At 69.6% G+C, this 46,774-nt stretch carries 46 protein-coding genes and 2 tRNA genes (1 of these 48 cut by a window edge); 11 read left to right on the top strand and 37 right to left on the bottom strand.

From position 1 onward, the window contains the following. Nucleotides 1-687, bottom strand: the 5' portion of a protein-coding gene (locus CBF90_RS03005; RefSeq protein WP_088379907.1) for a thiamine-monophosphate kinase. 411 nt of this gene lie to the left of the window's left edge; only the first 687 of its 1,098 coding nucleotides appear in the window; it begins with the start codon at nucleotides 685-687; its stop codon lies beyond the left edge, outside the window. Nucleotides 688-740: 53 nt separating this feature from the next. On the opposite strand from CBF90_RS03005, the gene CBF90_RS03000 reads away from it, so the two are divergent. Then, nucleotides 741-1,253 (top strand): DUF3515 family protein, encoded by a 513-nt coding sequence (locus CBF90_RS03000; RefSeq protein ID WP_023951010.1) that lies wholly within the window; start codon nucleotides 741-743, stop codon nucleotides 1,251-1,253. Between the two features lie 31 nt (nucleotides 1,254-1,284). On the opposite strand, the gene CBF90_RS02995 is transcribed toward CBF90_RS03000, so the two are convergent. The 7 genes from CBF90_RS02995 to CBF90_RS02965 all read right to left on the bottom strand — a co-directional run bounded on the left by CBF90_RS02995 (nucleotide 1,285) and on the right by CBF90_RS02965 (nucleotide 8,892). Continuing rightward, nucleotides 1,285-2,385 carry a D-alanine--D-alanine ligase family protein gene (locus CBF90_RS02995; protein ID WP_088379906.1) on the bottom strand — a complete coding sequence of 367 codons (1,101 nt, stop codon included), beginning with the start codon at nucleotides 2,383-2,385 and terminating at the stop codon, nucleotides 1,285-1,287. Beyond that, nucleotides 2,285-3,421, bottom strand: a complete 1,137-nt coding sequence (locus tag CBF90_RS02990) for an NAD(P)H-dependent glycerol-3-phosphate dehydrogenase (RefSeq protein WP_023951014.1) — start codon at nucleotides 3,419-3,421, stop codon at nucleotides 2,285-2,287. Before CBF90_RS02990 ends, CBF90_RS02995 begins: the two co-directional genes overlap by 101 nt. Further along, nucleotides 3,411-4,175: a 1-acyl-sn-glycerol-3-phosphate acyltransferase gene (locus tag CBF90_RS02985; RefSeq protein WP_023951016.1), complete on the bottom strand. Its 765-nt coding sequence runs from the start codon at nucleotides 4,173-4,175 to the stop codon at nucleotides 3,411-3,413. Before CBF90_RS02985 ends, CBF90_RS02990 begins: the two co-directional genes overlap by 11 nt. A 3-nt stretch (nucleotides 4,176-4,178) precedes the next feature. Then, nucleotides 4,179-5,546: a UDP-N-acetylglucosamine 1-carboxyvinyltransferase gene (gene murA / locus CBF90_RS02980; protein WP_023951018.1), complete on the bottom strand. Its 1,368-nt coding sequence runs from the start codon at nucleotides 5,544-5,546 to the stop codon at nucleotides 4,179-4,181. A 72-nt stretch (nucleotides 5,547-5,618) separates the two neighbouring features. Beyond that, on the bottom strand, nucleotides 5,619-6,215 hold the full coding sequence (gene leuD / locus CBF90_RS02975) for a 3-isopropylmalate dehydratase small subunit (protein ID WP_023951020.1): 597 nt from the start codon (nucleotides 6,213-6,215) through the stop codon (nucleotides 5,619-5,621). Between the two features lie 2 nt (nucleotides 6,216-6,217). Beyond that, nucleotides 6,218-7,666, bottom strand: a complete 1,449-nt coding sequence (leuC, locus tag CBF90_RS02970; protein ID WP_023951022.1) for a 3-isopropylmalate dehydratase large subunit — start codon at nucleotides 7,664-7,666, stop codon at nucleotides 6,218-6,220. A 152-nt stretch (nucleotides 7,667-7,818) separates the two neighbouring features. After that, nucleotides 7,819-8,892, bottom strand: a complete 1,074-nt coding sequence (locus CBF90_RS02965) for a TerC family protein (protein ID WP_023951024.1) — start codon at nucleotides 8,890-8,892, stop codon at nucleotides 7,819-7,821. 116 nt (nucleotides 8,893-9,008) lie between these two features. On the opposite strand from CBF90_RS02965, the gene CBF90_RS02960 reads away from it, so the two are divergent. Beyond that, nucleotides 9,009-9,569 (top strand): RNA polymerase sigma factor, encoded by a 561-nt coding sequence (locus tag CBF90_RS02960; RefSeq protein ID WP_023951025.1) that lies wholly within the window; start codon nucleotides 9,009-9,011, stop codon nucleotides 9,567-9,569. After that, the gene (locus CBF90_RS02955) at nucleotides 9,566-10,678 is read left to right on the top strand and encodes a DUF4349 domain-containing protein (RefSeq protein WP_023951026.1); all 1,113 of its coding nucleotides are present in this window, start codon (nucleotides 9,566-9,568) and stop codon (nucleotides 10,676-10,678) included. Before CBF90_RS02960 ends, CBF90_RS02955 begins: the two co-directional genes overlap by 4 nt. Nucleotides 10,679-10,744: 66 nt before the next feature. Here the strand turns inward: CBF90_RS02955 and CBF90_RS02950 are convergent. Continuing rightward, nucleotides 10,745-10,820: transfer RNA gene (locus CBF90_RS02950), tRNA-Glu, on the bottom strand. Nucleotides 10,821-10,941: 121 nt separating this feature from the next. On the opposite strand from CBF90_RS02950, the gene CBF90_RS02945 reads away from it, so the two are divergent. Then, the gene (locus tag CBF90_RS02945) at nucleotides 10,942-11,580 is read left to right on the top strand and encodes an MBL fold metallo-hydrolase (RefSeq protein WP_064956650.1); all 639 of its coding nucleotides are present in this window, start codon (nucleotides 10,942-10,944) and stop codon (nucleotides 11,578-11,580) included. A 62-nt stretch (nucleotides 11,581-11,642) separates the two neighbouring features. Here CBF90_RS02945 and CBF90_RS02940 read toward each other — a convergent pair whose 3' ends face one another. The 5 genes from CBF90_RS02940 to CBF90_RS02920 form a co-directional block, all read right to left on the bottom strand. Beyond that, the gene (locus CBF90_RS02940; RefSeq protein WP_023951028.1) at nucleotides 11,643-11,912 is read right to left on the bottom strand and encodes an HPr family phosphocarrier protein; all 270 of its coding nucleotides are present in this window, start codon (nucleotides 11,910-11,912) and stop codon (nucleotides 11,643-11,645) included. A gap of 12 nt (nucleotides 11,913-11,924) precedes the next feature. Beyond that, entirely contained in the window at nucleotides 11,925-13,997 is a 2,073-nt protein-coding gene (locus CBF90_RS02935; RefSeq protein WP_088379905.1) for a fructose-specific PTS transporter subunit EIIC, read from the bottom strand. Nucleotides 13,998-14,034: 37 nt separating this feature from the next. Then, nucleotides 14,035-14,985, bottom strand: coding sequence for a 1-phosphofructokinase family hexose kinase (locus tag CBF90_RS02930; RefSeq protein ID WP_023951031.1), 951 nt, complete (start codon nucleotides 14,983-14,985; stop codon nucleotides 14,035-14,037). Then, complete coding sequence (locus CBF90_RS02925) at nucleotides 14,982-15,758, bottom strand: DeoR/GlpR family DNA-binding transcription regulator (RefSeq protein WP_023951033.1); 777 nt, start codon at nucleotides 15,756-15,758, stop codon at nucleotides 14,982-14,984. Before CBF90_RS02925 ends, CBF90_RS02930 begins: the two co-directional genes overlap by 4 nt. Nucleotides 15,759-15,902: 144 nt before the next feature. Beyond that, nucleotides 15,903-16,676: a hypothetical protein gene (locus CBF90_RS02920; RefSeq protein WP_023951035.1), complete on the bottom strand. Its 774-nt coding sequence runs from the start codon at nucleotides 16,674-16,676 to the stop codon at nucleotides 15,903-15,905. 126 nt (nucleotides 16,677-16,802) lie between these two features. On the opposite strand from CBF90_RS02920, the gene CBF90_RS02915 reads away from it, so the two are divergent. From CBF90_RS02915 to CBF90_RS02905, 3 genes are all read left to right on the top strand, one after another. Then, complete coding sequence (locus tag CBF90_RS02915) at nucleotides 16,803-18,815, top strand: DUF262 domain-containing protein (protein ID WP_088379904.1); 2,013 nt, start codon at nucleotides 16,803-16,805, stop codon at nucleotides 18,813-18,815. A 211-nt stretch (nucleotides 18,816-19,026) separates the two neighbouring features. After that, entirely contained in the window at nucleotides 19,027-20,508 is a 1,482-nt protein-coding gene (locus CBF90_RS02910; RefSeq protein ID WP_023951039.1) for an SDR family NAD(P)-dependent oxidoreductase, read from the top strand. Next, a complete protein-coding gene (locus CBF90_RS02905) occupies nucleotides 20,502-20,714 on the top strand; it encodes a hypothetical protein (RefSeq protein ID WP_023951041.1) in 213 nt (70 codons plus the stop codon). The genes CBF90_RS02910 and CBF90_RS02905 overlap by 7 nt, the downstream gene beginning before the upstream one ends. An 86-nt stretch (nucleotides 20,715-20,800) precedes the next feature. On the opposite strand, the gene CBF90_RS02900 is transcribed toward CBF90_RS02905, so the two are convergent. From CBF90_RS02900 to CBF90_RS02875, 6 genes are all read right to left on the bottom strand, one after another. Continuing rightward, nucleotides 20,801-21,853 (bottom strand): 2,3-butanediol dehydrogenase, encoded by a 1,053-nt coding sequence (locus CBF90_RS02900; protein ID WP_088379903.1) that lies wholly within the window; start codon nucleotides 21,851-21,853, stop codon nucleotides 20,801-20,803. Nucleotides 21,854-21,878: 25 nt separating this feature from the next. Then, on the bottom strand, nucleotides 21,879-22,427 hold the full coding sequence (locus tag CBF90_RS02895) for a TetR/AcrR family transcriptional regulator (RefSeq protein WP_071918193.1): 549 nt from the start codon (nucleotides 22,425-22,427) through the stop codon (nucleotides 21,879-21,881). A 23-nt stretch (nucleotides 22,428-22,450) separates the two neighbouring features. After that, nucleotides 22,451-22,708, bottom strand: a complete 258-nt coding sequence (locus CBF90_RS02890) for a hypothetical protein (RefSeq protein WP_064956657.1) — start codon at nucleotides 22,706-22,708, stop codon at nucleotides 22,451-22,453. Between the two features lie 95 nt (nucleotides 22,709-22,803). After that, nucleotides 22,804-22,875: transfer RNA gene (locus CBF90_RS02885), tRNA-Gln, on the bottom strand. Between the two features lie 83 nt (nucleotides 22,876-22,958). Further along, nucleotides 22,959-24,473 carry a glutamate--tRNA ligase gene (gene gltX, locus CBF90_RS02880; protein ID WP_023951049.1) on the bottom strand — a complete coding sequence of 505 codons (1,515 nt, stop codon included), beginning with the start codon at nucleotides 24,471-24,473 and terminating at the stop codon, nucleotides 22,959-22,961. Nucleotides 24,474-24,483: 10 nt separating this feature from the next. Further along, entirely contained in the window at nucleotides 24,484-25,440 is a 957-nt protein-coding gene (locus CBF90_RS02875; protein WP_023951051.1) for a LysR family transcriptional regulator, read from the bottom strand. Nucleotides 25,441-25,520: 80 nt separating this feature from the next. Here CBF90_RS02875 and CBF90_RS02870 point away from each other — a divergent pair, with 80 nt between their 5' ends. Further along, nucleotides 25,521-26,570 carry an aminotransferase class V-fold PLP-dependent enzyme gene (locus CBF90_RS02870; RefSeq protein ID WP_306460394.1) on the top strand — a complete coding sequence of 350 codons (1,050 nt, stop codon included), beginning with the start codon at nucleotides 25,521-25,523 and terminating at the stop codon, nucleotides 26,568-26,570. Between the two features lie 29 nt (nucleotides 26,571-26,599). Here the strand turns inward: CBF90_RS02870 and CBF90_RS18380 are convergent, their stop codons facing one another. The 6 genes from CBF90_RS18380 to CBF90_RS02845 form a co-directional block, all read right to left on the bottom strand. Then, nucleotides 26,600-26,776 (bottom strand): hypothetical protein, encoded by a 177-nt coding sequence (locus tag CBF90_RS18380; RefSeq protein WP_172407780.1) that lies wholly within the window; start codon nucleotides 26,774-26,776, stop codon nucleotides 26,600-26,602. Between the two features lie 61 nt (nucleotides 26,777-26,837). Then, the gene (locus CBF90_RS02865) at nucleotides 26,838-28,127 is read right to left on the bottom strand and encodes an MFS transporter (protein WP_088379902.1); all 1,290 of its coding nucleotides are present in this window, start codon (nucleotides 28,125-28,127) and stop codon (nucleotides 26,838-26,840) included. Further along, nucleotides 28,120-28,884, bottom strand: coding sequence for a fumarylacetoacetate hydrolase family protein (locus tag CBF90_RS02860; protein WP_023951055.1), 765 nt, complete (start codon nucleotides 28,882-28,884; stop codon nucleotides 28,120-28,122). The genes CBF90_RS02865 and CBF90_RS02860 overlap by 8 nt, the downstream gene beginning before the upstream one ends. A 1-nt stretch (nucleotide 28,885) precedes the next feature. Then, nucleotides 28,886-29,992 (bottom strand): branched-chain amino acid aminotransferase, encoded by a 1,107-nt coding sequence (locus tag CBF90_RS02855; protein WP_023951057.1) that lies wholly within the window; start codon nucleotides 29,990-29,992, stop codon nucleotides 28,886-28,888. Nucleotides 29,993-30,033: 41 nt separating this feature from the next. Further along, nucleotides 30,034-31,086, bottom strand: a complete 1,053-nt coding sequence (locus CBF90_RS02850) for a 3-isopropylmalate dehydrogenase (protein ID WP_088379901.1) — start codon at nucleotides 31,084-31,086, stop codon at nucleotides 30,034-30,036. 38 nt (nucleotides 31,087-31,124) lie between these two features. Then, nucleotides 31,125-32,672: an MFS transporter gene (locus CBF90_RS02845; protein ID WP_088379900.1), complete on the bottom strand. Its 1,548-nt coding sequence runs from the start codon at nucleotides 32,670-32,672 to the stop codon at nucleotides 31,125-31,127. 63 nt (nucleotides 32,673-32,735) lie between these two features. Here CBF90_RS02845 and CBF90_RS02840 point away from each other — a divergent pair, with 63 nt between their 5' ends. Further along, the gene (locus CBF90_RS02840) at nucleotides 32,736-33,281 is read left to right on the top strand and encodes a TetR/AcrR family transcriptional regulator (RefSeq protein ID WP_064956663.1); all 546 of its coding nucleotides are present in this window, start codon (nucleotides 32,736-32,738) and stop codon (nucleotides 33,279-33,281) included. Between the two features lie 42 nt (nucleotides 33,282-33,323). Here the strand turns inward: CBF90_RS02840 and serA are convergent, their stop codons facing one another. From serA to CBF90_RS02790, 10 genes are all read right to left on the bottom strand, one after another. After that, nucleotides 33,324-34,928, bottom strand: a complete 1,605-nt coding sequence (serA, locus tag CBF90_RS02835; RefSeq protein ID WP_023951064.1) for a phosphoglycerate dehydrogenase — start codon at nucleotides 34,926-34,928, stop codon at nucleotides 33,324-33,326. 130 nt (nucleotides 34,929-35,058) lie between these two features. Beyond that, nucleotides 35,059-35,382 (bottom strand): hypothetical protein, encoded by a 324-nt coding sequence (locus CBF90_RS02830; RefSeq protein WP_064956665.1) that lies wholly within the window; start codon nucleotides 35,380-35,382, stop codon nucleotides 35,059-35,061. Nucleotides 35,383-35,387: 5 nt separating this feature from the next. After that, the gene (locus CBF90_RS02825) at nucleotides 35,388-35,861 is read right to left on the bottom strand and encodes a hypothetical protein (RefSeq protein WP_023951068.1); all 474 of its coding nucleotides are present in this window, start codon (nucleotides 35,859-35,861) and stop codon (nucleotides 35,388-35,390) included. 58 nt (nucleotides 35,862-35,919) lie between these two features. Further along, complete coding sequence (locus CBF90_RS02820) at nucleotides 35,920-36,642, bottom strand: hypothetical protein (RefSeq protein WP_088379899.1); 723 nt, start codon at nucleotides 36,640-36,642, stop codon at nucleotides 35,920-35,922. A 140-nt stretch (nucleotides 36,643-36,782) separates the two neighbouring features. Next, nucleotides 36,783-37,808, bottom strand: coding sequence for a ketol-acid reductoisomerase (gene ilvC, locus CBF90_RS02815; RefSeq protein ID WP_023951072.1), 1,026 nt, complete (start codon nucleotides 37,806-37,808; stop codon nucleotides 36,783-36,785). A gap of 36 nt (nucleotides 37,809-37,844) precedes the next feature. Then, nucleotides 37,845-38,354 (bottom strand): acetolactate synthase small subunit, encoded by a 510-nt coding sequence (gene ilvN / locus CBF90_RS02810; protein ID WP_023951074.1) that lies wholly within the window; start codon nucleotides 38,352-38,354, stop codon nucleotides 37,845-37,847. Nucleotide 38,355: 1 nt separating this feature from the next. Then, the gene (locus CBF90_RS02805) at nucleotides 38,356-40,158 is read right to left on the bottom strand and encodes an acetolactate synthase large subunit (protein WP_064956667.1); all 1,803 of its coding nucleotides are present in this window, start codon (nucleotides 40,156-40,158) and stop codon (nucleotides 38,356-38,358) included. A 46-nt stretch (nucleotides 40,159-40,204) separates the two neighbouring features. After that, the gene (gene ilvD / locus CBF90_RS02800; protein WP_088379898.1) at nucleotides 40,205-41,911 is read right to left on the bottom strand and encodes a dihydroxy-acid dehydratase; all 1,707 of its coding nucleotides are present in this window, start codon (nucleotides 41,909-41,911) and stop codon (nucleotides 40,205-40,207) included. A gap of 29 nt (nucleotides 41,912-41,940) precedes the next feature. Further along, nucleotides 41,941-42,732: a trehalose-phosphatase gene (otsB, locus tag CBF90_RS02795; RefSeq protein WP_023951080.1), complete on the bottom strand. Its 792-nt coding sequence runs from the start codon at nucleotides 42,730-42,732 to the stop codon at nucleotides 41,941-41,943. After that, nucleotides 42,729-44,210, bottom strand: coding sequence for a trehalose-6-phosphate synthase (locus CBF90_RS02790; protein WP_023951082.1), 1,482 nt, complete (start codon nucleotides 44,208-44,210; stop codon nucleotides 42,729-42,731). The genes otsB and CBF90_RS02790 overlap by 4 nt, the downstream gene beginning before the upstream one ends. An 81-nt stretch (nucleotides 44,211-44,291) precedes the next feature. Here CBF90_RS02790 and CBF90_RS02785 point away from each other — a divergent pair, with 81 nt between their 5' ends. Continuing rightward, nucleotides 44,292-44,549 carry a hypothetical protein gene (locus CBF90_RS02785; protein ID WP_023951084.1) on the top strand — a complete coding sequence of 86 codons (258 nt, stop codon included), beginning with the start codon at nucleotides 44,292-44,294 and terminating at the stop codon, nucleotides 44,547-44,549. Nucleotides 44,550-44,572: 23 nt separating this feature from the next. On the opposite strand, the gene CBF90_RS02780 is transcribed toward CBF90_RS02785, so the two are convergent. Then, nucleotides 44,573-45,757, bottom strand: a complete 1,185-nt coding sequence (locus CBF90_RS02780; RefSeq protein WP_071918203.1) for an acetyl-CoA C-acyltransferase — start codon at nucleotides 45,755-45,757, stop codon at nucleotides 44,573-44,575. A 125-nt stretch (nucleotides 45,758-45,882) separates the two neighbouring features. Between CBF90_RS02780 and CBF90_RS02775 the strand changes: the two genes are divergently transcribed. Continuing rightward, the coding region (locus CBF90_RS02775) for a DUF222 domain-containing protein (protein WP_242435572.1) at nucleotides 45,883-46,774 on the top strand (892 nt) is incomplete at its 3' end.

Genomic DNA, 46,774 nt, shown 5'->3' with positions numbered 1-46,774 from the left:
CCCGGCCGCCGCCGCGCCGGAGCCGATCGGCGGGCGGGGACGCAGCTGCCCCGCCACAGCAGTGCGCTCGGGCGCGGTGAGGATTCCGGCGTCCACCGCGACCGCCTGACCGTCCTCGTCGCGGAACCGCTCGAACAGGATGTCGAGCCCGGCCGCCGCAAGCCCGACCTCGCCGCAGATCGCCAGGATGTCGCCGGGCCGGGCGCCTGAGCGGAGCACCGGAGAGTGCCCCGGCTCCATCTCGCCGATCGCGGTCACCGCGATCGTCAGAGTGTCCGAGCTCGTGAGGTCGCCGCCCGCGACACGGCAGCCCGGTGCGAGCTCGTCGCAGGCCTCGCGCAGACCGGTCGCGAGCTCCCGGACGAACCCGATGGTCGTCTCGGGAGGCATCGCGAGAGCGACGAACAGGGCCACGGGCCGGGCGCCCATCGCGGCGACGTCCGCCAGGTTGACCGCCGCGGCCTTCGCGCCGAGGTCCCTGCCGGACGACCATGCGAGACGGAAGTCGGGCCCGTGGATGAGGGTGTCGGTCGTCACGACGACGCGCGCATCGGCGAGCTGGAGCACCGCCGCGTCATCACCGGGTCCGACGAGCGAATCGGAAGGACCGAGGCGCTCGAGGATCGCGGCGAGCACCGCCTCCTCCGAGAGCGAGCCGACGGGGGTGGCGGGGGCGGCGTCGGGCATGGCTCCACGCTACCGCCGCGGTCGACCGGCTCGCGGCGCAGTACCCTGGAGAGGTGCTCCGCCGCCGATCCATCCCCGCTCTCGTCCTGGCCTCGGCGACCCTCGTTCTCGCCGGCTGCGCGGGAACCGTGAACGTTCCGGCGGCGCCGCAGGCGAACGCTCCCGAGTGCGCGGACGTGATGGTCCGCCTCCCGCAGACGGTCGCCGGAGCGGAGCGTCGCTGGACCGACAGTCAGGCCACCGCTGCCTGGGGCGACCCCGCCACCATCATCTTCTCGTGCGGCGTAGCCTCGCCCGGCCCGACGACGCTGCGCTGCGAGTCCGTCGCGGGAGTCGACTGGGTGATCGACGAATCCGAGGCTCCCCGGTTCCGCGTCGTCACCTTCGGGCGCACTCCCGCCGTCGAGCTCTTCTTCGACACCGAGAGCTCCGAGGACGTCCAGGGCGTGTCGAGCCGAGAGGTTCTCGACGAGCTCTCGCGAGTCGTCTCTCGGCTTCCCCGCGACGGCGGCGAATGCGTCGAACGCTCGGAGGCTACCCCGGTCCCGTCGCCCGTCGAACCCTGAGCGCGGGTCGCATCTCCGCCGTCGGAACCCGTCAGACGCGGTCGGCGACGCGGGAGAGCGCGATCTCGATCAGCTCGGAGATGAGATCGCCGTAGCTGAGGCCGGAGGCGATCCAGCACTTGGGGAACATCGAGATGGGCGTGAACCCCGGCATGGTGTTCAGCTCGTTGACGTACAGCCCGTCGGGCGTCCGGAAGAAGTCGACGCGCGCGAGACCGCGGCCGTCGACAGCGGCGAAGGCCGCCACCGCCATCCGCTTGAGCGCGTCGATCTCATCCTGGGTGACGTCGGCGGGGCAGACGACCTCCGCGCCGTCACCGCCGAGGTACTTCCCCTCGAAGTCGTAGAACTCACGCGTCGTCAGCACGATCTCCCCCGGCAGCGACGCACGGGCGGGCCCGCCGCCGCGTCCCTCCAGGACCGCGACTTCGACCTCACGGCCGACGATCGCGGGCTCGATCAGCACCTTGCCGTCTTCCGCGAAAGCGAGTTCGAGGGCGGCGTCGAGCTCACCGGGTTCGTGGACCTTCGACACGCCGACGCTCGAGCCGGCGCGCGCCGGCTTGACGAAGCTCGGGATGCCGAGAGCCGCGGCATCGGAGCGGACGCCTTCGGGATCCCGACGCCACCGGGCCTCGTCGACGGTGACCCAGGGCGCGACGGGGATACCGGCCGCCTGCAGCACGATCTTCATGAAGTGCTTGTCCATGCACAGCGCCGAGTCGAGGACGCCACCACCGGCGTAGGGCAGCTGCAGGGTGTCGAAGAAGCCCTGTATCGTGCCGTCCTCACCGTGCGGGCCGTGCAGGATCGGCAGCACGACGTCGACCTCGCCGAGGACATCGATGTCGCCGTCGACGCGGCGGACACGCAGCTCGCGCGGTCCGCCCGGCTCCGGCCACAGCACGCGAGTGCCGTTGTCGACGACCTCCGGCATCCGCTCCGGGTTCAGCGCGAACTTATCGGCGTCGTCGTCCTCGAGGACGAAGGCCCCCTCGCGCGTGATCCCGACGGGGATCACGCGGTAACGCTCACGATCGATCGCGCGCAGGACCCCGGCCGCCGTTGCGGAACTGATCGAATGCTCGCTGGAACGCCCGCCGAAGAGCACCGCTACTGTTGTCGTCGCCATGGGGGGTCCTCTCGCCGGTCGGCTTATCGTCGTCGGTGGTCAGGTGGGGCGCGATGTCGCGCGGGTTCATGGTGCCGTCCAGGACCATCTTGACCTGTTCGACGATGGGCATCTGCACTCCCGCGGCGCGCGCCAGCGTCAGGACGGGCGCCACGGACGCCAGGCCTTCGGCGGTCTGGTCCATCTGCTTCACGACGTCCTGGAACGAGAAGCCCTGTCCGAGCAGGCGCCCGGCCGTGTTGTTCCGGCTCAGGGGCGACTGGCAGGTCGCGATGAGGTCGCCGAGGCCCGCAAGGCCCTGGAGCGTCTCGGGGTGAGCTCCCTGTGCCACGGCGAAGTCCGTCATCTCGACCAGACCGCGCGTGATGATCGAGGCCTTCGTGTTCTCGCCGTACCCGACACCGTCCACGATGCCGATCGCGACGGCGATCAGGTTCTTCAGCACACCGCCGAACTCGGTCCCGATGACGTCGGTGTTGACGAACGAGCGGAAGTACCCGTTGCGGGCGCGCAGAGCGACCGCCTCGGCGGTGTCCTGACTCGCCGAGGCGATGACGGCGGCGGTCGGCTGCTCTCGCGCGATCTCGAGCGCGAGGTTGGGGCCCGATGCCACCGCGATGCGGTTGGGGTCGCAGTCCAGTCCCTGCTCGATCACCTGGCTCATCCGCAGGCCGGTGCGCTTCTCGACGCCTTTCATGAGCGACACCACCGGCATGGTTCCGCCGGCGATGAGCGGGCGGATGGCGGTGAGGTTCTCGCGCAGCGCCTGGCTCGAGACCGCGAGGTACACCTGCTCAGCACCGTCGAGCGCCTCGGAGAGATGATGGGTGGCCGTCATCGAGCGCGGGAGGTTGATGCCCGGCAGATAGCGGCTGTTGCGCTTGCCTTCGCGGATCTCGTGCGCAAGCTCGGTGCGGCGCGCCCACATCGTGACCTGGGCCCCGCCGTCGGCGAGAACCTTTCCGAACGTCGTTCCCCAGCTGCCCGAACCGATGACGGTGACGCGGGGTCCGGTGGTCTCGGTCCTACGGCTCAAGGCGACCCGTCTCCTTCTGGCCGTGCTGTCCCGGATTCCAGCGCTCGGCGGGCGGCTCCTCGCCGCGGAGCTGCCCCAGCAGGCCCGCGATACGCGCCATGACGGTATCCGTGGCCGCCACCAGCTGGGCCGGCGACGGCGTGACGCCCGGCTCCAGCGCGAGATCCACCCGCGGCCCGAACCGCACGCGGATGCGCTTGCGGAGCGGCCAGGCGCTGAACTTGCCGTAGCGGGGCAGGATCGACTGCACGCCCCACGTCGCGACCGGGATGATCGGGATGTCGCCGGCGGTTGCGACGCGCACCGCGCCCGACTTGCCGCGCATCGGCCACAGCTCGGGCTCGCGGGTCAGCGATCCCTCGGGATACACGATGACGCCGCGGCCGTCGGCCACGAGCTCGGCGGCCTGGGCGATCGCCTGACCGGCGGCGGAGGCCGACGTCGTCCGGGAGACCGGGATCATGCCGAGGCCCTTCAGGACCGCGCCCACGACCGGTACCCGGAAGAGGCTCTCCTTCGCCATGAAGCGCGGTGCCCGCCCGAGCCGCCAGGTCGCGACCGCGATCACGATCGGATCGAACTCGCTGTAGTGGTTCGGGGCGAGGACGTACGGTCCCTCCTCGGGGAGATGCTCACCGCCCTCGATCTCGATCCGGGCGAGCAGTCCGACGGCGGGCACGACCACGGCTGCCGCCAGCCAGAACGGTGTCGGCTTGGTCTTCTCCGCTGACGCGCGACGGCGGTTCTCGGACATCGGTCAGCCGATGACGTCGAAGTCGGCGCCGAGCGCCTCGAGCTTGTCGAAGAACTTCTCGTAACCGCGACGGATGATCCCGACGTTGCGAACGACCGAGACGCCCTCGGCCGCCAGCGCCGCGATGACGTAGCTGTAGCCCCCGCGGAGGTCGGGCACGACGACATCCGCCCCGTGCAACGGGGTCGGACCGGTGATGACCGCGGCCTGCTCGAGCGCACGACGGGGAACGCGGCGATCCGGGCTCGCGATGCCCTCGGGGTGCACCACGATCTGAGCACCCATCTTGTTGAGGGCCTGCGTGAAGCCCAGACGGTTCTCGTACACCGTCTCGTGCACCGTCGAGACGCCTTCAGCCTGAGTGAGCGCGACGATGAGCGGCTGCTGCCAGTCGGTCATGAACCCCGGGTGGACGTCGGTCTCGACCGAGACGGGACGCAGTGCGCCGTCGCGACGGAACCGGATGCCGTCCTCCTGGATGTCGAAGTCGCCGCCGGCCTTGCGGAAGACGTTGAGGAACGTCAGCATCTCCTGCTGCTTGGCGCCGCCGACGAAGATGTCGCCGTCGGTCGCCAGCGCAGCGCATGCCCACGACGCGGCCTCGTTGCGGTCGAAGATCGACCGGTGGTCGTAGCCCCGGAGCCGGTCGACGCCCTCGATGAAGATGACGCGGTTCGGCTCGTAGGAGATGATCGCGCCCATCTTCTGCAGGACCGCGATCAGATCCATGATCTCGGGCTCGATGGCGGCGTTGCGCAGCTCCGTCGTGCCCTTGGCCCGTACCGCGGTCAGCAGGACCTGCTCGGTGGCCCCGACACTCGGGTAGGGCAGTTCGATGTCGGCCCCGTGAAGGCCCTCGGGCGCCGAGAGACGGATGCCGCTGGGCTGCTTGTCCACGATCGCGCCGAACTTGCGCAGCGCGTCGAGGTGGAAGTCGATCGGGCGGTCGCCGATACGGCAGCCGCCGAGGTCGGGGATGAACGCCTGGCCGAGCAGGTGCAGCAGCGGTCCGCAGAAGAGGATCGGGATTCGCGAAGCACCGGCGTGCGCGTCGATCTCCTCGAACCCGGCCGACTCGGCGCCGCTCGGGTCGAGCCGGTACGTGCCCTCGCCGTCGTCGGCGACCGTCACCCCGTGCACCTCGAGAAGCGAGCGCACCACGGCGACGTCGCTGATGTCGGGGACGTCGCGCAAGACGCTCTCGCTCTCACCGAGCAGCGAGGCGACCATGGCCTTGGTCGCGAAGTTCTTCGCTCCCTTGACGTCGACACGTCCGACGAGGGGCCGTCCGCCCCGGATCTCGAGGATCTCGCCGTCTTCGCGACGGCTGCCGTTCTCCGATGCGATCGGCTCACTCGGCGGAGTGCTCATGCAGGACTTCCTCACTTGGTGATCGAGGGCGGGGCGGATCTTCGCCCCACGGGTCAGGGGCGTGATCCGGGGCTACGCGACGGGGAGTGTCCGAGGTCGCCACGCCTCACGGCGCGCCTCGAACTGCGCGATCGCCTCTTCATTGCGCAGCGTGAGCCCGATGTCGTCGAGTCCCTCGAGGAGCCTCCAACGAGTGTAATCGTCGATCTCGAAGGGGACTCGGAGGTCGCCCAGAGCGGCGACGCGCGCCTCGAGGTCGACCGTCATCCGCACTCCGGGCTGCGCATCCACGGCAGCCCAGATCGCCTCACGGTCCGACTCGGAGATGACGCCGGCGAGGAGTCCCTGCTTACCGGCGTTGCCGCGGAAGATGTCGGCGAACTTGGGGGCCAGCACCACGCGGAATCCGAAGTCGCGCAACGCCCAGACGGCATGCTCACGGCTCGAGCCGGTACCGAAATCCGGACCCGCGACGAGGATCGACGCCCCCGCGAAGGCCGGCTGGTTGAGGACGAACTCGGGATCCTGACGCCAGTTGGCGAAGAGGGCGTCTTCGAAGCCGGTCTTGGTGACGCGCTTGAGGTAGACGGCGGGGATGATCTGGTCGGTGTCGACGGCGGAGCGCTTGAGCGGGGCGACGACACCGGTGTGGGTCTCGAACTTCTCCATGGTCAGGCCTCGACCTTCTCGCGTGCGGGCAGATCGCTCGGTGACGCGAGGCGCCCGAGCACGGCGGTGGCGGCGGCGACGAGCGGCGAGACCAGGTGCGTACGGCCGCCCTTGCCCTGGCGTCCCTCGAAGTTGCGGTTGCTGGTCGACGCGCATCGCTCACCGGGAGCGAGCTGATCGGGGTTCATCCCCAGGCACATCGAGCAGCCGGCGAAGCGCCACTCGGCGCCGAACTCGGTGAAGACGCGGTCCAGGCCCTCGGCCTCCGCCTCGAGCCGCACGCGGGCCGAGCCCGGAACGACCATGACGCGGACGCCGTCCGCCTTCGTGCGTCCCTCGATGATCGACGCGAACGCGCGGAGGTCCTCGATGCGGCTGTTCGTGCACGAGCCCATGAACACGGCGTCGACCGGGATCTCCTTGAGCGGCGTGCCCGGCTGCAGGTCCATGTACTCGAGCGCACGCTCGGCCGCGGCCTTCTCGTTCGGATCGCTGAAGTCGTCGGGCGAGGGAACCGTCGCACTGAGCGACACACCCTGGCCGGGGTTGGTGCCCCATGTGACGAACGGCTCGAGCTCGCCCGCGTCGATGAAGATCTCGGCGTCGTAGACGGCGCCCTCGTCGCTGGGGAGCGTGCGCCAGTAGGCGACGGCGTCTTCCCAGTCCTGCCCGGTCGGCGCGTGCGGACGGCCCTTGACGTACTCGAAGGTGATCTCGTCGGGGGCCACCATGCCGGCGCGGGCGCCGGCCTCGATCGACATGTTGCACATGGTCATGCGCCCCTCCATCGAGAGGGAGCGGATGGCGCTGCCGCGGTACTCGAGCACGTAGCCCTGACCGCCGTTGGTGCCGATCTTGGCGATCACGGCGAGGATGATGTCCTTCGCCGTCACACCTTCCTTCAGCTCGCCCTCGACGGTGATCGCCATCGTCTTGAAGGGCTTCAGCGGCAGCGTCTGGGTCGCCATGACGTGCTCGACCTCGCTCGTGCCGATCCCGAACGCCATCGCGCCGAACGCGCCGTGCGTCGAGGTGTGGCTGTCACCGCACACGACCGTGATGCCGGGCATCGTGAGGCCCAGCTGGGGCCCGACGACGTGGACGATCCCCTGCTCAGCGTCGCCGAGGGAGTGGAGGCGGACGCCGAACTCCTCGGCGTTGCGCCGCAGCGTCTCGATCTGCGTCCGGCTCGTCAGGTCTGCGATCGGCTTGTCGATGTCGAGCGTCGGGGTGTTGTGGTCCTCGGTCGCGATCGTGAGGTCGAGGCGCCGCAGCGGGCGGCCTTCGGCGCGCAGACCGTCGAAGGCCTGCGGACTGGTGACCTCGTGGACGAGGTGCAGGTCGATGTAGATGAGGTCGGGCTGCCCGTCTTCACCCTTGACGACGAGGTGGTCGTCCCAGACCTTCTCGGCCAGGGTGCGCGGGCGCTCGGGAGGGGTGGGAATGCTCATGGGGTTTCGTTCTCCTTGCGAACCGGGATCAAGCCCACGACGGACTCCGCGGCGAGGAGGGGCTCAGAACGAGACCTCGCCGCGGCCGCTAAGGAGAAGGCGAGCGATCCGCATGCGGTCAGAATACCACCGGGCGCGGCGGGGGCGTCCGGTCACGAGCGCTCGTCGTCGCGCACGGACGGCTGCTCGACCGTCGGAGGCGTGCCCTGCTCGTCGGCGACCGCGGCAGCAGCCTGAGTCGGGTCGGCAGCGTCGCGGTCGTGACGCGCGGCGATCAGGCTCGCGACGGTCGCGACGAGCATCGCGCCGACGATGACCCCGAGGGAGACCCACGTCGAGATCTCGGGCGCCCAGGCGATACCGTCGCCGCCGTTGATGAACGCGAGCTCGTTCTCGTGCATAGCGTGGAGGATCAGCTTCACGCCGATGAACGCGAGGATGAATGCGATGCCGTAATGCAGGTACTTGAGCCGGTCGAGCAGGTCGCCCAGCAGGAAGTAGAGCTGCCGCAGGCCCATCAGGGCGAAGATGTTGGCGGTGAACACCAGGAACGGATCCTGCGTGATGCCGAAGATCGCCGGGATCGAGTCGAGGGCGAACAGCAGATCGGTGACGCCGATCGCGACGAAGACGATGATCATCGGGGTGAACATCCGCTTGCCGTCCACGACGGTCCGCACCTTGGGGCCGTCGTACTCGTCGGAGATGTCGACGGTTCGACGGATGATGCGGACGAGGAAGTTCTCCTTCTTCACGTCGTCGTCGTGGTCGCCCTCGGGAAGCGCCTGCTTGATCGCCGTGTAGATGAGGAAGGCCCCGAAGATGTAGAACACCCAGCTGAACTGCTCGATGATCGCCGCCCCCGCGAGGATGAAGAGACCTCGAAGCACCAGCGCGATGATGATGCCCACCATCAGCACCTTCTGCTGATATCGCCGAGGAACCGAGAACTGGCTCATGATCAGGACGAACACGAACAGGTTGTCGATCGACAGGCTGTACTCCGTCAGCCATCCCGCGACGAACTGGCCGGCATGCTCGACGTCGGCGACGGCCCACAGGATGCCGGCGAACACGAGCGCCAGCGACACGTAGAACAGCACCCACAGCGTCGATTCCTTCGGGGACGGGATGTGGGGTCGCTTGACGATGATGAGCAGGTCGGCGACGAGCACGAGCACCAGGACGACGAGCGCGACGATCTGGAACGGCACGGGGAGGTCCATGCGAGCCTTTCGGGGAGGAAGCCTCCCGAGACTACACCCCGGCTCCCCCGCGGCCCGGGTGTGAGACGGTTCGCGACGACGCGACACTGATGGGGTGAGGGAAGGAACTCGGACGCATGGTCGACACGATCGCACGCGGTGATGCCGAACTCGTCGAAGCGGCGGCATCCGGAAGCGAACACGCCTTCCGCACGCTCTACCGGGCTTACGTCCGGCCGGTGTACTGGCTCGCGCACGGCCTTCTCGGCGATTCCGCCGAGGCCGAGGACGTGGCCCAGGAGACGTTTCTCGTCGCCTGGCGCAAGCTCCCGGACCTTCAGCTGGCAGGCGAGTCGCTTCTGCCGTGGCTGATCACGATCTGCCGATTCCAGAGCGCGAACCGCATCCGAAGACGCCAACGCGAACGCCGGCACACGACCGAGGCGGACACCGCCGACGTCGCCGACACCGTCGATGTCGAGCGACAGGTCGTGGAAAGCGACCTGGTCGAGCGCATTCTCGCCGCCGTCGGCTCCCTGAGCCCGCTCGACCAGGACATCTTCCGACTCTGCGCCGCGGAGGGGTTCGCGTACCAAGCGGCAGCCGATCGCCTCGGCGTCAGCCATGGGACCGTCCGGAACCGGCTTTCCCGCATCCGCACTTTCGTCCGCTCGAGCGTTGAACCGGAGCAGTCATGAACGATCTACCCACCCTCGACGACCGCCGCATCGACGCGATCGAGGAGGCGTTGTTCGCGGACATCGCCCGCGAACGGGCGGAGGCACGGGCCCGCGACGACCTTTCCGTGTCGCAGCGACGGCGTCGGCGCCGCACCTGGTGGGGCGCGACAGGAGCGGCCGCAGCCGTCATCGTCGTCGCCGCGGCCATCGCTCCGCAGCTGACCAGCAGCAGCGGCGGCGCGTCATCGGTCTCCCCCGCCGGCGAACCGGGCTGGACGATCGGCTCGCTCGAGGACGGTGGCGTCTCGTCGGACGGCGGCAGCTCTGAGGCTGCTCCTGAGCCTTTCGTCCTCGACGACTCCGGCGCCGCGATCTCCGGGAGCCGCGCCGAGACCGGTGCCGCGGTAAACGGGCGCGAGGTCGTCGCGACGGCATCGGCCTCGGTGGTCGTCAGCGATCCCCGCGCCGCAGCGGAGTCGATCGCCGATGCAGCGGTCGCAGCCGGCGGGTACGTCGAATCGATGAGTCTCGGTGACGGCGCTCCGGCGCCCCTCGACGGGGTGGCGACGTGGCCCCGCCCCTCGGGAACGGCATGGGTGAGCGTGCGCGTCCCCGCGACGGGTCTGGAGGATGCGATCGCGGGCCTCTCGGACGTCGGGGAGGTCGAGAGCTCCCAGGTCTCGCGCGACGACGTGACGACTCAGACCACAGACCTGCGTGCGCGGGTAGCCGCCGGTCAGGCCTCGGTCGAGCGGCTGACGGAGCTCATGGGGCAAGCGGGCTCGGTCGCGGATCTCATCGCGGCCGAGTCCGCGCTCGCTGAGCGACAGGCCGACCTCGACTCGCTGCAGCAGCAGCTCACCGCGCTCGAGTCGCAGGTCGCCCTGTCGTCGCTCACGGTTCAGCTGCAGGTTCCGGCCGAGAAGGTGGACGCCGATCCCGCGGGCTTCGGCGACGGACTCGCGACGGGATGGAACGGGCTCATCGCCACGTTCAACGGGATCGTCGTGGGGCTCGGATTCCTGCTCCCCTGGCTCGCCGTGATCGGGCTCACGGCTGCGCTGATCTGGCTCGTCGTCTCGACGACTCGTCGGCGTCGGGCGCGTCGGGAATCGCCCGAGTCCTGAACGCGCAGCGGGGAGATCCCGGGCGGGAATGCGAAACGCCCATCCGAGAGGATGGGCGTTTCGCGGTGGTGACCCCAGCGGGATTCGAACCCGCGTTACCGCCGTGAGAGGGCGGCGTACTAGGCCGCTATACGATGGGGCCGTACTTTTCTGTCTTCCCCGGGGCTCCGGAGGCAACCGTTAAAGTATGCCACGGCCTCGCGCATCCGGCAAAATCGAGGCCCCCATTGCCGTCTCGGGCGTGTCGGGCGTTGACTGAGGACATGCATGTCACCAAGCACGAACACGCCTGCCTGCGCCTCGAGCGCGAGGGCAAGACCCTGATCATCGATCCCGGCACGTTCACCTCACCTCTCGAGGATCTGCACGACGTCGTGGCTGTCGTCGTCACCCACGAGCATCCCGATCACTGGACGTCCCAGCACCTCTCGTCGATCCTCGAGCAGTTCCCGAACATCCCCGTGTACGGCCCCGAGGGTGTCGTGCGGGCGGCCGCGGGGTTCGACATCCGCGAGGTCTCCCCCGGTGACAAGCTGGAGGCGGGCCCGTTCAGCCTCGAGTTCTTCGGCGGACGCCACGCGGTGATCCACGAGTCGATCCCCGTGATCGACAACGTCGGCGTCCTCGTCGACGACGAGTTCTACTACCCCGGCGACTCCTACGCCGTGCCCGAGGGAGCGCATGTGAAGCTCCTCGCGGCGCCCGTCGGCGCCCCCTGGCTGAAGATCGGCGACGCGATGGACTTCGTGCTCGAGATCAAGCCGCAACGGGTCTTCGCGACCCACGACATGACGCTGTCTGCGGCGGGCCTGTCGATGGGCCGCGAGCGGCTCTCGTGGGCGGCCCAGCAGAATGGCGGCGACTTCGTGGCGCTGGACCCGGGCGACTCCACCGACATCTGACCCCCGGAAACGACGGATGCCGTGGACCCGAAGGTCCACGGCATCCGTGCTTCGCGGGCGGATCAGGCCGCGTCGTGGTCGATCTCGAGGAAGGCGACGAGCTCGTCGAGCGCCTTCTCGGCACCCTCACCCTCGGCCTTGAGCGTCACGACCGAGCCCTGCGAGGCGCCCAGGCCCATGATGCTCAGGATGCTGCCGGCGTTCAGGTCGGGGCCGCCCTCGACGGCGATCGTGACGGGGACGCCCTTCGACTGCACCTCCTGCACGAAGAGCTTCGCGGGGCGGGCGTGCAGTCCGGAGCTGCTCGCGATGGTGGCGGTGCGTTCTGCCATGGTGGTGTCTCCTCAGACTGTCGCGGTCGCCGCGGCCGGGGCCGGGGCGGTGGAGCTCTTGCGGACGTACTTCTTGAGCACGACGAGCAACAGCGCAGAAACGACGGTACCTGTCAGAAGCGCGACGAAGAAACCCCACACCGGCGAGATGGCGAACAGCACGAACACGCCGCCGTGCGGAGCGAAGCTCTGGACCCCGAACCACATGCTCAGCGCACCGGTGATCGCCCCGCCGACGAGGGATGCCGGGATGACGCGCAGCGGGTCCGCCGCCGCGAACGGGATCGCACCCTCACTGATGAACGATGCGCCCAGCAGCCATGCCGCCTTGCCGTTCTCGCGCTCGACCGGCGTGAAGAGCGGACGGGCGAGCACCGTCGACGCGAGCGCAAGAGCCAGCGGCGGCACCATTCCCGCCGTCATGACCGCAGCCATGATGAGGTACGGGGCTGTGTTCTCCGTCGACGCGGCCGCGAGGCCGGTGGTGGCGAAGACGTAGGCGACCTTGTTGATCGGACCGCCGAGGTCGAAGCACATCATGAGGCCCAGGATCACGCCGACGACGATGAGGCCCGCACCGCTCTGGGTGAGGTTCGTGAGTCCGTCGGTCAGGAGCGCCATGAGCGCGGCGATGGGGCGGCCCAGGAACAGGATCATGAGACCCGAGGCGACGATCGAACCGAGCAGCGGGATGATGACGACGGGCATCAGACCGCGCAGCCAGCGCGGGGCGGGGAGGCGTCCGAGCCACCAGGCCACGAAGCCGGCGAGGAAACCTCCGATGATGCCGCCGATGAAGCCGGCGCTCATCGTGACGGCGATCGCACCGGCGACGAATCCGGGAGCGATGCCCGGGCGGTCCGCGATCGCGTAGGCGATGTAGCCCGCGAGGGCGGCCACCAGGAAGCCCATGGATGTCGAGCCGATCATGAACGCCACCGACCCGAGGTACTGGCCGAGCGGGCCGAACGGCGACGTGATGTCGGTGGTCGGCAGGTTCCACAGCGCGTTGTCGATGATGACCTTCGACGCATTCGCCGTGACCTCGTAGCCGCCGAGGGCGAAACCGAGGGCGATCAGGAGACCGCCGCCGGCGACGAAGGGGATCATGTAGCTGACGCCCGTGAGCAGGATGCGCTGGATCTTCGCACCCCACGACAGGTTCTGCGACGCGGTTCCCGCACCGGAACCGGCATCCGCTGCGGCACCGCTGACGCGGGCGGCGTTCGGGTTGGACGCGGCGGCGACGGCTTCGCGGATCATCTGCGCGGGCTGCTCGATGCCGCGCCTGACGCCCGAGCGGATGACCGGCTTGCCGGCGAACCGCGACATCTCGCGGACGTCGACGTCGGTGGCGAAGATCACGGCGTCGGCGTTGTCGATGACGGATGCCGGCAGCGCCTGGTATCCGCTCGAGCCCTGGGGTTCGACGACGAGGTCGACCCCCGCTTCCTTACCCGCGGCCGTCAGGGCGTCGGCGGCCATGAAGGTGTGGGCGATGCCCGTCGCGCACGAGGTCACGGCGACGATGCGCGCGGGCCGACCGTCGATCGTCAGGTCGCCGGAGGCTGCTGCAGCCGGGGCAGCGGAGGTGGCCGGCGGCGCGGCGGTTGCGGAAGCCGGAGCGGCCTCACCCTCGCCGATCGCCGCGCGAACCGTACGCACGACGTCGTCGGCAGTCGCCGCCGCGCGGAGGTCGCTCGTGAACGTGTCCTGCATCAGGCTGCGGGCGAGACGCGAGAGCACGGCGAGGTGCTCCTCGGCGGCGTTCTCGGGCGCGGCGATGAGGAAGACGAGGTCGGCCGGTCCGTCGGGCGCCCCGAAGGCCACGCCCGGCTTCAGCCGTGCGAAGGCGAGGGAGGCCTGCGTCACCGCAGCGCTCTTCGCGTGCGGGATCGCGATGCCACCGGGAAGCCCGGTCTCGTCCTTCTCCTCGCGAGCGATCGCGTCATTCGCGAGGGCGTCGGCGTCGGTGGCGCGGCCCTGCGCTGCGACGAGGCGAGCGAGAGCGCGGATGACGTCCTTCTTGTCGGTCCCGAGGGGCGCGTCGAGGCTGACGAGCTCCGGGGTGATGGTGTCGGACACGGTGTCCTCCTGGTTCGAGTGTTGCGGGTCGTTCGGATCAGTGATGGAGCTCGCGGACGGGGACGTCCGCGGTGGGGAGATCGGTCGGAGTCGGGGCTTGTGTGCCGTCGAGCGCCGCGGCCGCCGAACCGTAACGGATGGCGGAGACGAGGGATGCAGCGGGGTCCGCGCCGCGCGAGTCGGCGAGCAGGAAGCCCGCGAGCGAGCTGTCACCTGCGCCGACCGTGCTGCGAACGCGGGTGGGAGGCGGAGTGGCCGCCCACGCGCCTCGGTCGGAGACGAAGACGGCACCGTCGCCACCGAGAGTCACGAGCGCGGCCCCCACCGTCGCGGGGACGAGCCCGCGAGCGGCGAGGTGTACCGCCTCGGCGAGGGTGTCGGCTGCGGGCAGCGCTGCGCCGAGAAGATCGGCGAGCTCTTCATCGTTCGGCTTGATGAGGTCGGGACGTCCATCCGCGACGACCGCGCGCAGTGCGGCGCCCGACGTGTCGACGGCGATCCGCGGCGCCTCATGGCCCAGCCGCTCGCGAACCGCGCGGATGACGCGGACGTAGGCGTCATCCGGCAGGCCGGGCGCGAGCGAGCCGGCGAGCACGAGCCATCGGGCGCCGCGCGCGCACTCGGCGACGACGTCGATGACGTCGTCGAGGTCGTCCGCGCTCAGAGCCACACCGGGGAGATTGATCTTCGTCGTCTCGCCGGTGGGGTCGGTGACCGCGATGTTCGCGCGGGTTCGGCCGCGCACCGCGACCGTACGCACGTCGACATCCCCCTCCGCCAGCACTGCAGCGAACGGGTCGGCGGGGTCCAGGGGCAGCACGGCCAGACTGTCGGCCCCCGACGCGCGCAGAACGCGCGCGACGTTGATGCCCTTGCCTCCGGCATCCTCGCGGACAGCGGACGCCGTCTGAACCTCGCCGACACGCAGCGGAGCGTCGATCGAGATGGTCCGGTCAAGCGACGGGTGCACCGTCAGGGTCACGATCATGCGATCCATACCTCCACGTCGGCCTCGCGCAAGGCGCGGGCGAGGTCTTCGTCCGGCTCCCGGTCGGTCACGACGACGTCGAGGTCCGAGAGGTCGGCGAACGACACGAGCAATTCGGAGTCGAACTTGTCGGCGTCGACGAGCAGAATGACCCGCCGGGCGCCGGCGACGACGGCGCGCTTGACCGCGGCCTCATCCGGGTCGGGCGTCGTCAGCCCCGCGTCGCGGGCGATGCCGTTCGTGCCGAGGAAGGCCACGTCGGGGCGCAGCCGTGAGATGGCCGCCACGGTGTCGGATCCGACGGCGGCCGCGGTCAGTCCTCGGACGCGCCCGCCGATGGCGGTCAGCCCGATGCCGCTCGCGCCGGCGAGCGAGTGAGCGATCGTCATCGAATGCGTGACGACCTCGAGGCCGCTGGGCGCGCTGCGGGCGATCAGCGCCTCGGCGAAGGCGGCGGTCGTCGTGCCCGCATCGACATAGACCGATCCGGCCCCGCCCGGAAGGGCAGCCAACGCACGACGGGCGATGCGCTCCTTGGCCGCCGAGTGACGCTGGGAGCGTTCCGCGACGGAGGGCTCGGCCGTGCTCACGCGTTCTGCCGAGACGGCGCCTCCGTGGACTCGGCGCAGGACGCCGGTCTCCTCGAGGACGGCGAGGTCGCGGCGCACTGTCTCGGTCGTGACGTCGAACCGCGACGCGAGGTCGACCACGGCGACGCGGCCGTGGGCGGCGAGCATTCGTTCGATGAGCTGCTGGCGCTCCATTGCGTACACGACATCCTCCTTCGGATGCCCACACGATACAACGCGATCAAACGCAAAGCAACAGAATGCAACACCGACTTCGGTCCCGAGGCCGGAAACGACGGAGGGAGGCGCCGGCCGCGGCCGACACCTCCCTCCGGGGCGATCCGAGGCTCAGGCCTCGCTCATCGCGATGACCTCCTGCTGGCCACGCGCTGCGAGCGCGGCCGCACGAGCTGCAATTCGGCGCTCCTGCTCGATCTGACCGGCGTCGAGGGTCTCCTGGTCGACCGGGTAGCTCTCCACCTTGTTCACGCCGTTGTACTTGGCGATGTAGGCGTCGAGCTCGGGGCCCGACTCCCACGACGTGATGAGGCAGTAGCGCGGCTCGTCGCCGTAATGGGCGGCCGCGTGCCACAGGCGCTGGGTGTCGACGATGAGCTGCGCACCGGCGGGCAGCGCGATACGCGTCTCCTCGCTGGGGTCGGTGCGGTTCTCGCGGAGCACGAAGTAGCTCGTCTTGTCGTCCGTCAGGTTGAAGAAGCCTCGGACGACCCAGCCCGTGCCGTCGGGGTTGAGGCGGTTGTTGTCGTCCTGGTGCAGGTTGTAGAGGCAGTCGGCGTACGTGTTCGGCTGCAGCTCGATGATGCGGCAGCGGCCGACGTTCGCGCCGGGCTCCTGCGCACGCGCGGTCAGCGTCGGCGCGATCGCGGTCTGCGAGTCGATCCACACGCCGTCCTTGTCGGTACGCGGCGGCTTGTGGTTCCAGAAACCGTTGCACTCGATCTCGCCCTTGGCCGAGGCGAGCGGGGCGAAACGGGTGTCACCCGAGGACTTCCAGTCGACGTACTCGACATCGAGCCATTCCTTCGGATCGATCTCCTTGTTGTAGCGGTCGAGGACGACGTAACCGGTCTCCTCGAGGGCAGCGGACTTGATGTAACCCATGACGGATCATGACCTTTCTGTCGGACAAGCGAAGTTTTTACAGGCCCGACTTAGGTCAGCCTACCTAGGGCTCCTGAACGCGCCGGTAGACTCGTCCGGGGTTTTCGAGGAGCGATTTCGGAGAACATGAGCACTGCCACGAATGTCGAAGCGACCGCCGTCAACACGATCGGCTGGCTCTCGGCATCCGACACCACCATCGTCGTCCCGGTGTACCAACGGCAGTACCGCTGGGACATCGGCGGCTGCGAGCAGCTGCTCGGCGACATCCGGTCGGTGTCCGCGTCCGACGACACGCACACCCACTTCATCGGATCGATCCTCTCCACCGCGAGCACCTCGTCCGACGACGACGCACAACTCGTGCTCATCGACGGGCAGCAGCGCATCACCACCCTGATGCTGCTCGTCGCGGCCCTACACCACACGTTGCGCGACGACGATCCGGAGCTCGCGCGCGAGCTGGAGGCGGTCCTCGTCCGGGCCGACGACCCTACGCGCACGAAGCTGCGTCCGCACCGGGCCTGGGCCGACGTCTTCGAGAGCGTCGTCCTCGATCGGCGCACCCCCGAGGACGAGCTCCGCGTCTCGCGCTTCGAGGACAATTACGCGTTCTTCCGCAGTCAGATCCGGCCCGGCGAGGCGGCGGCGCTGTGGCGCGGCCTGCAGAAGCTCGAGCACGTGGCGATCACCCTGGGGCCGCAGGCCAACGCGCAGCAGATCTTCGAGAGCCTCAACTCCACCGGCGAGCCGCTGCGCGACCACGAACTCATCCACAACTACGTGCTGATGGGACTCACGCACGGCGAGCAGAACGAGATCGAGCAGGAGTACTGGCTCGCGATCGAGCAGAACACCGGCGATGCCATCGGATCGTTCTGGAACCACTACCTCGTCATGCTCACGGGGCGCGAGGTGCTCATCACCGGTGGACGCGGCGTCTACGACGTCTTCCGGCAGCAGTTCCCCCGACTCGACATCGACAGCCTGCGGGAGCACGCGACGAGCTGGCGGACATTCTCGGAGATCTATCGCGAGTTGCTCGACCCGGCCACGAGCGACGACCCCGAGGTCGGCCGGCAGCTCGGCTTCCTCGCGGTGCTCGGACGTCAGATGTTCCCGCTCGCGATGCGACTCGTGCATGACCAGCGCGCCGGCATCCTGCCCCGCGAGGAGCTCATCGCGCGTCTGGAGGACATCCAGTCGCTCCTGCTGCGCCGCGTCGTCGTCGGCATCGCGACCGAGCGGCTCGTCGCACGCCTCTGCCGCGCGTACGCCGAAGGCCCCGACGCGCTGACCCGCGCGATCGCGCGCATCACCCCCTCGGACGAGCGGGTGCGCGTCGGTCTCAAGTACAGCGACCTCCCCCATCCGCGTTATGTCCTGGGCCGTCTCGCCGACGTCGACCCCGCCGACCTCCTCGACGTCTCGCCGGTCTTCCCTGCCGGCGCCGGCGACGACTGGTCGGGAGACGGCACGCGACGCTTCGCCGATTACAGCGAGGACGAGCAGAACAGCCACCGTGCCCTGGCGCACACGATCGGCAACCTCACGCTGCTCGAGCAGAACCGCGCGGAGCGCGCGCTCGACGCGACCTTCCCGCAGCTGCGTCCGCTCCTCGCGGGCAGCGCGGTGACGATGTCGCGAGAGATCGCAGAGATCGCCAGCTGGGACACCGCGGCGATCAGCGCCCGCACCGAGACGCTGGCCGCGCGATTCGTCGACCTGTGGCGGCGGCCGTCCCTGACGGGCATCGATGACGACAACCTCACGCCGATCCTGGATGCGAAGTTGCGCCGCGGCTGGCCCCGCGGCTGGCAGCGGGAGTTCGACTACGTCGAGTTCCGCGGCGAGCACTGGGAAGTCCCCGACGTCCGCTACCTGTTCAACCGGGTCTTCAAGCGCCTCTGGGTCGACTCCCGCCAGAGCGTCGTCGATTTCAGCGCGCGCCGTGGCGGCCCCGTGTACCCGGCGATGGCGTGGAACGGCCAGTGGGACGAGCTCGGTGAGGGCAGCTACCTCTACATGGGCTGGGACTCCCGTTACATGCTCACGGCGGTCCAGGGCGTTCTCGAAGAGGCCGGCTGGGCGTCGGAGGTCTTCCTGAAGTACTCCTACATCGGCGAGGCGATGCGCTGATCGCCTAGCAGAGTCGAGAGCATGGCGTCAACGACCCCGCGATCCGGTTCTCGACCGCGTAGCTTCGCTGTTGTACGTGAGCGGCTCGGTAGAGACGGTGTTCGGGTCACTTTCTCCCAGGGCTCACTGACGGCCCCGCCGTGAGATCTCATCTCCGGCGGGGCCGTCCCCTTCTCCGGGGTCGCCCAGGTGTCGTGACGTAGAATTCCGTGTGCTTCCCGACACGATCTCCCCCTCTTCCCTCGCGCCCAGCGGCATCGATCCGGCCGACCTCGCCGCGACGCTCCGCGTTCTGGACCAGCTCGCCGACATCGACCACGCCCACCCGGACTACGTCACGGTGCGACGCGCGACGGCGGCGATGTTCAAGGCTGCGAAGAAGGTTCGGCGCCGCGAGATCCGGGATGCCGTCGCCTCCGCCGACCGCGCCGTGGTGCACGCCACCGCGACCGGCGCCCCCGACCGCATCGACGACGAGACCCGCGGCATCCCGATCTCGTCGTCGACGACCGCTCCGATCGCCGGCACCCTCATCAAGGCGCGCGCCTGCTACATCTGCAAGCAGCCCTACACGATCGTGGATGCCTTCTACCACCAGCTGTGCCCCGACTGCGCGGCGCTGAGCCACGCCAAGCGCGACGCCCGCACCGATCTGACGGGTCGCCGGGCTCTGCTCACCGGCGGGCGGGCCAAGATCGGGATGTACATCGCCCTGCGGCTGCTGCGCGACGGCGCACACACCACCATCACCACGCGCTTCCCTCGCGATGCGGTGCGCCGGTTCACGAGCCTTCCCGACTCCGCGGAATGGATCGACCGGCTCAAGGTCGTCGGCATCGACCTGCGCGATCCCGCTCAGGTCGTCGGGCTCGCGGATGACGTCGCCGCGGCCGGTCCGCTCGACATCCTGATCAACAACGCGACGCAGACGGTGCGGCGCTCCCCCGGCGCCTACCAGCCCCTCGTCGACGCCGAGCTCTCACCGCTGCCGGACGGACCGCTGCCCGAGCTGGTCACCTTCGGCCACACCAACGACATGCACCCGCAAGCGCTCGAGCGCTCGGTGAACGCGCACCCGATCCTCGCCGCCGCGGCCTCGCGCGCCGACGAACTCACCGAGCAGGCGATGGCCGCGGGCTCGAGCTCGCTCGAACGACTCGCTGCCGGGACGGCGATCGACGCCGGCGGGCTCATTCCCGATCTCGACAGCGTCAACTCGTGGACGCAGCGCGTCGGCGACGTCGACCCGCTCGAGATGCTCGAGGTGCAGCTCGCCAACACCACGGCCCCCTTCCTCCTGGTCTCGAAGCTGCGCGCCTCGCTGGCTGCGAGCCCGGCTCGCCGCACCTACGTCGTCAACGTCAGCGCCATGGAGGGCGTGTTCAACCGCGGTTACAAGGGGCCCGGCCACCCGCACACGAACATGGCCAAGGCCGCCGTCAACATGCTCACGCGCACGAGCGCCCGCGAGATGTTCGAGACCGACGGCATCCTGATGACGAGCGTCGACACCGGATGGATCACCGACGAACGTCCCCACCCGACCAAGGTGCGTCTCGCCGAGGAAGGCTTCCACGCCCCGCTCGACCTCGTCGACGGCGCGGCACGCGTCTACGACCCGATCGTCCGCGGCGAGGCCGGCGAGGATCTGTTCGGAGTCTTCCTCAAGGACTACTCCCCCGGCGCATGGTGAGGCTCCCTGCCCCCGGCAACCGCGTGGTCGTCCGCTACCTGCTACCGACGGGACAGGCCACGGATGCGCTCGGCGAGCTGCTGAGCGCGGACGACGAGCTGGTCGTGGTCGACGGCAAGCGCGGTGTGGAGCGCATCCGCCGCTCGGACATCATCGCGGCGAAGCCCGTGCCTCCGCCGCCCGCGCCGCGGCCACGCCGCGCCTGACGCTCGCTCCTGCGGCGCGCGAACGCAAGAGCCCGCGAGCCGATGACTCGGACTCGCGGGCTCTCGGTTGCGGGAGTCGTCCGCACTCAGGCGTCCGCGCGCACCAGGATCTTCGCCCCGGCCCCACCGCGGAGCTTCTCGATGGCGCCGACCACACCGTCGATCGGGACCTCCTCGACCCATCCCGTCGTGTCGTAGACGCCGCGCGACATCGCGTCGATGACGGCGTCGAAGTCGGCCGGAAGGTACGCCAGCGCACCGGCGATCTCGGTCTCGGCCATGACCAGTTGCGTCGGCGAGAACTCCATCGCGCGCTCGTGGATCGCCACGACGACGAGGCGCCCGCCGGGCACGAGGCTCGCGAGTCCCGACGTGATAGCCGGTCCGGCGCCGGCGGCATCGAACGCGACGTCGGCACCTCGTCCGCCCGTGAGCTCGGCCACAGCGGCGGCGAGGTCGCCCGACACGGGGTCGACGACCGTCGCACCGAGCGCGGCGATCGTCTCACGCCGCGATGCGCTGGGCTCCGACACGAGGACCCTCTCGACGCCGTGCGCCTTGAGAGCGAACCAGACGCCGATGCCGATGGGGCCGGCGCCCGCGACGATCGCGGTCTGTCCCGCTTTCACGAAGGAGCGCTCGACCGCGTGCCACGCGACGGCCATGGGCTCGACGAGGGCGCCCATGCGCAGGTCGACGTTCTCGGGGAGCTTGTGCAGCATCGAGGCCGGAACCGTCGTGTACTCCGCCATCCCGCCGCCGTGCGAGCTGAGTCCGTGGAAGCCGATGTTCTGGCAGGCGTTGAACATGCCCTTCTCGCACGCGGGGCACTCGCCGCAGTAGTAGACGGGCCAGACTGCGGCACGATCGCCGACCGAGACCCCCTCGACCCCGTCGCCGACCTCGACGACGGTTCCCGCGAACTCGTGGCCGAGGATCTGCGGAAGCTGCGCACCGGTCACCGGGTGCGGCTCGTCGAGCGTGAGGCCCGCGGCTTCCGGAGCGTAATAGACGTGCAGATCCGACCCGCAGATGCCCGCGAAAGCGTTCTTCAGCTTCACCTGGCCTGCGCTCACCGTGGGTTCGTCGACGTTCTCCACACGGAGGTCTTCCTTCGCGTGGAACACTGCTGCCTTCATCGTGATCTCCTCTCGTTCGGCTGCATCACCGCAGCCACCATTCCGGTGAGGCGGCGAGGATCGCCCTCGTCGCCCACGCCACGTCGTCCGCGCCCGAGCGCAACCAGACTTCGATCGCCGCCACCGTCCCGCCGGCCGCGTATGCGACGGCGATCTCTCGCGTCGACTGGTCGGCGATCGCGGGCGGCTCGATCTCGGGATGCCGCTCCAGCCATTCCTCCAGCCCCCGGGCGATGACGCGCTCGAGCACGTCACGGATGGGCGCGGCGAGAGACGGATGCAGCGCACCGCGGTACACGTCGGCTCGCGCTCTGACGTGTGCGAGCAGGCGATCCTCGGCGATGGTCAGCGAGTCGAGCTCGCCGACATCGGCCAGCACATCGGCGAGCTCGACTCTCAGCGCGTCGGCGACGAGCGACACGGGCGCGTCGGCATGCCGGTAGAACGTGTCGCGCGTCACGCCGGCCGCGCGGCAGATCTCCGAGACCGACAGATCCGTGAGGGGACGGACAGCAGCCAGATCGAGGGCCGCCCGGCGCAGTGCCTCTCGGCTGCGCAGCGACCGCGGGTCCATGACCCCAGCCTATCCGACACCTGTCAGACAGTGGGCGGCTCGCTGCCTGATTCCGCCTCACCCGCAGCGCCCATGCCGGAGTCCTCCGCCTCCGCCGCGATCGGGACCGCGAGGGGAATCGAGATCGACGCGATACCGCCCCCGCCGAGCAGGTCGCCCGCAGGGTCGGCGGGCGGCGGCTCGTCGGGCAGCAGCTCGGCGTTCGACTTGCGGCGCGCGGGCTCGGAGGGCAGCCCCGCCCACTCGCTCGGTTCCTCGGGTCGCTGCATGAAGAGTCCCATGTGCCCATTCTCGCTCGATGGGCACGGCTCGGCCGCTCTCACGGCGAACGCAGATCAAACGGAAAAGCCCCGCCGAAGCGGGGCTTTTCTCGAAGCTGGGGTACCTGGACTCGAACCAAGAACAACTGAACCAGAATCAGCCGTGTTGCCAATTACACCATACCCCATGGTCGGTTTGACCTCAGTCGCACCGAGGATCAACTATACCCGACGGATGCGGTGAGGCCTAACCGAGCGCCGCCCGGGCGCGTCAGCCGACGCGCTGGACGAGCGCGTCGAGCCGGCGGATGGTCTCGGCCTTACCGAGCAGCTCCATCGACTCGAACAGCGGGGGCGACACGCGACGTCCGCTGAGGGCGACGCGCAGCGGGCCGTAGGCGACACGCGGCTTGAGCCCGAGCCCCTCGATGAGCGCGGGCGCGAGGGCATCCTGCACCGCGGCGGCGGTGAAGCCCTGCTCGGGGACGAGCTCGAGGGCGCCGACCGACGCGACGAGCACCTCCCCCGCGTTCGCCGGCAGCCCCGAGAGGGCATCGTCGTCGTACGCGACCTCGGAGCGGAACAGGAAGCCGAGCAGACCCGGTGCGTCACCGAGCAGCTGCATGCGCTCCTGGACGAGGGGCGCCGCGGCCTCGAGGATCTCGCGCTGTGCCGCCGTGGGAGGGTTCTCGATCAGGCCGGCGCCGGAGAGGTAGGGCACGAGGCGCTCGGCGAAGTCGTCGGGCGCGAGCATCCGCACGTGGTCGCCGTTGATCGACTCGGCCTTCTTCTGGTCGAAGCGCGCCGGGTTCGGGTTCACGTCGGCGATGTCGAACGCGGCGATCAGCTCGTCGCGCGTGAAGACGTCGCGGTCGGGCGCGATCGACCAGCCGAGGAGCGACAGGTAGTTCAGCAGCCCCTCGTGGATGAAGCCCTTCTCGCGCTGCAGGAAGAGATCGGCCTTCGGGTCGCGCTTCGACAGCTTCTTGTTGCCGGTCTCGCCGAGGACGAGGGGCATGTGACCGAACCGCGGGACGAAGTCGGTGACGCCCGCCTCGATGAGCGCTGCGTACAGCGCGAGCTGACGCGCCGTCGACGGCATGAGGTCCTCGCCGCGCAGGACGTGCGTGATTCCCATGAGCGCGTCGTCGACGGGGTTCACGAACGTGTAGAGCGGGACGCCGCCGGCGCGAACGATGACGAAGTCGGGGAACGATCCCGCGGGGAAGGTCACCTCGCCGCGGATGAGGTCGACGAAGGTGAGGTCGTGGTCAGGCACGCGCAGGCGCCACGCGGGCTCGCGGCCCTCGGCGCGGAAGGCGGCCTTCTGCTCGTCGGTGAGGTCACGGTCGAAGTTGTCGTAGCCGAGCTGCTTCGCGCGGCCGTTCGCCTCGTTGCGGGCATCGATCTCCTCGGCGGTCGAGTACGACTCGTAGACGACCCCGGCGGCGATGAGCTTGTCGAGCACCTCGCGGTAGATCTCGTGGCGCTGCGACTGGCGGTACGGCGCGTGAGGGCCGCCCTTCTCGACGCCCTCGTCCCAGTCGATCTCGAGCCACCGCAGCGCTTCGAGCAGCTGCTGGTAGCTCTCCTCGCTGTCGCGCGCGGCGTCGGTGTCTTCGATGCGGAAGACCATCTTGCCGCCGTTGTGGCGCGCGTAGGCCCAGTTGAACAGGGCCGTGCGGATGAGGCCGACGTGCGGCAGACCGGTCGGCGACGGGCAGAACCGCACGCGGACATCGGTTCCGGTGGCGGTCGTGGTGGCGGGGTGAGGTGCGGTGGACATCCCCTCCAGCTTAGTTCTCGTGAGAGTCGCCGCCGGTGAGCTCGGCGACGACGGCCCGCAGGTGCCCCAGGACCGATGCCACCGCGGGAACCCGGCCCGCACCGCCCGCAGACACCGCGTGTATGGCGCGGCGTTCGCTCGCGGGAAGCGGTCGCGTCACCACACCGGGGAGGAGGGGGAACGACGCGACCGCGAGTCCGGGAAGCGTCGCGACGCCGATCCCCTGTGCCACGAGCTGCTCGACCGCGACGAAATTGTCGGTCTCGAAACGGATCTCGGGGTCGAACCCGGCTCGGCCGCACACCTCGAGCAGATGGCCGCGGCAGCGGGGGCATCCGGCGATCCAGGCCTCGAGCGCAAGAGGGGCGATCTCCATCGCACCCACGCCGTGGGCGGCGGGGTGGCCAGCAGGCAGAACCGCCAGCAGGTCGTCGTACCCGATGACCTCTGCGTCGAGTCCCCGAGCGTTCTCGCCATGCGGGTCGCTCCGATCGCCCGGGTAGCCGAAGGTCAACGCGATGTCGGCTCGATCCGCGCGAACATCGGCGATCGCCTCGGGCGGCTCCGCCTCGACGTACGTCAGGGTCAGCCCTGGTTCCGCGTGAGCCAGCCGATCCATGAGGCGCGGCAGCACCGTCGGCGAGGCGGAAGGGAAGCCGACCATGCGCACCGTGCCCGACCGCAATCCGGCGAGCTCGGCCAGTTCGCCCGAGGCCGCCTCGATGACCGTCGCGACCGCCGCGGCATGCCGGGCGATCACGCGACCGGCTTCGGTGAGCCGCATCCGCCGCCCGACCCGCTCGACGACCGGCACGCCGAGACGCTGTTCGAGTCGCTTGATCTGCTGGCTCACGGCCGGCTGGCTGTAGCCCAGAGCCGACGCCGCCGCAGTGATCGACCCGCCGTCGGCGATGGCTCGCACGACGCGCAACTCGGTGACGTCGAGACGATAGTCCGGGGTGTCCATGCAAAAAGATAACTAGCTGTGATGGTTTGCATGCAAATCCTGCCGTAGACCAATAGATCGCGATCGCCCAGCCTGGATGCATGGAGAAGATGACCCTCGCACCCGAAGCGCTCCACGCCGCGTTCACCGGGTCGCGCGGATATCTCGCCGCGTGCAGCACGGGTCTGCCGACCACCGCGACACGGGCGGCGGTCATCGCCGACCTCGACGCCCGACCCGACCTGGTTCACTACGCTGACGTGGCCGAGCGCTGCCGCGCACATTTCGCCCGATTGATGTCGACGGTGCCCGACCGCGTGGCCATCGGGTCGCAGACGTCGGTCCTGGTCGGACTGATCGCGGCTTCCCTCCCCGATGGTGCGACCGTGCTGTGCCCCGAGGGCGAGTTCTCCTCACTCGTTCTCCCGTTCGCCCACGCCGGGCGCGGCATCCGGGTTCGCGCCGTCGCGCTCGCCGACCTCGCCGGCGCCATCACTCCCGACGTCGACCTCGTCGCATTCTCGATCGTGCAATCGGCCACGGGAGAGGTCGCCGACGCGGCGGCGATCGTCGCGGCCGCGCGGCGGCACAACACCCGCACGCTCTGCGACGCGACACAGGCGGCCGGTTGGCTCCCCCTCGACGCCGAGCAGTTCGACGCCCTCGTCTGTCACACGTACAAGTGGCTGTGCGCGCCCCGCGGCGTCGCCTTCCTCGCGCTCTCCGACGGTTTCGCAGCGACGCTCATGCCCCTCCACGCCGGGTGGTACGCCGGCGAAGACCCCTGGGCTGCGTGCTACGGGACCGACGCGACCCTCGCCCGCTCCGCCCGACGCTTCGACGTGTCACCCGCCTGGCAGGCGATGGTGGGCGCGGAACCGGCCCTGGCGATGTTCGCGGATGCCGACCCTGCGGCCCTGCACGCACGGGTCACCGGTCTCGCCGCGGCGTTCCGCACGCGACTCGGACTGCCCGAGCCGCTGCACGCGAGCCCCATCGTCACGTGGCCCGACCCCGCCGGCGCGGATCTCACACGGCTCACAAGCGCCGGCGTGGCGGCATCCGGCCGTCGCGGCAATGCGCGCGTCGCCTTCCACGTCTTCAACGACGAGGCCGACGTCGAACTGGCTGCGAACGCTCTCCTCGCCTGATCAGCCGAGGAGAGCGATGGGCGGCCTCGTCAGGCGGTCAGCACCCATGCGGTGGTGCCGATGGCGTCGGCGATGTGGGGATCGCCCGCGAAGTCGATGCCGTCGGTGAAGAAGCTGATGATCACCAGCGCGAACATCAGCGCGATGGAGAGGAAGAGGATCGCGCTCGAGGCGAGGGCGATGATCAACTGTGCGCGGTGACTCATGACTCCACGGTGCCAGCCTTCCGCCCCGGAGCAAAATGCTTGCCGCAGGGCGGCCGGGCGGCTAGAGCTCGACCGGGCCGGTGGCGGCGTCAGCCGAGTGCGTCGATCGGGCCGCGCGAACGCCACCGATCACGACGACCGCGACGACAGCGAGAGCGCACGCAGCCAACCCCGCGAAGCCGATCAGGCCCAGCACTCCCCCGGCGACGGCAGCCCCCGCGGCGCCGACGACGTTCATGATCGCGTCGCTGCGTCCCTGACGCGTCGTTCGCCGCTCCGGCGACGACGCCTCGGTGAGCAGCGCCGATCCCGCCACAGTGGCGCCGCTCCAGCCGAGGCCGAGCAGGATCAGCGAGAGGGTGACGGCCAACGTCGAGTCGGCTCCCATCGCGGCGACGACGAGCGAGGCGGCGAGCAGAGCCTGACCGATCAGGATCGTCGCCACACGCCCGAGGCGGTCGGCGAGGATGCCGAAGACGGGTGACAGCGCGTACATGCCGGCGATGTGCAGGCTGATGGTGAGCCCGACGACTGTCAGCTCCGCGCCGTGGTGGACCAGATGCAGGGGCGTCATCGCCATGACCGACACCATGACCCCGTGCGATCCGGCGATGGCGAGCAAGGCGTAACGGGCGGCACCGGGCCGGTCGGCGTGCGTCCGACGCGTCGCTGACGCCTGGGGTGCGCCGGCGCTCGACGTACGCGCGAGCAGCAGCGGGTCGGGCCGCAGAGCGACGAGATACAGGGCGATGGCCAGCAGCTGCGCGACCGCCGTGAAGAGGTACGGCCCGGTCAAAGGAGGCATCCCCACCGCGTCGCCGATCGCCTCGCCGGCACCGATCAGGTTCGGCCCCAGCACAGCGCCGATGGTGGTCGCCCACACGACGATCGAGAGGTCACGCCCGCGCGTGCGGTCGGTCGCGAGATCGGTGGCAGCGAACCGGGATTGCAGATTGGCGGCCTGACCGGCGCCGATCATCGCGAAGGCGATGAGCAGCACGGGGAACAGCCCCGACGCGGTGCCGACGACGACGAGGACCACCCCGACGAGAGCCAGCAGCATGCCGAGGGCCAGTGCCGGTCGGCGACCCGCCCGCGACGCGAGCGAGGCCAGCGGCATCGCGAGCAGCGCGGCGCCGAGGGTCACCGCCGCGGTCGGAAGACCCGCGAGCGCGTCGTCACCCGTCAGCCGTTCGGTGATGACCGCGCCCAGCGAGATGGTCGAGCCGAAACCGATGCCGCCGAGCACCTGACCGAGCGAGAGCACGACCAGCGCACGCCGACGGACCGCGTCGCGCGCGCCGACCGCGGCGGCCGCGGTCGGAACCGGGAGAATCTCCCTGTCAGGCATCCCGGACGATGTTGCGCAGGATGCCGAGACCGTCGATCTCGACCTCGACCACATCACCCGCGACGAGGGGGCCGACGCCCGCGGGCGTCCCCGTCAGGATGACGTCGCCCGGGAGCAACGTGAACGCTGCGGACGCGTAGGCGATGAGATCGGCGATGCCGTGGACCATGTCGGTCAGCGGAGCACGCTGCTTCTCGTCGCCGTTGACTCGCGCCACCAGCTGCGCCTGCGCCGGGTCGAACTCGGTCTCGATGGCCGGTCCGAGCGGGCAGAACGTGTCGAAGCCCTTCGCGCGGGTCCATTGCCCGTCGCTGCGCTGCAGGTCGCGCGCGGTGACGTCGTTGGCGATCGAGTAACCGAACACGTGGCTCAGCGCGTCGGCGGCTGAGACGTTGCGGGTGACCTTGCCGATGACGACGGCCAGCTCTCCCTCGAAATCGACCTGCTGCGACTGCGTCGGCCGGACGATGGCGTCGCCGGGACCGATCACCGAGGTGTTCGGCTTGAAGAACAGCAGCGGCTCGGCGGGGACCTCGTTGCCGAACTCGGCGGCGTGCTCGCGGTAGTTGCGGCCGACGGCGATGATCTTCGATCGCGGGATGACCGGAGCGAGCAGCACGGCGTCGCTGAGCGCCACGCGCTCGCCCGTCGTGTCATAGCCCGCGTACATCGGGTCGCCCGCGAGCGTCACCAGATCAGTGCCGTCGAGGATGCCGTAGCGGATGGCCTCGTTGTGCGAGAAACGTACGATCTTCATCTCAGGCGTCCAGCCGCACGAGCCAGCCGTGCTTGTCTTCGCGACGTCCGTACTGGATGTCGGTGAGCTCCTCGCGCAGCGACAGGGCGAGCTCGCCGACCGGCTGCTCGTCGAAGAAGTCGCGGCCCTTGAGAACGCCGATGGGGGTCACGACGGCAGCTGTACCGCAGGCGAAGACCTCGACGATGTCTCCGGATGCCACGCCCTGGCGCCATTCGTCCAGCGAGACGGCACGGCCCTCGACCTTGTGCCCGCGGTCGCGCGCGAGCTGCAGGATCGAGTCGCGGGTGATCCCCTCGAGGATCGAGTCGGACTGCGGCGTGACGATCGTGCCGTCCTTGTAGACGAACACGACGTTCATGCCGCCGAGCTCCTCGACGTTGCGGTCCTGGTCGAGGAAGACGACCTGGTCGCACTCGTTCTCGTACGCCTCGGCCTGCGGGAGCAGGCTCGACGCGTAGTTGCCGCCGGTCTTAGCAGCACCCGTGCCGCCCTTGCCTGCGCGGGCGTAGTCCTCGCTGAGCCAGATCGACACGGGCTTCACGCCGCCGGTGAAGTACGCGCCCGCCGGGCTCGCGATGAGGTAATACGCGACCTTGTTCGCGGGGCGCACGCCGAGGAACGCCTCCTTGGCGAACATGAACGGACGCAGGTAGAGCGACTGATCGGCACCCGAGGGGACCCAGTCGCCGTCGACGGCGATGAGCTCGCGGAGCGACTGGATGAACCATTCGACCGGCAGCTCGGGCAGTGCGAGGCGGCGCGCAGAGCGCTGCAGCCGTCGGCCGTTCTGATCGGGTCGGAAGGTGTGCACCGACCCGTCCGCGTGACGATAGGCCTTGATGCCCTCGAAGATCTCCTGGCCGTAGTGCAGCACCGCCGCAGCCGGATCGAGGGTGATCGGCCCGTAGGGCTGGACGCGCGGGCGGTGCCAGCCGCCGCGCACCGACCAGCAGATGTCGACCATGTGGTCGGTGAAATGGGTGCCGAACCCGGGGTTCGCGAGAATCTCGTCGCGTCGGGCGGCCGGGGCCGCAGCGAGGTTTCGGGTAACGGTGAACTCGAGGGGTTCGAGTCCGGCGTCGGGATCGTTTTCGAGGAGGGTCATCTGTCTTCCAAGCGGATGTCGGGCGGCGGGCGGATTCCAGGCTACGCCTGGAGGCGAGCCGCGATCGCGTCGCCGATCTGCGTCGTGGTGCGTGGCTCCGAGCTGCGGTCGGCGATGTCGGCCTCGACGGCGTGGGTGACGCGTCGGGCGGCTTCCGTGAGCCCGAGATGATCGAGCAGCAGCGAGACGGAGAGGATCGCGGCCGTGGGGTCGGCCTTCTGCTGGCCCGCGATGTCGGGCGCCGATCCGTGGACGGGCTCGAACATCGAGGGGAACGCGCCGTCGGGGTTGATGTTCCCCGAAGCGGCGAGGCCGATGCCTCCGGTGACGGCGCCGGCCAAGTCGGTCAGGATGTCGCCGAAGAGGTTGTCGGTGACGATCACGTCGAAGCGGCCCGGGTTCGTGACCAGGAAGATCGTCGCCGCGTCGACGTGGAGATAGTCTACGGCGACGTCGGGGTGCTCGGCGGCCACCTCGTCCACGATGCGCTTCCAGATCCCGCCCGCGTGCACGAGCACGTTCGTCTTGTGCACGAGCGTCAGCTTCTGCCGCCGGCGCTCGGCCAGATCGAACGCATAGCGCACGACACGCTCCACACCGAAGGCGGTGTTGACCGAGGTCTCATTCGCGACCTCGTGCGGGGTGCCGCGGCGGATGCTGCCGCCGTTGCCGACGTACGGCCCCTCCGTGCCCTCGCGCACCACGACGAAGTCGATCTCGCCGGGGTCGGCGAGCGGGCCGGGAACGCTCGGGTACAGCTTCGACGGCCGGAGGTTGACGTAGTGGTCGAGCTCGAAGCGAAGCTTCAGCAGGAGCCCGCGCTCGATGTTGGCGTCACGCAGCCGCGGATCGCCCGGCACTCCCCCGACGGCGCCGAGCAGGATCGCGTCATGGTCCGCGATCGCCCGCAGGTCTTCGTCGGTGAGGGTGTCGCCGGTCTCGAGGTACCGGGCCGCGCCGAGCGAGAAGCGCGTCTTGTCGATGACGACATCGGTTCCCGCTACCGCCGCGTCGAGCACCTTCTCGGCCTCGGCGACGACCTCGGGGCCGATTCCGTCGCCCGGAATCACGGCAAGTTTCACGACGCGCGACATCGCTCTCCTCGTTCTCGGGGGCGCGGCACGCCGATCGCTCAGTGCTCGGCGGGCCGCGAGTGGGATCCCTTCAGCGTAGTGGCCGCGATGATCCCCGCGCAGACGACCAGCACGGCGCCGATCGTCGCCGTCACGCCAACACCGGAATCGAAGGCGTGCGCCGCGGCATCCAGCAGCTGACGGCCAACGGAATCGGGCAGATCCTGTGCGACGTTGACGGCGCCCGCGAGCGTCTCCCGCGCCGCGTCGGCCGCCTCGGCGGGCACACCCTCGGGCACGGCCATGCCGAGCCGGTACATCGCCGTCAGGATGCCGCCGAGCACCGCCGTTCCGAGGACTGCGCCCACCTCGTAGGCGGTCTCCGAGACGGCGCTCGCCGCGCCGGCCTTGGCGGGAGGAGCGCTCGCGAGCACGAGCTCGTTCGAGACCGTCTCCGCAGCTCCGATGCCCATGCCCAGCAGCGCGAAGGCCAGCACGAGCTCGATCATGCTGTCGGGCTCGGTGAGCAGAGCGATCATGACGTAACCGGCGGCCGAAAGGGTCAGTGCCGCAGGGACGACGATGCGAGGCGACACCCGGCGAGAGATCGGCACGACGCCCAGGCCCGCGACGATCATCATGGTCAGACCGGGGACGAGGGCGAGCCCCGCCTGCAACGGCGACAGGCCGACGATCAGCTGCAGATGCTGCGTGACGAAGTACAGGAAGCCCACGAGCGCCACGACGCTCAGCAGGTTGACCAGCAGCGCGCCGCTGAAAGTGCCGCGCGAGAACAACCGCATGTCGAGCATCGGCTCGTTCACGCGGAGCTGGCGCCGCACGAAGAGCCAGCCGAACACCAGTCCGAGCGCGAACAGCACCGGCGGCGTGATGCCCCAGCCCTTCACCGCGAAGTCCTTGATGGCGTAGACGATCGGCACCATCGTCAGCATCGACAGAGCGATGCTGATCGGATCGATGCGCCCCGGGCGTGGATCGCGGCTCTCGGGAACGAGGAAGGGCGCGAGCACGAGCAGCGGCACGAGAACCGGTACCGCCATGAGGAACACCGATCCCCAGCTGAAGTGCTCGAGCAGCACACCGCCGACGATCGGACCGAGCGCGGCGCCCGCCGAGAACATCGAGGCCCAGACCGCGATGGCGAGGCGGCGCTGGTCCCGGTCGGTGAAGATGCTGCGCAGCAATGAGAGGGTCGAGGGCATCAGCATGGCGCCGAACACGCCCATCGCGGCCCGAGCGGCGATCAGGAGTTCGGCGCTCGGGGCGAGGGCCGCCAGCGCGGAGACCGTCGCGAACCCGGTCGCACCGATCAGCAGCATCCGACGACGACCGAACCGGTCTCCGAGCGATCCCATCGTCACGAGGAGACCCGCGAGGATGAGCGGGTACACGTCGATGATCCAGAGCTGCTGGGCACTCGTCGGGCTCAGCGCGCGAGCGATCTCGGGCAGCGCGAAGCTGAGCACCGTGTTGTCCACCGACACGAGCAGGACCGGAAGCATGAGCACGCCGAGTGCGGCCCACCCCCGCCAGCCGACGCGTCGGCCCTGTCCGTCTGCGATTGCGATCTCTTCTGTCAACGTCATTAGTTCACCGTCCAGCCGGTATAGTAACAGGATCGAACGCCGAAACGCGAGAGGATCGAAGACATGAGTCGTCCCCCACGCGCGCGCGAGAGCGTGCTCGACGCGTACGAGAACCTCCTGATATCCGACGGCGCGCGCGGCGCCACGATGGATGCCGTCGCCGCGGCAGCCGGTGTCTCCAAGGGCGGCTTGCTCTACCACTACGCCTCGAAGGAGGCGCTCGAGACGGCCCTTCTGGATCGGATGATGGAGCTCGCCCGCCTCGATGTCGATGACATGGCGCGGCACCCCGAAGGCATCGTCGCCGCCTACCTGCGCACCTCCGTCATGGAGGACAGCGCGCTCGATCGCGCACTCCTCGCCGGATCGCGACTCGCGCAGAGCGGACACCCCGCCGCGAGCGCGGCGCTGCGCGACGTCCGGACGCTCTGGGAGGAAGCACTGCGCGGTCACACCCGTGACGAGACGGCGCTGCAGCTCGTCCTACTCGTGGGCGACGGCCTCTACTTCAACAACGCCCTCGGCGCGGGGGCGGTCGTCGGCCCCGTCCCCCAGGGCGAAGACTTCGACGCGCTCATCCGGCTCGTCCTCGGCGTCACCCAGCGATGACGATGCCCGGGGCGGAAGCACCCCGGGCATCGTTCCGCTTCGTCAGACCTCGGTCAGCTCGATCTGGCGGAACAGGTCGGCGGCGACCGCCTCACGCATCTCGTCGAGAAGGTTGTCGGGCACCGGCGAGTCGACCGTCAGCACCGAGAGAGCGCGGCCGGACGCGTCGGGCCGGGCGACCTGCAGGCCCGCGATGTTGATGCCCGCCTCGCCCAGCTTCTGTCCGTAGATCGCGACGATCCCGGGACGGTCGGCGTAGCGCATCACGACGTGGTGGCGCTCGATCGGCACCTCCACCTCGTAACCGTTGATCCCGACGACCTTGGGCACCATGCGCGTACCCGCCAGCGTGCCCTCGACGGTCAGAACCGACCCGTCGGAGAGCGTTCCGCGCAGGATCGTGATGTTGCGATAGAGCGGGCTCTCGGACTCGACGATGAGGCGCGTCTCGATGCCGCGCTGCTCCGCGAAGAGCGGGGCGTTCACGTACGAGACGTTCTCGCTGACGATGTTGGTGAAGATCCCCTTCAGCGCCGCGAGCCGGTAGACGCTGACGTCGTAGTCCGCCAGTTCACCGCGGACCTCGATGTCGAGGCTCGTGAGCGCGCTCGGCGCAAGCCCGGTGAAGATCTGACCGAGCTGCTCGACCAGGGCGATACCGGGCCGGACGAACGGGTCGATGACACCACCGGCGACGTTGACGGCATCCGGCACGAGATCCCCCTCGAGAGCCAGCTTGACCGACTTCGCCACCGAGACGCCGGCCTTCTCCTGCGCCTCGTCGGTCGAGGCGCCGAGGTGGGGCGTGACGACGACGTTGGGCAGCGACAGGAGGGGGAAGGCGGTGCCGTCCTCCTTCGGCGGCTCGGTCGTGAACACGTCGAGACCGGCGCCCGCGATCTCGCCGGTGGTGAGAGCGGTGTAGAGCGCTTCCTCATCGATGAGGCCGCCGCGAGCGACGTTGACCACGTAGGCCGACTTCTTCATGCGTGCGAACTGCTCCGCACCGATCATGCCGGTCGTCTCGGGGGTCTTCGGCATGTGGATCGTGACGAAGTCGCTCTGCGCGAGCAGCTCGTCGAGGGTCAGCAGCGTCACACCGAGCTGCTGAGCCCGGGTGGGCGTGACGTACGGGTCGTACGCCACGACACTCACGCCGAACGCCTGCAGCCGCGCGGCGATCAGCGCGCCGATGCGGCCCAGACCGATGATGCCCACCGTCTTCTCGAACAGCTCCGTGCCGGTGAACGACGAGCGCTTCCAGGCGCCGGCAGCGAGGGAGGCGTGAGCTGCGGGGATGTGACGCGCGAGACTCAGGATGTGTCCGACCGTCAGCTCGGCCGCCGAGATGATGTTGGAGGTCGGGGCGTTGACGACCATGACGCCGGCGGCCGTGGCGGCCTTGATGTCGACGTTGTCGAGTCCGACGCCGGCACGCGCGATGACCTTGAGCGACGGCGCGGCGGCGATCGCTTCGGCATCCATCTTCGTCGCCGACCGGATCAGGACGGCATGCGCGTCGGCGAGGGCCGGGAGCAGCGCGGCGCGGTCGGCGCCGTCAACCGACCGGATCTCGAAATCAGGACCGAGGGCATCGATCGTTGCGGGCGAGAGTTCTTCGGCGATGAGCACGACGGGCTGGGGCACGGACGATCCTCTGGAGCATGCGCAGAAGCGCGGAACGGGTGGTCGCCACGACAGCCGACGGCGGTGCGGCGGGTCGTCTCAGCCTAGCGCGGTGCCGACAGCGCCCACGACCGTGTGACGTTCTGCCGACTCAGACAGCGCCCGAGGTCAGGGCGAAGGACAGGACGTTGAGGAAGAACACCGCTGCGAGCCCGAGCCCCGCGAGGAGAATCATCGCGAAGGCGCCCGAACGTCGGCGCCACCCCAGCGCGAATGCTCCCGCGAAGATGAGGATCGGCAGCGCCACGGCAGCGATCACAGCGACCCACCCGACTGCGGTCCGCGCCGGCGACGGGGTGATCAGCAGCGGGACCGCGGCCCAGACCGCGTATGCGTAGAAGAGACCGAAGGCACCGGCGACGGTGGCCACCTTCCAGACCGCGGGCGTCCGCCGGGCTTCTTGCGTGTCGCTCATCGCGTTCAACTCCCGGCTCCAAGGGTGGCGAACGGCCACGGCACGAGCAGCAGCGCCCCCGCGACGAGCCAGGCGAACCGGATCCAGGCGCGCGACCCACGCGTGAGCACGTACGTCGCGATGAACCAGATCGCCGGGGCGGCGACGGCCAGCACGAGGACGGGAACCGAGACGGCCGTATCGATGCCGAGCAGACCGCTCAGGTTGTGGACGCGGATACCTCCGACGAACCAGCCGATCGAATACAGCAGATAGATGCCACCGAGAACCCCCAGCGAGATCAGCGCGGCGTTGCTCAGGCCCTCAGGCGCAGCCTCGGTCGAGATCTCACCCGGCTGCTCGGTCTCTGCTTCCGCCAGCTCGTCGCTCTGGCGCCGCGAGGACGCGGGCCCTCCCACGGGCGTGGGCGCAGGCGCGGACACGAGGGTCGGGTCGTCGTCGCCGGCCCAGCTCAGGGCGTCGTCATCACGGCTCGTCACCTCCTCAGAGTAGCGCCGGCCACCGGCGACTGGGAGGAACGAGCGCGCTCCGACGAGGTCAGCGACCGATCTGGCGGCCGCCACGCAGCACGAGCACGGCGACAGCAGCACCGGCGACCGCCAGAGCACCGCCCCACGGGGCCCAGACGGCGGGTTGCGCGAGCTCGGCGCCCGAACCGTCGTGCAGCGAACCGACACGGACGGCATCGGTTCGTCCCGTGGGATCTTCCGCGGGGACCGAGGCACCGAGCTGGGCCGATCCGCCCACATCGGGTCCGCCGTCGACATGGACGACATCGCTCGGCTCGGGCGTCGCCGAGGCCGGGACGGCGTTCCGCGGCGTCAGGCGCAGCAGAGCGCCGAGGCGAACGGCGGTCGGCGCGCGCAGTTCGATGCCGGCCTCGCCTTCGACGCGCGGCGGGACCGGCGCCGGAGCCGGCGGCACCGGAGCGGGAGGAGAGGGCTCTGATGTCGGCTGACTCGGCGACGGGCTGGGGCTGGGCGACGGCGTGGGCTGCGCGTCGGTCGGGGAGGGCTCCGGCGTCGGCTCGGGAGAGGGCGTGCCGCTCTCCCCCGGCGCCGGGGTCACGACATCCTCGTTCGTCTCTCCGTCCTCAGGCTCCGTCGGCGTGACCGGAGCGTCCGACCGCGGAACGATCTCGATCTCATCGGTCGCGACCGACCAGGCGGACGGAGCGGTGATCGCCCCCGCGATCACAGAAGCTGCGACGCACACCGCCCCCAGGCGCGCGCGAGCGAACTGCTTCTTACGGACGGGCATGCATCCATCGTAAAAGGTCGGGGCGATGCAAGCACGCCGAAAGCCCGGCCCCTGATGGGGACCGGGCTTCCGTGGCACGAGGCCGGGCTCGACGGGGTGCCGCCGAGGGTCACAGAACGGACGGAGCCGTCCGTCACGGGTCAGCGCGCGGCGCTGCCCTCGATGTAGTCGCTGTCCTGCTGCTTCCAGGCGAAGAGGCCACGCAGCTCCTTGCCGGTCGCCTCGATGGGGTGACCCTGCTCCTTCTCGCGGAGGCCGAGGAACTCGGTGGCGCCGTTGTCCTGGTCGGCGATGAAACGCTGCGCGAACGCACCCGACTGGATGTCGGCGAGCACGGCCTTCATGTTCTCCTTGACCTCGGGCGAGATGACGCGGGGGCCGGAGACGTAGTCGCCGTACTCTGCCGTGTCGGAGATCGACCAGCGCTGCTTGGCGATGCCGCCCTCCCACATGAGGTCGACGATGAGCTTGAGCTCGTGGAGCACCTCGAAGTAGGCGATCTGCGGCTGGTAGCCGGCCTCGATGAGGGTCTCGAAGCCGTACTGCACGAGGTGGCTCATGCCACCGCAGAGCACGGCCTGCTCGCCGAAGAGATCGGTCTCGGTCTCTTCCGTGAAGGTGGTCTTGATGACGCCGGCGCGCGTGCCGCCGATGGCCTTGGCGTACGACAGCGCGGTGTCCCAGGCCGAACCCGACGCGTCGCGCTCGACGGCGATGATGTCGGGGATGCCGCGGCCGGCGACGAACTCGCGGCGCACGGTGTGGCCCGGCGCCTTCGGAGCGACGAGGATGACGTCGACGCCCTCGGGAGCGTCGATGTAGCCGAAGCGGATGTTGAAGCCGTGCGCGAACGCGAGGGTCTTGCCCGCCGTCAGCTTGTCCTTGATGGAGTCGGCGTAGATCGAGCGCTGGTGCTGATCGGGAGCCAGGATCATGATGAGATCGGCCCACTCCGCGGCATCCGCGACGTTCTTGACCTCGAAGCCCTCGTCCTGCGCCTTCGCGGCCGACTTCGAGCCGTCCTTGAGCGCGATGACGACCTCGACGCCGGAGTCTCGGAGGTTCTGGGCGTGGGCGTGTCCCTGCGAGCCGTAGCCGACGATCGCGACCTTCTTGCCCTGGATGATGGACAGGTCGGCGTGGTCGTCGTAGAAGATCTCGGCCATGTTCGTGTGTTTCTCCTTGATTCGTGGTTCGGAAGGTCAGCCGCGCAGAACGCGCTCGGTGATGCTCTTGCCGCCGCGCCCGATGGCGAGCAGACCCGACTGGGCGAGCTCCTTGATGCCGAAGGGCTCGAAGGCGCGGAGGATCGCGTCGATCTTGCCGCGATCTCCGGTCACTTCGACGACCAGGGCATCGGGTGCGTAGTCGACGATCGACGCCCGGAACAGGTTCGCGACCTCGATGACGTTGGAGCGGGTCTGGTTGTCGGCCCGCACCTTGATGAGGATGTGCTCGCGCTGCACCGACGACGAGAAGTCGAGCTCGACGATCTTGATGACGTTCACGAGCTTGTTGAGCTGCTTGGTCACCTGCTCGAGCGGCAGCTCCTCGACGTCGACGACGACCGTGATGCGCGAGAGACCCGGCACCTCGGTGACGCCGACCGCGAGCGATTCGATGTTGAAGCCGCGTCGGGCGAACAGCCCGGCGACTCGGGTCAGCAGACCCGGCTTGTCCTCCACCAGGAGGCTCAGCACGTGGCGCGACATCTCAGGCCTCCTCGTCGAATGCGGGCGCGTGCTCGCGGGCGTACTGGATGTAGCTGTTGCTGACGCCCTGCGGGACCATCGGCCACACCATCGCGTCCGCGCTCACGACGAAATCGATCACGACGGGGCGATCGTTCGTCTCGAGTGCGAGCTTGATGGCGTCGTCGATCTGGTCCTCCGTCTCGACCCGGATGGCGAGGCAGCCGTACGCCTCGCCGAGCTTGACGAAGTCGGGGATGCGCGCCGTGCCGTGCCCGGTGTTCAGGTCGGTGTTCGAGTGGCGGCCGTCGAAGAACAGCGTCTGCCACTGGCGCACCATGCCGAGTGACGAGTTGTTGATGATGGCGACCTTGATCGGGATCTGATTGATGACGCAGGTCGCCAGCTCCTGGTTGGTCATCTGGAAGCAGCCGTCGCCGTCGATCGCCCATACCACACGGTCGGGCTCGGCGACCTTCGCGCCCATGGCCGCGGGGACCGCGTACCCCATGGTGCCGGCGCCCCCGGAGTTGAGCCACGAATTGGGGCGCTCGTACTTGATGAACTGCGCAGCCCACATCTGGTGCTGACCGACGCCGGAGGCGTACACGCCCTCGGGACCGGTGAGCTCGCCGATGCGTTGGATCACGTGCTGCGGCGACAGCAGACCGTCGGTGGTCGGGGCGTAGCCGAGGGGGAATTCCTCGCGCAGCCCGTCGAGGTACGCCCACCACTCGGTCGTGTCGGGCTTTCCGTCGCCGATCACGCCACGGAACGCCGACTCGAGGTCGACGAGCACGTCGCGCACATCACCCACGATGGGCACATCCGCGAAGCGGATCTTCGAGATCTCTGCGGGGTCGATGTCGACGTGCACGACTTTCGCGTGCGGGGCGAACAGCGACGCCTTGCCGGTGACACGGTCGTCGAACCGCGCGCCCAGCGCGACGATCAGGTCGGACTCCTGCAGCGCGAGTACAGCGGGAACCGTGCCGTGCATGCCGGGCATGCCGAGGTGCTGGGGGTGCGAGTCGGGGAACGCGCCACGAGCCATGAGGGTCGTCACGACCGGCGCACCCGTCGCCTCGGCGAGAGTGAGCAGCTCGTCCGAGGCGCGCCCCCGGATGACGCCGCCGCCGACGTAGAGCACGGGCTTCTGCGACTCGGCCAGCAGCTGCGCGGCGGCCTGGATCTGCTTGCCGTGCGCCTTGGTCACCGGGCGGTAGCCCGGCAGGTCGACCTTCGGCGGCCACACGAATGGCGCCGTGTTCTGCTGAGCGTCCTTCGTGATGTCGACGAGCACGGGGCCGGGACGCCCGGTGCCGGCGATCTCGAAGGCTGCGGCGATGGCGCCGGGGATCTCCTCGGCGGTCTTCACGAGGAACGAGTGCTTCGTGATCGGCATCGTGATGCCGACGATGTCGGCCTCCTGAAAGGCGTCCGTTCCCATCAGGGTCGAGAACACCTGGCCCGTGATGCACACGAGCGGGACGGAGTCCATGTAGGCGTCGGCGATCGCCGTCACGAGGTTCGTCGCTCCGGGACCCGAGGTGGCGATCGCCACCCCGACCCGGCCGGATGCCGCGGCGTAGCCCTCGGCGGCGTGACCGGCGCCCTGCTCGTGCCGGACGAGGATGTGGCGGACCGCCTCATCGTCCATGAGCGGGTCGTAGACGGGCATGATCGCGCCGCCCGGGAGCCCGAAGACCTCGGTGACGCCGAGGTTGTCGAGCGAGCGGACGACGGCCTCTGCGCCCGTGATCACGGGAGCCGAGGGCGTGCGGGACGGCGGCCGGGGAATGGCCGCGGAGATGTCGGTGGACATGGTGATGAACCTCGCTGGAGAAGAGGAGACGATGTCGGAGCCGAAGTCAGCCGGTGGTCGCGCCCTCCGCGGCGGAGCGCACGAGCTTGGAGTACTTGGCAAGAACGCCACGGGTATAGCGCGGGGGAAGAGGAGCCCAGCCGTCACGGCGAGCGTTCAGCTCAGCCTCGTCGACGAGTAGGTCGAGGGAGCGAGCCGCGATATCGACCCGTATCAGATCACCATCGCGCACGAATGCGATGGGACCTGCGTCCACCGCTTCGGGTGCTATGTGGCCGATGCACAGGCCGGTTGTGCCGCCTGAGAATCGTCCGTCCGTCAAGAGTAGTACATCTTTGCCGAGGCCGGCGCCCTTGATGGCGGCCGTGATGGCGAGCATCTCGCGCATGCCGGGTCCGCCCTTCGGGCCCTCGTAGCGGATGACGATGACCGAGCCCGGCTCGATCTCGCCGTTCGCGACGGCATCCATCGCAGCCCGCTCGCGCTCGAAGACGCGCGCAGGTCCCTCGAACACGGCCGCGTCGAATCCGGCGGTCTTGACGACGGCGCCCTCGGGGGCGAGCGAACCGTGCAGGATCGTGATCCCGCCGCTGGCGTGGATCGGGTTGTCGAACGTGTGGATGACCTTGCCGTCGATGGGCTCCGGGTCGAGCTCGCGCAGGTTCTCGGCGAGCGTCCTGCCGGTCACCGTCAGAGCGTCGCCGTGCAGCAGGCCCTCGTCGAGCATCGCCTTCATGACGACCGGGATGCCGCCGTGACGGTCGACGTCGTTCATGACGTACTGGCCGAAGGGCTTCATGTCCGCGACGTGGGGCGTCTTGTCCCCGATGCGGTTGAAGTCGTGCAGGCTGAGGTCGACCTCCGCCTCGCGGGCGATCGCGAGGAGGTGGAGGACGGCGTTCGTCGAGCCGCCGAGGGCCATGACGAGCGCGATCGCGTTCTCGAAGGCCTCCTTCGTCAGGATGTCCTTCGTCGTGATGCCCTGGCGCAGCAGGTTGACGACGGCCTCGCCCGAGCGGTGGGCGTAGTAGTCGCGGCGACGGTCGGCCGACGGCGGCGCGGCGGAGCCCGGCAGGCTCAGGCCCAGGGCCTCGCCGACGGAGGCCATCGTGTTGGCGGTGTACATTCCGCCGCACGCGCCCTCGCCGGGAACGATGGCGCATTCGATGCGCTTGAGGTCGGCCTCGCTCATCTTGCCGGCGCGACAGGCACCGACGCCCTCGAACGAGTCGATGATCGTGACGTCCTTCTCTGTGCCGTCGCTGAGCTTGACCCATCCGGGCATCGTCGATCCGGCGTACAGGAAGACGCTCGAGAGGCCGAGGCGGGCGCTGGCCATCATCATGCCCGGGATCGACTTGTCGCAGCCGGCGAGAAGGACGGTGCCGTCGAGCCGTTCGGCCATGATGACGGCCTCGACGGAGTCGGCGATGACCTCGCGCGAGACGAGTGAGAAGTGCATGCCCTCGTGGCCCATCGAGATGCCGTCCGAGACGGAGATGGTGCCGAACTGCAACGGGTAGCCGCCGCCGGAGTGCACACCCTCCTTGGCGCCCTGCGCGAGGCGGTCGAGGCTCAGGTTGCAGGGCGTGATCTCGTTCCAGCTCGAGGCGATGCCGATCTGGGGCTTGTCCCAGTCCTCATCCCCCATACCGACGGCACGCAGCATGCCTCGGGAGGTCGTGGCTTCGATGCCGTCGGTGACGGCACGACTGCGGGGCTTGATGTCGATGGTCTCGGAGCTGTCGGGCATTCTCGAATTCTATGCCCGCGGGCCGAGGCTCATTCTCCGGCGCGCGCCTCGGCGAGCCGGCCGAGCACCTCCGCGAGCGCGGCGGCATCCGGCACCCGAAACGCGGCGACGCTCTCTCCCCCGCCGACCCGGATGCCGACGTCACCGGCGCCGAGCGATCGCAGCGCGTCCTCATCGGTCACATCGTCGCCCGCGAACACGACGACGTCGGCACCGACCCGCTCGCGGAGGCTGCGCACTGCCGAGTCCTTGCCCTCGTGCCGTGATGCGAACTCGAGGATGTCCTGGCCGGTACGGCGTCGCCACGTCGGGGCTTCCGCGCGGACGAGTTCGTCGATACGCGCCGCGGCGTCGGCCGCGCTCGTCCGATCGGCGAGGCGCGTGTGCAGGCCGAATCCGAATCGCTTGTGCTCGATCCACGCGCCCGCGATGCCCTCGACCATCTGCTCCGCCCGCGCCGTCAGGTCGTCGCGGAGGGCGGCGTCGTCATCGGATTCGGAATCGGCCCGGGCACCCGGATGCCAGAACTCGGCACCGTGCGAACCGGCGAGATGGATCCGCGAATCGGGTTCGCGCTCGGAGATCTCCGCCAGATGCTCGAGCGTTCGGCCCGATACGAGAGCGACGGTCGTCTCGGGTGCCTGCGCGAGCCGCGTGAGCGCTTCGCGTGCCGCGGGCAGCATCCGGGCCGACATCGGCTCGTCGACCAGCGGGGCGAGAGTGCCGTCGAAATCGAGGGCGACGAGGAGATGCCGCGCGCTCGCGGCGCGTTCGACGGCTTCTGCGATGCCGTCGGGCGTCGTGTACGCCACAGCGCTCATGCGCGGTGCTCCGCCTCGGTGGCCGCGGTCGAGATCGCGCGTGCGCCGGCAGCGGAATGGGCCGGGCTGTTGGAGCGAGCCGCTGACGCGAGCGCATCGAGGAATGCTCGCGACCAGTCCTCGACGTCGTGTTCGCGCACGCGTTTGCGCAGAGCGCGCATGCGCCTTCCCTGCTCGGCCGCGGGCATCTCGATCGCCCGCACAATGGCATCCTTCATCCCGTCGATGTCGTGCGGGTTGATACGAACGGCGCTCGCGAGCTCGTCGGCGGCCCCGGCGAACTCGCTCAGCACGAGCACGCCCCGGTTGTCGATGCGACTCGCGACATACTCTTTCGCGACCAGGTTCATGCCGTCCCGGAGCGCGGTGACGAGCATGATGTCGGCAGCGAGGTAGAGAGCGACCATCTCTTCGCGCGGGAAGGCCTGGTGCATGTAGCGGATCGCGCTGTGACCCCATGTGTCGTGATCGCCGTTGATACGCGCGACCGTCAGCTCGATCTCGTCCCGCAGCTGCACATACGACTCGACGCGCTCGCGGCTCGGGCTGGCGACCTGCACGAGCGTCGCATCCTCGACCGAGACGCGCCCGTCTTCGATCAGCTCGCCGAACGCCTTCAGCCGGTGCCGGATGCCCTTGGTGTAGTCGAGCCGGTCGACCCCGAGCAGCACCGTCTTCGGGTTGCCGAGGTCTTCGCGGATCTCCGCGGCTCGCGCCTGGATGTCGGGGCGCTGCGCGAGCTCGATGTAATCGTCGGTGGAGATCGAGATCGGGAAGGCCTTCGCGAGAGCCGTACGGTGTCCGCCGCCCTCCGCCGGGACGCGGATGCCGCTCGCCTTCGTCTCGTACCGCAGCTGGCGCCGCACGGCGCGGGCGAAGTTGCCGGCATCGGCGATCCGCTGGAAACCGATCACGTCGGCGCCGAGCAGCCCCTCCAGAACCTGCTTGCGCCACGGAAGCTGCGAGTACAGTCCGTACGCCGGGAACGGGATGTGGTGAAAGTAGCCGATCGTCAGATCGGGCCGCATGTCGCGGAGCATCTTCGGAACCAGCTGAAGCTGGTAGTCCTGCACCCACACGGTGCCGCCGTCCGCCGCGACAGCCGCCGCGGCTTCGGCGAAGCGACGGTTCACACGCTGGTAGGCCTCCCACCAGTTGCGTCGGTACCTTGGCGCGGCGATGACGTCGTGATACAGCGGCCAGATCGTGTCGTTGGAGAAGCCCTCGTAGTAGTCCTCGACGTCAGCGGCGCTGAGAGCGACGGGCACGAGGTGCATACCGTCGAAGTCGAACGGTTCGAACTCGAGGTCGGGCTTGCCCGGCCAGCCGACCCAGGCCCCCTCGGTGCGGCGCATGACGGGCTCGAGGGCCGTGACGAGCCCTCCGGGCGAACGGCGCCATTCCCCGTCCCCACCACCATCCGTGTTCCGGTCAACCGGAAGCCGGTTGGCGACGACGACGAAATCAGCGGTGCTCATGCATGCCTCCAGGCTGCGATCGGCGGTGATCCCAGCCTACCCGCGCGCCCGGCGACCCTCAGGGCCAGCTACGTTTGTGGTATGCGCAAGTACCTCTTCGGCACCGGCCTCTTCTCCGCGATCACCGGCGGCGTCACGCTGCTCCGCTCGGCCCGCAGCGACGAGCCGTTCACGTGGCGCACCGCCCTCGCCTGGCTCAGCTGGGGCATCACGATGGCGCTCGCGATCGGCGCCGTGGTCGACAGCTACCGCGGGGCGCGCGGACGTCTCGTCGCGGACGACTCCAACGTCGACCGCGACAAGCTCTTCGCCGAGCGGGTCAAGCGCAACCGCCGCTGACCGCGACCCGTCGCCATACCGGGTCAGCGGGTCAGAATGAGGGCCTCGCCCTGACCGCCGCCCCCGCACAGGCCCGCTGCAGCCGTGCCTGAGCCGCGGCGCGCGAGCTCATGGGCCAGATGCACGACGAGCCGCGCCCCGGAAGCGCCGATGGGGTGGCCGAGAGCGATTCCCCCGCCGTCGATGTTGACGATGTCGGGCGAGACGCCCAGGCGGCGCTCCGAGGCTGCCACGACGGCACCGAACGCCTCGTTGATCTCGATGAGATCGAGGTCGGATGCCGTCATTCCCTGCTTCACCAGTGCGCGCTCGATCGCGGCGGCCGGCTGCTCGTGGAGTGAGTTGTCGGGCCCAGCCACCTGACCGCTGGCACCGAGCACGGCCAGTACCGGCCATCCCTCGCGCTCCGCGCGCTCGCGGGTGGTGAGGAGCAGCGCGGCTGCGCCGTCGGAGATCTGCGAGGCGTTGCCCGCCGTGATCGAGCCGTCCTTCGCGAAGGCGGGGCGCAGGCCGGCGAGAGTGTCGACGGTCGTGTCGGCGCGGATACCCTCGTCGGTGTCGACGACGACAGGCTCGCCTCGTCGCTGCGGAACGGTCACCGGCGCGATCTCAGCCGCGAAGCGGCCCGCGTCGCGGGCGGCCGCGGCACGCTGGTGCGAGCGCGCGGCCACGGCATCCTGCTCCTGGCGGGTGACGTCGAAGCGCGGGTTCAGACGCTCGGTCGAGGCGCCCATGCTCTCGCGATCGTACGCATCGGTCAGACCGTCGAACGCGGCGTGGTCGAGCACCTCGATCGATCCGTACGACCATCCCGAGCGAGAGCCGGGAAGGAGGTGTGGCGCTCGGCTCATCGACTCCATGCCGCCCGCGACGACCACCTCGGCGTCACCCAGCGCGATCATGCGCGACGCGTCGATGATCGCGGTGAGGCCGGACAAGCAGACCTTGTTGACGCTGGAGGCCGGGACAGCCCACCCGATCCCGCCCGACAGCGCCGCCTGACGAGCCGGGTTCTGCCCGTTTCCGGCGGGGAGCACCTGCCCCATGATGACCGCGTCGACGGCATCCGCGGGAACGCCCGAGGCCGCGAGCGCCGCGGCGATGGCCGCCCCACCGAGCTCGGGCGCGGGAAGAGACGAAAGACTCCCCTGTAAGCGCCCCTGCGGGGTGCGAGAGGCTGCGACGATGACGATCTCGGGCGGGGTCATGCTCCCAGCCTAAGAGCGGACCCGACATCAACGGGCGACGCCGCACGCGCTCGGGGTGACCGCGAGCGCGTGCCCGCTGTGGATCGCTCCGGGGCGATGTCGGAGGTGCGTGACATGATTCGAACATGCATTCGAACGACGGGTTGAGCGGCGGGATGGGCAGCGACGGCGACGTCGCCGCGCTGGCTGCGCTCGTCGCGGATGCCGAGGGCGTTTCGGATGCCGCGCGGGCGGTGCAGATTCGTGAGGTTCGGGTGCTCGCGGCGGCTGGAGTTCTCGCGGAGAAGCAGGCCGCTGGAGCGTCGGAACGCGTCAAGGCGCGTGAGATGGCGTTGCGCGGAATCGCAGCAGAACTCGCCGGGGTGTTCGTCGCGACCGACCGGACGCTGCAGCGGCGCATCGATGAGGCGCGGGACCTGGTGGACAACTACCCGGTGACGATGGCGGCGTGGGATGCCGGACGAATCGTCCGCGGGCACGTGCGGGTCATCCAGGAGACGGGATGCCTCGTGCCCGCGGAGGAGCGGGCAGAGTTCGAACGCGTCGCGGTCGAGCGGTGTGAGGGCGAGACACCCAACCGGGTGCGGGACGCGTTGCGGATGATCGCCGAGCGGATGCACCCGAGGACGTTCACGGAGCGGCACGAGGAGGCCGCGGCGGGGCGGTGCGTGCGGGTGCAGGCAGGCGCGGATGGGATGTCGGACCTGATCGCGACCCTGCCGACGGTGATCGCCGACGGGATCGTGGACCGGCTCACGCGGCAGGCGCGGGAGATCATCAACGCGCGGCAGCAGGCCGACGCGGCGTCCGGTGGCACTGGCGCTGGCGCTGGCGCTCGAGCCGACGCGGCGTCCGGTGGCGCTGGCGCTCGAGCCGACGCGCGTGGCGCGCGAGCCGACGCCAACGGTGGCGGCCGCGATGCCCATGCGACGATTTGCGACGGGTCGTCGTCCATCGACGATGCGCGAAGCATCGATCAGGTCCGCGCCGACGTGCTCAGCGACCTCCTCCTCGCCG

This window comes from Microbacterium sp. AISO3, from assembly GCF_002204305.1.
GTDB classification, from domain to species: Bacteria; Actinomycetota; Actinomycetes; order Actinomycetales; family Microbacteriaceae; genus Microbacterium; species Microbacterium arborescens.
Note: the sequence above shows the minus strand (reverse complement) of the source record. Positions and strands in the feature narration are given on the sequence as shown.

Coding starts and splice junctions, on each gene's coding strand:
- CBF90_RS02995 (WP_088379906.1), bottom strand. CDS start 2,385: ATGGCGACGACAACAGTAGCGGTGCTCTTCGGCGGGCGTTCCAGCGAG.
- CBF90_RS02985 (WP_023951016.1), bottom strand. CDS start 4,175: ATGTCCGAGAACCGCCGTCGCGCGTCAGCGGAGAAGACCAAGCCGACA.
- murA (WP_023951018.1), bottom strand. CDS start 5,546: ATGAGCACTCCGCCGAGTGAGCCGATCGCATCGGAGAACGGCAGCCGT.
- leuD (WP_023951020.1), bottom strand. CDS start 6,215: ATGGAGAAGTTCGAGACCCACACCGGTGTCGTCGCCCCGCTCAAGCGC.
- leuC (WP_023951022.1), bottom strand. CDS start 7,666: ATGAGCATTCCCACCCCTCCCGAGCGCCCGCGCACCCTGGCCGAGAAG.
- CBF90_RS02965 (WP_023951024.1), bottom strand. CDS start 8,892: ATGGACCTCCCCGTGCCGTTCCAGATCGTCGCGCTCGTCGTCCTGGTG.
- CBF90_RS02960 (WP_023951025.1), top strand. CDS start 9,009: ATGGTCGACACGATCGCACGCGGTGATGCCGAACTCGTCGAAGCGGCG.
- CBF90_RS02955 (WP_023951026.1), top strand. CDS start 9,566: ATGAACGATCTACCCACCCTCGACGACCGCCGCATCGACGCGATCGAG.
- CBF90_RS02945 (WP_064956650.1), top strand. CDS start 10,942: ATGCATGTCACCAAGCACGAACACGCCTGCCTGCGCCTCGAGCGCGAG.
- CBF90_RS02940 (WP_023951028.1), bottom strand. CDS start 11,912: ATGGCAGAACGCACCGCCACCATCGCGAGCAGCTCCGGACTGCACGCC.
- CBF90_RS02930 (WP_023951031.1), bottom strand. CDS start 14,985: ATGATCGTGACCCTGACGGTGCACCCGTCGCTTGACCGGACCATCTCG.
- CBF90_RS02920 (WP_023951035.1), bottom strand. CDS start 16,676: ATGGGTTACATCAAGTCCGCTGCCCTCGAGGAGACCGGTTACGTCGTC.
- CBF90_RS02915 (WP_088379904.1), top strand. CDS start 16,803: ATGAGCACTGCCACGAATGTCGAAGCGACCGCCGTCAACACGATCGGC.
- CBF90_RS02905 (WP_023951041.1), top strand. CDS start 20,502: ATGGTGAGGCTCCCTGCCCCCGGCAACCGCGTGGTCGTCCGCTACCTG.
- CBF90_RS02900 (WP_088379903.1), bottom strand. CDS start 21,853: ATGAAGGCAGCAGTGTTCCACGCGAAGGAAGACCTCCGTGTGGAGAAC.
- CBF90_RS02895 (WP_071918193.1), bottom strand. CDS start 22,427: ATGGACCCGCGGTCGCTGCGCAGCCGAGAGGCACTGCGCCGGGCGGCC.
- CBF90_RS02890 (WP_064956657.1), bottom strand. CDS start 22,708: ATGGGACTCTTCATGCAGCGACCCGAGGAACCGAGCGAGTGGGCGGGG.
- gltX (WP_023951049.1), bottom strand. CDS start 24,473: ATGTCCACCGCACCTCACCCCGCCACCACGACCGCCACCGGAACCGAT.
- CBF90_RS02875 (WP_023951051.1), bottom strand. CDS start 25,440: ATGGACACCCCGGACTATCGTCTCGACGTCACCGAGTTGCGCGTCGTG.
- CBF90_RS02870 (WP_306460394.1), top strand. CDS start 25,521: ATGGAGAAGATGACCCTCGCACCCGAAGCGCTCCACGCCGCGTTCACC.
- CBF90_RS18380 (WP_172407780.1), bottom strand. CDS start 26,776: ATGAGTCACCGCGCACAGTTGATCATCGCCCTCGCCTCGAGCGCGATC.
- CBF90_RS02865 (WP_088379902.1), bottom strand. CDS start 28,127: ATGCCTGACAGGGAGATTCTCCCGGTTCCGACCGCGGCCGCCGCGGTC.
- CBF90_RS02860 (WP_023951055.1), bottom strand. CDS start 28,884: ATGAAGATCGTACGTTTCTCGCACAACGAGGCCATCCGCTACGGCATC.
- CBF90_RS02855 (WP_023951057.1), bottom strand. CDS start 29,992: ATGACCCTCCTCGAAAACGATCCCGACGCCGGACTCGAACCCCTCGAG.
- CBF90_RS02850 (WP_088379901.1), bottom strand. CDS start 31,086: ATGTCGCGCGTCGTGAAACTTGCCGTGATTCCGGGCGACGGAATCGGC.
- CBF90_RS02845 (WP_088379900.1), bottom strand. CDS start 32,672: ATGACGTTGACAGAAGAGATCGCAATCGCAGACGGACAGGGCCGACGC.
- CBF90_RS02840 (WP_064956663.1), top strand. CDS start 32,736: ATGAGTCGTCCCCCACGCGCGCGCGAGAGCGTGCTCGACGCGTACGAG.
- CBF90_RS02830 (WP_064956665.1), bottom strand. CDS start 35,382: ATGAGCGACACGCAAGAAGCCCGGCGGACGCCCGCGGTCTGGAAGGTG.
- CBF90_RS02820 (WP_088379899.1), bottom strand. CDS start 36,642: ATGCCCGTCCGTAAGAAGCAGTTCGCTCGCGCGCGCCTGGGGGCGGTG.
- ilvC (WP_023951072.1), bottom strand. CDS start 37,808: ATGGCCGAGATCTTCTACGACGACCACGCCGACCTGTCCATCATCCAG.
- ilvN (WP_023951074.1), bottom strand. CDS start 38,354: ATGTCGCGCCACGTGCTGAGCCTCCTGGTGGAGGACAAGCCGGGTCTG.
- CBF90_RS02805 (WP_064956667.1), bottom strand. CDS start 40,158: ATGTCCACCGACATCTCCGCGGCCATTCCCCGGCCGCCGTCCCGCACG.
- ilvD (WP_088379898.1), bottom strand. CDS start 41,911: ATGCCCGACAGCTCCGAGACCATCGACATCAAGCCCCGCAGTCGTGCC.
- otsB (WP_023951080.1), bottom strand. CDS start 42,732: ATGAGCGCTGTGGCGTACACGACGCCCGACGGCATCGCAGAAGCCGTC.
- CBF90_RS02790 (WP_023951082.1), bottom strand. CDS start 44,210: ATGAGCACCGCTGATTTCGTCGTCGTCGCCAACCGGCTTCCGGTTGAC.
- CBF90_RS02785 (WP_023951084.1), top strand. CDS start 44,292: ATGCGCAAGTACCTCTTCGGCACCGGCCTCTTCTCCGCGATCACCGGC.
- CBF90_RS02780 (WP_071918203.1), bottom strand. CDS start 45,757: ATGACCCCGCCCGAGATCGTCATCGTCGCAGCCTCTCGCACCCCGCAG.